This window comes from Citrobacter sp. XY323, from assembly GCF_025106035.1.
In the GTDB taxonomy this organism is placed as follows: Bacteria; Pseudomonadota; Gammaproteobacteria; order Enterobacterales; family Enterobacteriaceae; genus Citrobacter; species Citrobacter braakii.
In genome coordinates, this window is sequence record NZ_JANYUK010000012.1 from 57,672 (window position 1) to 114,616 (window position 56,945).

Consider the following 56,945-nt stretch of genomic DNA (forward strand, 5'->3'; position numbering starts at 1 on the left):
GGGCACGATACCGGGAATATAGTGACCGGCGGCAATCCCCAGTGCAACGGACAGGATAGCTATCCAGTTTACGGAAATAAATTGTGCTTTGCTGAAGTCGGCATATCGGCGATGGTTCAGCAGATAGTCGGCGATAATCACTCCACCAATTGGAGGAATCGCTGCCGACAAAAATGTCAGCCAACCGACAAAGTTATTGTAAAGCCACAGTGCGCACAGTGTGCCGATAATACCGTTAGCCACCGACAGCGAACGGCTGGAAAGGCCGGTAATATTGGCAAATCCCAAACCTGAAGCGTAGAGCGCATTGTCGTTGGTGGTCCAGATATTCAGGCCGAGAACCACAATTGCGGGCAGCAGCAGGCCCTGAGCAATCATTACGTCAGAGATGTCCGCCTGTCCAACAGCGGCGGCACCCGCAGCGCCGAAGATAAACATCAATGAGTTGCCAAGGAAAAATGCCACCATGGCAATCAGTACCGCACCTTTGGCGTTGCGGCCAAAGCGGACAAAGTCGGCGGTTAACGTGCCTGCGCTGATAAATGAGCCGACCACCAGCGCCAGTGCGGTGGAGAAATTCAGCGGTGTCTGCGGCACTATCGCTTTTAAATGGTCTAAACCGCCGACATCGCTCACCGCCAGCCAGACGGAGTAGCTGCCAAGAACGACGATGGCAGGTACGGCGATGATAGATAAAACGGTCAGAGCCGAGATGCCAAAAAAGATAGTCAGGGTCATCAACAGACCGGAAACCGCAATCAGAATATTGACGTCAATCCCCGTCGCTTTGCCAACCGGGATAGCAAACATGGCCACACCAACGCCAAACCAGCCTACCTGTGTACCGCCTAAGAGCAGTGAGGGAAGCCATGAACCTTTCAAACCAAATGAGTAACGTGCCAGAAGGTGGGTTGAGAGCCCTGTTTTTGCGCCGATAAAACCGAGAAATGCAGTGTAAATACCGAGGAGAAGATTACCGAAGAGAACTGCAAGGAAGAAATCATTATAGGAAAGACCGGTACCGAGTGTGCCACCGGTCCACATACTGGCGGAAAAAAATGTGAGTCCCAACATGACAAACGTTAGTGGAATCACGCCCTTCCGCGCCGCCAGAGGGACGGGGCCCTGGCTATAATTGTTGTCCTGCGACACAACGCCTCCATGAATTTTGCCCAAAAAATCCGCCGCATAATATACAGTTTTCAGAATAAAGCAAACGTTTCCGTATGTTTTTTAGTTCTCTTTCACGGTGTTGATAGAGGGGAGGGGGCAGGGGTATTGCGAGGAATCTGGCATCTCATCAGCGTTTGAAGATGAGATGCCAGAAGATGCTTACTTACACTTCCAGGTAGTTCAGGATACCGTCTGCCGCTTTACGACCTTCGGCAATCGCGGTGACTACAAGATCCGAACCACGCACGATGTCGCCACCAGCGAAGATTTTTGGGTTACTGGTCTGGAAGGCGTTATCGCTGCGTTCCGGAGCAATAATACGGCCCTGAGAATCCAGCTCGACGCTGTGCTCTTTCAGCCACTCCATACTGTGCGGGCGGAAGCCAAACGCCAGTACCACCGCATCAGCCGGAACAACGTGCTCGGAACCGGCGACGATCTCCGCGCGGCGACGCCCCTTCGCATCCGGTTCGCCCATTTCAGTGCGCGCCATTTTCACGCCGCACACTTTACCGTTGGCATTCACTTCCACGCCTAAAGGCTGGACGTTGAACTGGAACTCGACGCCTTCTTCACGCGCGTTTTTCACCTCGCGTTTGGAACCCGGCATGTTCTCTTCGTCGCGGCGATAGGCGCAGATCACGTGTGCCGCGTTCTGGCGAACTGAGGTCCGCACGCAGTCCATCGCGGTATCGCCACCGCCGAGAACAACGACGCGTTTGCCTTCCATGCTGATGTACGGCTCGTCACTGCTTTCGCCAAATCCCATCAACTGTTTGGTATTGGCGATCAGGAACGGCAGGGCATCAAATACGCCGGAAGCGTCTTCGTTTTCCAGCCCACCGCGCATCGACTGATAGGTACCTACGCCAAGGAACACGGCATCGTAATCCTTCAGCAGATCGTTAAGCTGCACGTCGCGGCCCACTTCCACGTTTAGTTTGAACTCAATGCCCATACCGGTGAAGATTTCACGGCGACGGGTCATGACCTCTTTCTCCAGCTTGAATGCCGGGATCCCGAAGGTCAGCAGACCGCCGATTTCCGGGTGGCGGTCAAATACCACCGCCTTCACGCCGTTGCGGGTCAGCACATCAGCACAGGCCAGGCCCGCCGGACCTGCACCGATGATCGCCACGCGCTTGTCCGTCTGGCGAACGCCAGTCATATCCGGACGCCAGCCCATCTCGAACGCTTTATCGTTGATATAGCGCTCTATGTTGCCGATAGTCACCGCACCGAACTCATCGTTTAGCGTGCAGGATCCTTCACAAAGACGATCCTGCGGGCACACTCGGCCACAGACTTCCGGCAGAGTGTTAGTCTGGTGCGACAGTTCTGCCGCTTCAAAAATACGTCCCTCATTCGCCAGCTTAAGCCAGTTCGGGATGTAGTTATGTACCGGGCACTTCCACTCGCAGTACGGGTTGCCGCAGGAAAGACAGCGATCTGCCTGTGCTTTGGCCTGGCCTTCTGAAAACGGCTCGTAGATCTCGATAAATTCGATCTTACGGATCTTCAGCGGTTTCTTCGGTGGATCAACGCGCTGCAGGTCGATAAATTGGTATACGTTCTGACTCATTGCTGCTACCCCTTACTGCGCCTGCACACGCAGCTCTGCTGCGCTACGACTACGGTGACCCAACAGTGCTTTCACATCACTGGATTTCGGTTTTACTAGCGCGAATTTCGCCGAGAATGCTGGCCAGTTCGCCAGGATCTCTTCGCCGTGTGAAGAACCGGTATGTTGTACGTGCTCGGTAATCAGACCGCGCAGGTGTTCCTCATGAATAGCCAGCGAGTCCACGCTCAGTACTTCTACCAGTTCCGGGTTCACGCGTTTGCGGAATTCACCGTCTTCGTCGAGCACGTAGGCGAATCCGCCGGTCATGCCCGCACCGAAGTTGACGCCGGTTTTGCCGAGAATACACACGATGCCGCCGGTCATATATTCACAGCCGTTGTCGCCAATACCTTCAACCACGGTAATAGCGCCGGAGTTACGCACCGCAAAACGCTCACCCGCACGACCCGCAGCAAACAGGCGGCCACCGGTAGCACCATACAGGCAGGTGTTACCAATGATGCTCGCCTCATGGCTACGGAAAGCAGAGCCAACCGGAGGACGCACTGCCAGCAGGCCGCCCGCCATGCCTTTACCGACATAGTCGTTGGCATCGCCGGTCAGATACAGCTCCACGCCGCCCGCGTTCCACACGCCGAAGCTCTGGCCTGCGGTACCGCTGAAGTGCGCTTTAATCGGGTCAGATGCCAGCCCCTGATCGCCATGCGTCTGAGCGATATAGCCCGACAGCGATGCGCCGACGGAACGGTCGGTGTTGCGGATATCGAACCAGAAGGTTTTGCTCTGGCGCTCGTCGACAAACGGTTTCGCCTGCTGTAACAGCTGGGCGTTCAGCACGCCGTTATCAAACGGCGGATTGTTTTCAGTGCAATGCAGCGCTTTACCTGGATGCGGTTCAGCGGTTTCCAGCAGACGAGACAGCTCCAGTTTCTGCTGCTTGGCAGTAAACCCTTCCAGCTCTTTGAGCAGGTCGGTACGACCAATCAGATCCACCAGACGTTTTACGCCCAGTTGTGCCATCAGCTCGCGGGTTTCGCGGGCGATAAATTCAAAGTAGTTAGTCACTTTGAACGGCAGGCCGTGATAGTGGTTCTTACGCAGTTTGTCATCCTGAGTTGCCACGCCGGTTGCGCAGTTGTTCAGATGGCAAATACGCAGGTATTTACAGCCCAGCGCGACCATGGGGCCGGTGCCGAAACCGAAGCTTTCTGCACCCAAAATTGCCGCTTTAATGATATCGACGCCGGTTTTCAGACCGCCATCGACCTGCAGACGGATCTTGTGACGCAGACCGTTAGCCACCAGCGCCTGCTGGGTTTCCACCAGACCGAGTTCCCACGGGCAGCCCGCATATTTCACTGAGGAGAGCGGACTTGCACCGGTACCGCCATCGTAGCCGGCAATGGTAATCAGATCCGCATAGGCTTTCGCCACGCCGGTGGCGATGGTACCGACGCCTGGTTCAGAAACCAGCTTCACCGAGATCATCGCTTTCGGGTTGACCTGTTTCAGGTCGAAAATCAGCTGCGCTAAGTCCTCGATAGAGTAGATATCGTGGTGCGGCGGTGGGGAGATCAGCGTCACGCCCGGCACCGAATAACGCAGTTTGGCGATGTACGGGGTGACTTTATCACCCGGTAACTGACCGCCTTCGCCCGGCTTCGCGCCTTGAGCGACTTTAATCTGAATGACATCAGCATTGACCAGGTACGCTGGGGTTACGCCAAAGCGACCGGAAGCCACCTGCTTAATGCGCGACACCTTGTTAGTGCCGTAGCGTGCCGGATCTTCGCCGCCTTCACCGGAGTTCGAGTTACCGCCGATGCTGTTCATGGCTTCGGCCAGCGCCTCGTGTGCTTCCGGGCTTAATGCCCCGATAGACATCGCTGCGGTATCAAAGCGTTTAAACAGTTCGGTTGCGGGTTCTACTTCGCTAATGCTTACGGCTTCATCGCCAGGTGTAATCGCCAGCAGATCGCGCAGCGTGGCCGCCGGACGCTCATTGACCAGCTTTGCATATTCCTGATAGTCGCTGTACTCGCCGCTTTGTACTGCCTGTTGCAGCGTGCGCACCACGTCCGGGTTGTAGGCGTGGTATTCGCCGCCGTGGACGTATTTCAGCAAACCGCCCTGGCTGATAGGCTTACGCGCCAGCCAGGCATGTTTGGAGAGGTTCAGCAGATCCTGCTGGAAGTCGGTAAAACCCGCGCCGCTGATGCGACTGACCACGCCCTGGAAGCATAAAGCCACAACATCATCGTGCAGACCAACGGCTTCAAACAACTTCGAGCAGCGGTAAGAGGCGATGGTCGAGATGCCCATTTTGGACATGATTTTGTACAGACCCTTGTTGATGCCGTTACGGTAGTTCAGCATCACGGTCCGGTAATCTTTGGCAATCGCCTGAGTGTCGATCAGACGTCCCAGCGTTTCATACGCCAGATACGGATAAATGGCCGTCGCGCCAAAACCGAGCAGAACGGCAAAATGGTGCGGGTCACGGGCGCTGGCGGTTTCAACGATGATGTTGGCATCGCAACGCAGGCTTTGTTCTACCAGACGTGTTTGTACTGCGCCAACGGCCATCGGTGCCGGAACCGGCAAGCGGTTTTTTGCGATATTACGGTCAGAGAGCACCAGTAGCACTGTGCCGTTACGCACCATCTGTTCAGCCTTATCGCACAATGCCTTGACGGTCTCTTCGAGCGTGGTTTCAGTCACGTCGAAGGTGATATCCAGTCGGTCAGCGCGATAATGCTCCTCTTTCATGGTGGTGAGCTGGGTGAAATCGGAGTACAGCAGGATCGGCGACTTAAAGCTCAGACGGTGCGCCTGACCTTCGGCTTCGCAGAAGACGTTCATCTCACGACCGATGCTGGTGGCCAGCGACATGACGTGCGCTTCACGCAGCGGGTCGATCGGCGGGTTGGTGACCTGGGCAAACTGCTGGCGGAAGTAGTCATAAATGATGCGCGGCTGGCTGGAGAGCACGGCAAACGGGGTATCATCACCCATTGAACCGACCGCTTCCTGACCATTTTCACCGAGCACGCGGATAACGGAATCCAGCTCTTCAGCGCTGTAGTTAAACTGTTTCTGGTAGCTGGCGAGGGTGTCATCGTCCAGTTCACGGCTGCCGACCTGATCGTCAGCCAGGTCTTCGAAAGGCACCAGACGGCGGACGTTCTTCTCCATCCACTCTTTGTAGGGGTGGCGGCTTTTCAGATCGTCATCGGTTTCAGCCGAATGCAGAATGCGCCCGCTACGGGTATCGATAACCATCAACTCCCCAGGGCCGACGCGACCTTTCTCAACCACTTCATCTGGCTGATAATCCCAGATCCCGACTTCAGAAGCGCAGGTAATCAGCTTGTCTTTGGTGATGACGTAGCGCGCCGGACGCAGGCCGTTGCGGTCAAGGTTACAGGCGGCAAAGCGACCGTCGGACATAACGATACCCGCCGGACCATCCCACGGCTCCATGTGCATGGAGTTAAAGTCGAAGAACGCGCGCAGCTCCGGGTCCATATCCGGGTTGTTCTGCCAGGCCGGCGGTACCAGTAAACGCATGGCGCGGATGATATCCATCCCGCCAGCCAGCAGCAGTTCCAGCATGTTATCCATTGAGCTGGAGTCGGAGCCGGTTTCGTTAACGAACGGTGCGGCGTCGTGCAGATCAGGGATCAGCGGCGTCTGGAATTTATAGGTACGGGCGCGCGCCCACTGGCGGTTGCCGGTGATGGTGTTGATTTCACCATTGTGCGCCAGGTAGCGAAACGGTTGCGCCAGCGGCCAGCGTGGTACGGTGTTGGTGGAGAAGCGCTGGTGGAACAGGCAGATGGCCGATTCCAGACGCAGGTCCGCCAGGTCCAGGTAAAAGCGCGGCAGATCCGCCGGCATACACAGACCTTTATAGATATTGACCAGGTTCGACAAGCTACAGACGTAGAAGTCTTTATCTTCCTGGAGGCGTTTTTCGATACGACGGCGCGCGATGAACAGGCGACGCTCCATATCACGCGGACGCCAGCCCGCAGGGGCATTAACAAAAATTTGCTCGATACGAGGCAGGGAGGAGAGCGCAATTTCACCGAGAACACCTTCGTTAGTCGGCACGTCGCGCCAGCCGACAATCGACAGGGTCTCCTGCTGTAATTCTTCTTCTACAATGCGACGAGAAGCCGCTGCCAGCTCAGCGTCTTTATTTAAAAAGATCATGCCGACGGCGTAGTTTTTGGCTAAACGCCAGCCGCGCTCTTGCGCTACGATGCGGAAAAAGCGGTCAGGTTTTTGTAACAGCAGGCCGCAACCATCGCCGGTTTTTCCATCGGCAAGAATTGCGCCACGGTGCTGCATGCGGGCCAGTGCGTGTATGGCGGTACGCACTACCTTGTGGCTAGGTTCGCCTTCTATGTGGGCGATCAGGCCGAAACCACAGTTATCCCTCTCAAGGGATTTATCGTACAACATATCAGTGAACCTCCCCAGGCTCTGCGGGATTCCCATCTGGACCGTTGCGCACGGGCACACCAAGAGCATGGCGACGGGGTTTGCGTGCATACGCTTACCTCGCATTCGCCCTCTTTATCCTTTTCGCACAGGTCAAACAAGTTTGAGGACTTGCTTCAGAGGGAATCTCAATTACTGCATAAATATGATGAGCAGACTGCTCATCCAGAAAGCTTCCAGCGGATTTCCAAGTTATCGGGAATCCACACACAGGTCAAATGGCAATCTTATTTATGCAAAAATGTGCTATTGGGCAATTAACTTTATGAAAATATTGAAATAAAAGGGTTTTATACATTGATATAACCTGAGGAGGATGCCCTGGGAAGTGTGATCTGTCTCACTGTAAGAGAGGCCGGATATCTCTCGTCCTCCCTTTGTTTATCGATATACTTGGCATTTTATGCTGGTTTTTAGAGTTTTGGCGTCTTAAAGATACTGTTTTTACGCTGAGAGTATAAGAAGATAAAAAAAACAGCTGGATATAAGGAAAAGTAATTATATTTTGAGTGAATGAAATTTCGATTATTTTGATTTGTTATGCAATAAATAAAGGCTCGCCAGGGCGATTGATCCAGGTCATCGCCGACTGGGGCAAAAAATGGCAGGCTTTGGCCTCTTTTCAAGGCGCGGTCTACCAGATTATGCAGTTACAGAAATTAGTCAATATGTTTGGTGGGGATCTTTCTCGCCGTTATGGGCAAAAGGTTCATAAACTCACGCTGCACGGCGGATTTAGCTGTCCAAACCGTGATGGCACCATCGGACGCGGCGGATGTACTTTCTGTAATGTCGCCTCGTTTGCCGATGAAGCACAGCAGCACCATTCAATTGCCGAGCAGCTTGAGCATCAGGCGCAGTTGGTCAATCGCGCCAGACGCTATCTGGCCTATTTCCAGGCTTATACCAGCACCTTCGCGGAAGTACAGGTGCTGCGTTCGATGTATCAACAGGCGGTCAGCCAGGCCAACATCGTCGGGTTATGCGTTGGGACGCGCCCCGACTGCGTGCCGGATGCGGTACTCGATCTGCTTTGTGAGTATAAAGACCTCGGCTATGAGGTATGGCTGGAGCTCGGTCTGCAAACCGCGCATGACAAAACTCTGCACCGGATTAACCGCGGCCATGATTTTGCCTGCTATCAGAACACCACGCGGCTGGCGCGCGAGCGCGGGCTGAAAGTGTGCTCACACCTGATTGTTGGCCTGCCGGGAGAAGGACAGGCAGACTGTCTGCAAACCATGGAACGAGTGGTGGAGACGGGCGTTGACGGTATTAAGCTGCATCCGCTGCATATTGTGAAAGGCAGTACGATGGCAAAGGCCTGGGAAGCCGGACGGCTGAACGGAATTGAACTGGACGACTACACGGTTACCGCCGGGGAGATGATCCGCCATACGCCGCCAGAGGTGATTTATCATCGAATCTCTGCCAGCGCGCGTCGCCCAATGCTGTTGGCTCCGCTATGGTGTGAAAACCGCTGGACCGGGATGGTCGAACTGGATCGCTATCTCAATGCTCATGGTGTTCAAGGCTCTGCGCTTGGCACTCCGTGGATTCAGCCTGGGAGCTAACCATCCGGCAATCTGCGCCTGCTTGCCTGATGACGCTACGCTTATCAGGCCCACGTTGAATCTCTCCTCGGTCATTTCACCGATAACCTCCGCATTTCTTGCACAATCTTCAACGTCACGCTGAGAATTGAGTATTATTGTGCCAAGTTGTCGTGAAGGAACCCTCTATGAAGCAAATCCGTATGCTGGCGCAATATTACGTCGACCTGATGATGAAATTGGGTCTGGTGCGCTTTTCGCTGTTATTGGCGCTGGCGCTGGTCGTGTTGGCGATTGTGGTGCAGATGGCTGTCACCATGGTGCTGCATGGCCAGGTAGAAAGCATTGATGTTATCCGCTCTATCTTTTTTGGTCTGTTAATTACCCCCTGGGCCGTCTATTTTCTGTCAGTGGTGGTGGAGCAACTGGAAGAGTCCCGGCAACGCTTGTCACGACTGGTACAAAAGCTGGAAGAGATGCGCGAGCGCGATCTCAAGCTCAATGTGCAGTTGAAAGATAATATTGCCCAGCTTAATCAGGAAATTGTTGAGCGCGAAAAAGCCGAAGCGGAGCGCCAGGATACGTTCGAGCAGTTGAAGGTTGAAATCAAAGAGCGCGAAGAAGCGCAGATTCAGCTTGAGCAGCAGTCTTCCTTTTTACGCTCTTTCCTTGATGCCTCGCCGGATCTGGTTTTTTATCGTAATGAAGATAAAGAATTTTCCGGCTGTAACCGTGCCATGGAACTGCTGACCGGCAAGAGCGAAAAGCAGTTGGTGAATTTAAAACCGGCTGATGTTTACTCCCCTGAGGCGGCAGAAAAGGTCATTGAAACCGACGAGAAGGTGTTCCGTCATAACGTCTCACTCACCTACGAACAGTGGCTGGACTATCCGGACGGGCGCAAAGCCTGCTTTGAAATTCGCAAAGTGCCTTACTATGACCGCGTAGGTAAGCGACATGGTCTAATGGGCTTTGGGCGCGATATTACCGAGCGTAAGCGTTATCAGGATGCGCTAGAGCGCGCCAGCCGCGATAAGACCACCTTCATTTCTACCATCAGCCACGAACTGCGTACTCCGCTTAACGGCATTGTCGGCTTAAGCCGGATCCTGCTGGATACGGATCTGACCGCTGAGCAGGAAAAATACCTGAAAACAATCCACGTCTCTGCCGTGACGCTGGGGAATATTTTCAACGATATTATCGACATGGATAAGATGGAGCGACGTAAAGTTCAGCTCGATAACCAACCGATCGATTTCACCAGCTTTATGGCGGATCTGGAAAACCTCTCTGGCCTGCAGGCGCAGCAAAAAGGGCTGCGTTTTGTGCTTGAGCCGACGTTACCACTACCGCATAAGGTCATTACCGACGGCACGCGTTTGCGCCAGATTCTGTGGAATCTGATCAGCAACGCCGTGAAGTTTACCCAGCAGGGGCAGGTAACCGTGCGGGCGCGCTATGACCAGGGGAATATACTGCATTTCGAGGTTGAAGATTCTGGGATCGGTATTCCGCAGGATGAGCAAGATAAAATCTTCGCCATGTATTATCAGGTGAAGGACAGCAATGGCGGCAAACCGGCAACGGGAACCGGGATTGGACTGGCCGTATCGAAGCGTCTGGCGAAAAACATGGGCGGCGATATTACGGTCTCCAGCCAGGCTGGCAAAGGCTCCATCTTTACGCTGACCGTGCATGCGCCTGCGGTAGCGGAAGAGATTGAAGACGCCTTTGAAGACGACGACATGCCGCTGCCAGCCCTGAATGTGCTGCTGGTGGAAGATATCGAACTGAACGTTATTGTCGCGCGTTCAGTGCTGGAAAAACTGGGCAACAGCGTGGATGTCGCCATGACCGGGAAAGCCGCGCTGGAAATGTTCACGCCGGGTGAATATGACCTGGTGCTGCTGGATATTCAGCTACCGGATATGACCGGTCTGGATATCTCGCGCGAGCTGACGCAAAAATACGCCCGTGAGGACCTGCCGCCGCTGGTTGCGCTTACCGCCAACGTTCTGAAAGATAAAAAAGAGTATCTGGACGCGGGAATGGACGATGTGCTGAGTAAACCGCTGTCGGTTCCGGCGTTAACCGCCATGATCAAAAAATACTGGGATACCCGAAACAAAGAGGAGAGCACTGTGACATCTGAAGAGAGCAGTAAATCGCAAGCGCTGTTAGATATTCCTATGTTGGAACAATACCTCGAGCTGGTGGGACCGAAGTTAATAACCGACGGGCTGGCGGTGTTTGAGAAGATGATGCCGGGATATTTGAGCGTGCTGGAGTCCAATCTGACCGCACGGGATAAAAAAGGCGTTGTTGAGGAAGGCCATAAAATTAAAGGCGCGGCAGGTTCCGTGGGGCTGCGCCACCTGCAACAGTTAGGTCAGCAAATCCAGTCGCCAGATCTTCCAGCCTGGGAAGATAATGTTGCTGAATGGATTGAAGAGATGAAGCAGGAGTGGCAGCACGACGTGGCGGTATTGAAGGCCTGGGTGGCGAGCGTGGAAAAAAAATGACCCCGGCTTGACCGGGGTGCGCGAATACTGCGCCAACACCAGGGAAATCGTGGCTGCGCCGTAAATTATTATCATTGTTTACAAGGGCGCAGCCCTAATTTTCAGGCCGCACGCAGTTAAGATAGCAAATCTTAAATAATTTGTTACATGAATCAGTTAAATGTGTGAAGCGTAGCATTTAAATCATAATAACTAATATGTTTCAGCCAGTTGAGAAAGGAGTATCACGATGAAAAAAGTGGGTGTAGTGCTCAGCGGATGCGGCGTGTATGACGGCGCAGAGATCCATGAAACTGTTCTCACGCTTCTGGCGATTGCCCGCAACGGTGCTCAGGCCGTCTGTTTCGCACCGGATAAACAACAAGCGGATGTGATTAATCATCTGACCGGCGAGCCGATGCAGGAAACGCGTAATGTGCTGATTGAAGCCGCCCGTATAACACGCGGTGATATTCGCCCACTTGCTCAGGCAGTCTCAACGGAACTGGATGCGTTGATCGTGCCAGGCGGGTTTGGCGCGGCCAAAAATCTGAGCAATTTTGCCAGCCAGGGCAGTGAGTGCCGGGTTGATAGCGACTTAGCTGCGCTGGCGGTGGCTATGCATCAGGCGGGTAAGCCGCTGGGATTTATGTGCATTGCGCCTGCCATGTTACCTAAAATTTTTGACTTTCCGCTGCGTCTGACCATCGGTACTGATATTGATACGGCAGAGGTGCTGGAAGTGATGGGCGCTGAGCATGTGCCTTGTCCGGTTGATGACATTGTCGTTGATGAAGACAACAAAATCGTCACTACTCCCGCCTATATGCTGGCGCAGGACATCGCTCAGGCCGCGAGTGGTATCGATAAACTGGTATCACGTGTGCTGGTGCTGGCTGAATGAGAAAAGGAGTTACCGCCTTTCTGCGACGTATCTTTCTGCGGGCGGTCGTTGTCCTCGCCGTATTCTGGGGCGGGGGCATCGTACTTTTCAGCGTGATGCCAGTCCCTTTCTCTGCCGTGATGGTCGAGCGGCAACTGAGCGCATGGCTGTCCGGTGATTTCGGTTATGTGGCGCACTCAGACTGGGTGAGCATGGATGAGATCTCACCGTGGATGGGACTGGCGGTGATCGCCGCGGAGGACCAGAAGTTTCCCGAGCACTGGGGATTCGATGTTTCCGCCATAGAGAAAGCGCTGGCGCACAACGAACGTAATGAAAACCGTATTCGCGGGGCGTCGACGTTATCGCAACAGACGGCAAAAAACCTCTTTCTGTGGGATGGACGTAGCTGGGTGCGTAAAGGTCTCGAAGCCGGGCTAACGCTGGGTATGGAAACCGTCTGGAGCAAGAAGCGTATTCTGACCGTTTACCTGAATATTGCTGAGTTTGGTGATGGGGTTTTCGGCGTGGAGGCAGCGGCGCAGCGCTATTTCCATAAGCCAGCCAGTCGGCTGAGTCTGTCTGAAGCGGCCTTGCTGGCGGCGGTATTACCCAATCCTTTGCGTTTTAAAGCGAATGCGCCTTCTGGTTATGTACGTAGCCGTCAGGCGTGGATTATGCGCCAAATGCGCCAGCTAGGCGGTGAGTCGTTTATGCGGGAAAATAAGCTGTATTAACGGGTTTATTGCCGGATACGGCGTAAATGCTTTATCCGGCCTACGGGAGTGTGACGTTGCCGTGTAGGCCTGATGAGCGCAGCGCTTCAGGTACTCGACTAATCTTCATCAAACCCTGAATTAAACAGGGCAATCACCGCTGCCAGGGCTTCCACTTCCTGTGGACCCGTGGCTTCAACTTCTATCTGACGCCCTTTGGCGGAATCCAGCATCAGCAGAGCGATAACACTGTTTGCCTCGGCTTCCGTTCCTTCATCATTACGCAGCAAAACTTCTGCTTCAAAACCCTGCATCAATTCAAACAGTTTCATGGCTGGGCGAGCATGCATACCCAGCTTATTCGTGATTTCAACGGTTTGCTTCACGGTCATGATTTACGTTTTTCCAGCGTACGATGGCGTGACTGTACGTTTTTACCGCGTGAGCGGAAGTAGTCTGCCAGCTGCTCTGCAATATACACCGAACGGTGTTTCCCGCCGGTACAGCCGATAGCTACGGTGAGGTAGCTGCGGTTGTTGGTCTCCAGCATGGGTAACCATAGCTCAAGATAGCTGCGAGTCTGGTAGATAAAATTGTGTACTTCTGTGTGCCTGTCAAGGAAGGCGGCAACGGGGCGGTCAAGACCGGTCATCGGGCGCAGCTTCGGATCCCAGTGCGGGTTAGGCAGGAAGCGCACGTCAAAGACGTAATCCGCGTCAATTGGGATACCGTGTTTGAAACCAAAGGATTCGAATACCATCGTCAACTCGCGTTCACGCTTGCCCAGCAGGCGAGTACGCAACATTTCCGCCAGTTCATGCACGGACATTTCGGAGGTATCCACGATCAGGTCAGCACGAGAGCGCAGAGGCTCCAGCAAATCGCTTTCCTTATCGATAGCGCTCTCCAGAGATAAGTTCTTGCTGGAAAGAGGATGCAGGCGACGCGTGTCGCTGTAGCGGCGAATCAGGGTGTTACGATCGGCGTCAAGGAACAGCAACTGTGGTGAGAAGCCTTCAGGCAGATTGTTCATTGCCTGCTCGAAAATCTCTGGGGACTCAGGCATGTTGCGCACATCAATGCTGACGGCCGCAGAAATCTGGCGATCGGCCAGAGTACGAGCCAGATCGGGCAACAGCACTACGGGAAGGTTATCCACGCAGTAAAAACCCATATCTTCCAGCGCTCGCAGGGCGACAGATTTTCCTGACCCCGAACGACCGCTGACGATCATCAGTACCATGTACTGTTTCTCCTCACAACGACAAAAAAGGATGCCATTGGGTTGTTATGCTTCATCCAGTCCACCTTCGGTGTCCGTGATGATTTGATACAACTCCTGGTCACTCTGTGCTGCGCGCAGGCGGCGGCAGATGGTTTTATCGGCCAGACGTTTGGCGACCAGCGACAACGTATGCAAATGCGTCTTGGTTTGGTCTGCCGGAACCAGCAGGGCGAAAAGCAGATCGACGGGCTGATTATCAATGGCGTCGAAAGCAATAGGCGTTTCAAGTTGCACAAACACGCCAACTGCGCGCATCGTGTCTTCTTCCAGCTTTCCGTGCGGGATAGCAATTCCATTACCGATGCCGGTACTGCCCATTTTTTCACGCGTCAGAATGGCTTCAAATACCACCTGAGAGGGCAAGCTGAGCTGTTTTGCCGCCAGTTCGCTGATGATTTCCAGCGCGCGTTTCTTGCTTTGGCAGTGAACGCCAGCGCGTGTACATTCCTGGTTAAGAACATTGCTCAGTTGTAGAGTCGTATCGTTATTTGTCATAATTTCACCTAAGCGCTAACTGTACAAATGGCCCGTTGTGCTACACAACAGGCCGTCCTGCACCCGCTAACTGCCCGGACAAGTTAGTGCTGTTTCAGTTTATCTTTATGTTTTGTTAACTGCCGAGCCAGTTTATCAATTAAACCGTCAATGGCGGCGTACATATCCTGACCTTCCGCGCTGGCATGAATTTCGCCACCGTTCACATGCAGTGTTGCATCCGAGATATGTGTCACCTTCTCCACTTTCAACACAATATAGACCTGATTAATCCGGTCGAAATATTGTTCTAGCTTGGCGAATTTTGTATTAACAAAATCGCGTAAGGCTTCAGTGATTTCGACGTTGTTTCCAGTGATGTTGAGCTGCATAGTGTCTTCCTTATCGGTTGGGTCAGACCAGCTGTTTGCGCTGGTTCGACGGCGGAATGGATAAAGACTCTCGGTACTTCGCAACAGTGCGGCGTGCCACCATGATACCCTGTTCTGACAGCATAGAGGTTAACTTGCTGTCACTCAGCGGTTTCGCGGGGTTTTCCGCAGCAATTAATTTCTTCACCAGCGCACGTATAGCTGTGGATGAGGCTTCGCCTCCGCCTTCAGTGTTAACGTGACTGGAAAAGAAATACTTCAATTCAAAAATGCCGCGCGGACTGTGCAGATACTTTTGCGTGGTCACTCGGGAAATGGTCGATTCGTGCATCTCGACGGCCTGGGCGATATCCGCCAGCACCATCGGTTTCATAAACTCTTCGCCTTGATCAAAGAAGGCTTGCTGCTGTTCAACGATACAGCGACTGACGCGCAGCAGCGTATCATTGCGACTTTCCAGGCTTTTAATCAGCCACTTTGCATCCTGCAGATTGCTACGAATAAACTGGCTGTCAGCGTCGTTGCGCGCGCTGTTGCACATGGCGGCGTAGTGCTGGTTAATCTGCAGCCGTGGAATGCTGTCGCCGTTGAGTTCGACCACCCAGCGATCGTTATGCTTACGCACCAGTACATCCGGAATAACGTATTCTGGCTCCCCGGTCTGGATAGACTGCCCAGGTCTGGGGTCCAGGGACTGAATAAGATTGACGGCTTCTTTCAGCACATCTTCTTTCAGCCGGGTTACGCGCATCAGCGTGCGGAAGTCATGGTTGGCTAACAGATCGAGGTGATCGCTGATGATCAGGCGCGCTTCTTCCAGCCACGGCGTGGCTTTATCAAACTGTGAAAGTTGGATCAGTAAGCAGTCGCGGAGATCTTTGGCCGCCACGCCCACGGGATCAAAACGCTGAATGCGTTTAAGCACGGCTTCGATTTCGTCCATACCGACGTCTTCATCGCCCATGCTTTCGAGAATATCGTCCAGGGTTACGGTGAGATAACCGGTTTCGTCTACCGCATCAACAATGGATGTCGCAATTGCGCGATCGGTATCCGAGAACGGGGTCAGCTCCACTTGCCACATCAGGTAATCCTGCAGCGATTGCGTGGTCTCACCCTGATACACAGGCAGTTCGTCGTCGATGTAATCCCCGCTGGTGCCAGAAGGCGTACCGGCGGTGTAAATTTCATCCCAACTGGCGTCAAGCGGCAGCTCCTCTGGCATCTCTTTTTGTTCGAGAGCATCTGCGGTGTCGAGGGATTCGCTGTCCTGTTTTTCCTGGGTATCAATTTCGTCGTGAAGATCGGTTTGCTCGAGCAGTGGGTTACTTTCCAGCGCTTGCTGAAGTTCTTGCTGAAGTTCCAGCGTGGACAGCTGCAACAGACGGATAGCCTGTTGTAGCTGAGGCGTCATCGCCAGTTGTTGGCTAAGCCTGAGTTGCAAACCTTGCTTCATGTTCAGAGTTGTTCTCTCCTGCGGTGACGTGAAGTCTTCTACCCTATCAGAGTCTGAAGTCTTCCCCAAGGTATACGCGTTTAACGTGCTCATCCTGCAGTATTTCTGTTGGCGTGCCATGCGCGATCAGGTGGCCCTGACTCACGATGTAGGCGCGCTCACACACTGCCAGCGTTTCGCGAACGTTATGGTCGGTAATCAGCACCCCAAGCCCGCTGTCGCGCAGGTGTTCGATGATCCGTTTGATATCAATAACGGAAATCGGGTCAACACCGGCAAACGGTTCATCCAGCAGGATAAATTTCGGATTCGCGGCCAGTGCGCGGGCGATCTCCACGCGGCGTCGTTCACCACCGGAGAGCGACTGTCCCATGCTGTCACGCAGGTGTTCGATGTGGAACTCTTCCATCAGCTCGTTGGCGCGATCTTCCCGCTGCTCGCTGGTAAGATCGTCACGAATTTGCAGCACCGCCATCAGGTTATCAAACACGCTCAGGCGACGGAAAATAGACGCTTCCTGCGGCAAGTAGCCGATGCCGCGACGCGCGCGCGCATGCAGAGGCAGCAGGCTGATGTCTTCATCATCAATGATAATGTTGCCCGCATCACGTGGGACAATGCCGACCACCATGTAAAAGGTCGTTGTCTTGCCCGCACCGTTAGGACCGAGCAGACCGACGATCTCCCCGGAGTTGACGGTCAGACTGACATCTTCCACCACACGGCGGCCCTTATAGGCTTTTGCAAGGTTCTTTGCAGTTAATGTTGCCATAACGAATCAGTTACCTTTTTTCTCTGCCGGAGCCTTGTTTTTGTCCTGCAACTGCGACGGTACCAGAACGGTGGTGACGCGTTTGCCTTTATCGCTGAAGGCCTGCATTTTCTGCTCTTTCACCAGATAGGTGATCTTATCGCCTGTGATGTTGCTATCGAGCTGTTCCAGGTAAGCCTTACCGGTGAGAACGACGAAGTCTTTCGCCAGTTCATAATGCATGTGTGAGGCGTGGCCTTTAACCGGTTTACCGTTGTCCTGCATCTGGTAAAAGGTTGCAGGATTACCATAGCCATCAATGACTTCTTTACCGTCTTCACCGCCAGGGCGGGTCACGACGACTTTATCGGCGTTAATTTTGATGGTGCCCTGAGTCACAATCACGTTGCCAGTAAAGGTCACCACGTTGCCTTGCATATCAAGAGACTGCTGGTCCGACTCAATGTGAATCGGCTGCTCGGTATCGCCGGTGACGGCGAATGCCGGGATGCTGGCGGCCAGAAGTGAGCTGGCAAGCACAAGATTAAGGCTGAGTTTGTTTGTTTTGGATTTCATATGAGGTTCTAACCTTTTCAATCAGCTCGGCGTTCTTGCTGCGTAAGTTGCCGCGCATCTTCAGTCCGCTGGAGTTAAATGTTGTGCCATATAACGTGACGAGATCATCGGAAGTGACGTCTTGTGTCACCAGGTTAATCTGTGCGTTATCGGTCGTCATTCTGCGTAGTTGAGAGTCGGGCACCAGGGCGTTGACCTCAACATGGCCGTACAGATATAGCATCCGATCGTTGGTCAATTTGGCTTTATCAGCCTTGATCGTCCAGGTCGGTACTTTATCCTTATCAAATGTGGTTAATACCGGTTGAGTAAACCACGAAACCGCTTGTTCCGAATAATATTCAACGTTTTGCGCGATCAAGTGATAGCTCAGTGCGCCTTCGGGACTATACACAACGGTATCAGTATGTTCGCTCTTATAGGTTGGCTCGTTGTTATTTACGACGACCTCAGCGGTGTCGTCTTTGTCTGCCAGATTAATACCAATCATCACAAGGACAGCCAGCGACAGTAGAATGATAACCCAACGTCTGGTTTTGCTCATATCGATTGCCCTTTGGCCTCGTCCAGTTTGCCCTGCGCCAGGAGTAATAAATCGCAGACTTCACGTACCGCGCCGCGTCCCCCATCGATGCGGGTGACATAATCGGCCCGCGGGATCAGCAAAGGATGAGCATCCGCCACCGCCACGCTTAATCCCACTTGTGCCATCACCGGCCAGTCGATCAGATCATCGCCAACGTACGCAACATTTTCAGGAGCGATCGCCAGTTTGCTAAGGAGATCGTTAAAGGCGACCAGTTTGTCTGACTGCCCCTGATACAAATGCGTGATCCCCAATGTGGCACAGCGATCTTCTACAAGTTTAGCCTTTCGTCCGGTAATAATGGCAACCTCGATACCGGAAGTGAGCGCACAGCGAATTCCGTAACCATCGCGGACGTTAAAAGCCTTCAGCTCTTCACCGTTGTTGCCCATATAAATCAGACCATCAGACAGTACGCCATCCACATCCAGGATCAGCAAACGGATGTTCTCTGCCCGGGTGATAACGTCTGTGCTGACGGGTCCATAACAGGTCGCAAGCGACGCACCTGCTTTACTCATTTTCTTTATCCTTGAGTTTCTTACACTACACCTGCACGCAGCAGATCATGCATATGTAACACACCAAGTAACCGGTCGCCATCAGCAACCATTACCGAGGTGATATGGCGGGACTGCATTAAGTTCAGGGCATCGACGGCAAGAATGCCCGGACGCACGCGAATGCCGCCAGGGGTCATCACATCGGCAATGCCTAACTGGCGAACATCAACGCCCATATCGAAGACGCGACGTAAATCGCCATCGGTGAAAATACCGTCAATCTTCATGTCATCATCGCAAATGACGGTCATGCCGAGATTTTTACGCGTGATCTCAAGTAAGGCGTCACGCAGGCTGGCGCTTTTAGTCACATGCGGGATCTCATCGCCCGTATGCATAATATCGTTAACGCGCAGTAAAAGCTTACGGCCTAGTGCGCCACCGGGATGAGATAACGCAAAATCTTCCGCGGTAAAGCCACGCGCTTTTAATAATGCCACGGCTAGCGCATCGCCCATCACCAGCGTTGCGGTCGTGCTGCTGGTCGGCGCCAGGCCTAACGGGCAAGCTTCCTTGGGCACTTTAACACACAGATGCACATCTGCCGCACGCGCCATGCTGCTTTCCGGACGACCGGTCATGCAGATAAGCGGTACATGAAGACGTTTTAACACCGGGATTAACGCCGCTATCTCATTGGATTCACCGGAGTTAGAGATGGCGATGACTACATCCTGCGGCGAGACCATGCCCAGATCGCCATGTGCGGCTTCGCCTGGATGCACGAAAAATGAGGGGGTGCCGGTGCTGGCAAATGTGGCCGCCATTTTCCGCCCGATATGTCCAGATTTCCCCATCCCCATCACTACAACTTTGCCCGGGCAACTGAATATTTTCTCGCAGGCGAGAGTAAAATTTTGGTTAATGTACTGATCAAGCTCCGCCAGGCCTTCACGTTCAATTGCCAGGACTTCCTTGCCTGCTTGCTGAAAGTCAAAACCCGGTTGCAACTCTAAGTGCGACATAATGCGTTTCCAGTTATCCAACGAGAAGTGGCGATAACCAATACAGCATCGCCAGCCATATGATAAAACCGCCGGTCAGCAGCGCACCCGCGCCGCGACCAATCTGGCGCGGACGTCGCCAGCAGAGTAGTGCAAAAATTACGCTCACCAGCAGCATGACGCTATAGTCACGGGTGAAGGCCATCGGATTGACTTCACCCGGCGTAATCAGCGCCGGCAGTCCGAGGACGATAACAATATTAAAAATGTTCGCGCCGATGATGTTGCCGACGGCAATATCGTTTTCACCTTTACGCAGACCCGCAATTGCTGTTGCCAGCTCCGGCAGGCTGGTACCAATAGCGACAACCGTCAGCCCGATGGTGAGTTCGCTCATGGCGAAGTAGTTCGCCAGTACGGTTGCGTTATCTACCACCATACGCGTTGCCATTGGCATAATAATTAGCGCAATACCCAACCACAAAAAGGCGACCGGTAACCCACCTTCGCGCGGCAGTTCCGCGATCTGCTCGCGGGTCAGGCTGTCGTTACCTTGTCGCTCAGCCAGACGGGCGATTTTAACAATGAATAACAGCCATAGCACGGCCAGAAGCAGAAGAAAGAAACCATCGCTGCGACTCAATTGCCCGTCATACAGGACCGATGCGGCTAAGATGCTTACCAGCAACATTAGCGGTAATTCACGACGCAGAACATCAGAATGCACGGTAAAAGGATGAATCAGCGCCGACAGGCCTAAAATAAGCAGAATGTTGGTAATGTTAGAGCCGATGGCGGTACCGACGGCTAAATCAAGCTGCCCGTTCATCGATGCGGCAACGGAGACAATTATCTCGGGTAACGATGTACCAATACTGACCACGGTCATCCCGATGATAATGGGGGGAATACCGAAGTTTCGACATAAAATGGATGCGGCAAATACCAGTCGGTCGGCACCGTAGACCACCAGAAGTAAACCAATTATTAACAGCGCCGTCGCTAAAAGCATCTAAAGTCCTTTCTTCAGGTATACTCGCCGGTCCACTTGAAGGATTTCTGGAAGCCGTCACGAATTCTTAATTTTGACTTTATGCGGCTAAAAAGTAAAACAAATGCCAGCTTTCGCTAACCAGGACAGGTAATAATCTGTAAATATGTTGGGTTCAGGGCTAAATTGAGCGCCAAACTCTTCGATCAACGAGGCAATAGTAAAGGATGAATCAATGGGTCAGTCTGTGGCGAATCTAATCGATATGCGCGATGTCAGCTTTTCCCGAGGCGACCGCTGCATCTTTGATAATATTTCCCTGACGGTGCCGCGTGGTAAGGTGACGGCGATCATGGGGCCATCAGGCATCGGCAAAACGACGCTGTTGCGTCTGATCGGCGGACAAATCTCCCCGGATAAGGGCGAGATCCTGTTTGACGGCGAAAATGTCCCGGCCATGTCCCGTTCGCGTTTATTTACCGTGCGTAAGCGCATGAGCATGCTATTCCAGTCTGGTGCGCTGTTTACTGATATGAATGTGTTTGACAACGTTGCATACCCGTTGCGCGAGCATACAACGCTGCCTGCGCCGCTGCTGAAAAGCACGGTAATGATGAAGCTCGAGGCCGTTGGCCTGCGGGGCGCAGCAAAATTAATGCCTTCTGAATTATCCGGTGGGATGGCGCGTCGTGCCGCGTTAGCACGTGCTATCGCGCTGGAGCCAGACCTTATTATGTTTGATGAGCCGTTCGTCGGCCAGGATCCCATCACCATGGGCGTGCTGGTGAAGCTGATTTCTGAACTGAACAGCGCGCTGGGCGTTACCTGCGTGGTGGTTTCCCATGATGTGCCAGAGGTGCTGAGTATTGCGGATTACGCCTATATTATGGCGGACAAAAAAATAGTGGCCTACGGTAGTGCTCAGGCGCTGCAAGAAAATGCCGATCCGCGTGTGCGTCAGTTCCTCGATGGCATTGCCGATGGACCGGTTCCGTTCCGTTACCCGGCGGGCGACTACCACATCGATTTACTCAAAACAGGGAGTTAAGCCACCCATGTTGTTAAATGCGCTGGCATCACTCGGACATCGGGGAATAAAAACCCTCAGGACGTTCGGGCGAGCCGGATTAATGTTGTTCAATGCAGTTGTCGGCAAGCCGGAGTTTCGCAAACATGCGCCGCTGCTGATACGCCAGCTCTATAATGTCGGTGTCTTATCGATGCTGATCATTATTGTTTCTGGCGTGTTCATCGGCATGGTGCTGGGGTTGCAGGGATACCTGGTGCTGACGACCTACAGTGCGGAAACCAGCCTCGGTATGCTGGTGGCGCTGTCATTGCTACGTGAGCTGGGGCCGGTGGTTGCGGCGCTGTTGTTTGCCGGGCGGGCCGGATCGGCCTTAACCGCAGAGATTGGCCTGATGCGGGCGACCGAGCAGCTTTCCAGCCTGGAAATGATGGCCGTCGACCCACTGCGCCGAGTGATCTCCCCGCGTTTTTGGGCCGGTGTCATTTCATTGCCGCTACTGACGATTATATTTGTCGCGGTGGGGATCTGGGGTGGGTCGTTGGTTGGCGTAAGCTGGAAAGGTATTGATGCAGGCTTTTTCTGGTCGGCTATGCAAAATGCCGTCGACTGGCGTCTGGATCTGGTCAACTGTCTGATTAAGAGCGTGGTGTTTGCCATTACGGTCACCTGGATTGCATTGTTCAATGGTTATGATGCTATCCCGACCTCTGCCGGGATTAGCCGGGCAACGACACGCACCGTAGTGCACGCCTCTCTTGCCGTTTTGGGGCTGGATTTTGTGCTGACCGCACTGATGTTTGGGAATTGAGTTCATGCAAACGAAAAAAAATGAAATTTGGGTCGGGTTATTCCTGCTGGTTGCGCTGCTGGCCGCGCTGTTTGTCTGCCTGAAGGCGGCGAACGTCACCTCAATGCGTACTGAACCGACTTATACGATTTATGCGACCTTTGATAATATCGGCGGTCTGAGAGAGCGCTCTCCGGTGCGGATTGGCGGGGTCGTGGTAGGACGCGTATCGGACATCTCGTTAGATCAGAAAACGTACCTGCCGCGCGTGACGCTGGAAATTGAATCGCGTTTTAACCATATTCCTGACACCAGTTCTCTGAGCATCCGTACTTCCGGTCTGTTGGGCGAGCAGTATCTGGCATTGAACGTAGGTTTTGAAGATCCTGAGCTGGGAACGTCTATCCTCAAAGATGGCGGTACGATTCAGGACACGAAATCTGCGATGGTGCTGGAAGATATGATTGGTCAGTTCCTTTACAACAGCAACAGTAAAGGTGATGACAATAAGAATTCTGGCGATGCGCCAGCCGCAACTGAAGGCAATAATGAAGCCACTACGCCTGCGGGCGCAACGAAATAATCTCAGGAGAATCGACGTATGTTTAAACGATTGATGATGGTGGCTATGCTGGTGATTGCTCCACTTAGCGCGGCAACCGCAGCGGACCAGACGAACCCGTACAAACTGATGGATGAGGCGGCGCAGAAGACGTTTGACCGTCTGAAGAACGAGCAACCTAAAATCCGTTCCAACCCGGATTACCTGCGTCAGGTGGTCGATCAGGAACTGCTGCCTTACGTGCAGGTTAAGTATGCAGGTGCACTGGTACTGGGCCGCTACTACAAAGATGCGACACCGGCTCAGCGTGACGCCTATTTCGCCGCATTCCGTGAATATCTGAAGCAGGCGTACGGTCAGGCGCTGGCGATGTACCACGGCCAGACCTATCAGATTGCCCCTGAGCAGCCGCTGGGAGATGCGACCATCGTGCCTATCCGCGTAACCATCATCGATCCAAACGGTCGTCCTCCGGTACGTCTGGATTTCCAGTGGCGTAAAAATTCCCAGACGGGTAACTGGCAGGCGTATGACATGATTGCTGAAGGCGTAAGTATGATCACCACCAAACAGAATGAGTGGAGCGACCTGCTGCGTACGAAAGGTATTGATGGCCTGACGGCACAGCTGAAATCTATTTCTCAGCAGAAAATCACGCTGGAAGAGAAAAAATAATGACGCAGTCACTCACCTGGATGCGTGAAGGCGACAAGCTGGTGCTGGTGGGAGAGCTGGATCAGGACGTGTTAAACCCATTATGGGATGCGCGAGTTGAGGCGATGAAAGGGGTATCCTGCATCGACCTGAACCAGATTTCCCGGGTGGATACCGGTGGTCTGGCATTACTGCTGCACCTGATTAATGAGGGCAAGCAGCAGGGGAACAGCGTTTCGCTCGCTGGCGTTAACGATAAAGTGTACACGCTGGCGCAGCTTTACAATTTGCCTGACGACGTACTTCCGCGTTAATTTTTGTAAGCCGGATAAGGTCTTGTGCCGCCATCCGGCAACTCCTCAGCGGGGGATCTGCCACTAAAGCCTTGTCTGATTTATCAGCGGGGCTTTTTGCTTATTTATGACAGCGCCACTTTGCTCTAAGATGTTGGGCTGTTTTCACTATCTGACGAATGAAGAGCCCATGGAAAATAATGAAATTCAGAGCGTGCTGATGAATGCACTCTCCCTCCAGGAAGTCCACGTTTCTGGCGACGGCAGTCACTTTCAGGTTATTGCCGTGGGTGAGATGTTTGAAGGCATGAGCCGGGTCAAGAAACAGCAATCGGTCTATGGCCCGTTGATGGAGTACATTGCGGACAACCGCATTCATGCCGTGTCGATTAAGGCGTTTACTCCAGCGGAATGGGCGCGCGATCGCAAACTTAACGGTTTTTGAGCTACGGGTGATATGCCGGTAGCGAAGATAAATTCTTAACAGAGAACAGAATAATGGATAAATTTCGTGTTCAGGGGCCAACCAAGCTCCAGGGCGAAGTCACAATTTCAGGCGCTAAAAACGCCGCGCTGCCGATCCTGTTTGCGGCGCTGCTGGCTGAAGAACCTGTAGAGATCCAGAACGTCCCGAAACTGAAGGATGTTGACACCTCAATGAAGCTGCTGAGCCAGTTGGGGGCGAAAGTTGAGCGTAATGGTTCTGTGCACATTGATGCGCGTGACGTGAACGTCTTCTGTGCGCCGTACGATCTGGTCAAAACCATGCGTGCATCCATCTGGGCGCTTGGGCCGCTGGTTGCCCGCTTTGGCCAGGGCCAGGTTTCACTGCCGGGCGGCTGTACCATCGGTGCGCGTCCGGTTGACCTGCACATTACTGGTTTGGAGCAGTTAGGCGCGACTATTAAGCTTGAAGAAGGCTATGTGAAAGCGTCCGTTGATGGCCGTCTGAAAGGCGCGCATATCGTCATGGACAAAGTGAGCGTCGGCGCGACGGTCACTATCATGTGCGCAGCAACGCTTGCCGAAGGCACTACCATCATCGAAAACGCCGCGCGTGAACCGGAGATCGTGGATACCGCGAACTTCCTGATTGCGCTGGGCGCAAAAATCACAGGCCAGGGTACCGATCGTATTACCATCGAAGGCGTTGAGCGCCTCGGCGGCGGTGTGTATCGCGTTCTGCCTGACCGCATCGAAACCGGTACTTTCCTGGTCGCAGCGGCAATTTCTCGCGGCAAAATTATCTGCCGCAATGCACAACCTGACACGCTGGATGCCGTTCTGGCGAAGCTGCGTGATGCGGGAGCGGATATTGAAGTCGGTGACGACTGGATCAGCCTGGACATGCACGGTAAACGTCCGAAAGCTGTCAATGTGCGCACAGCGCCGCACCCGGCGTTCCCTACCGATATGCAGGCCCAGTTCACGTTGCTGAACCTGGTGGCAGAAGGGACGGGTTTCATCACGGAAACCGTGTTTGAGAACCGCTTTATGCACGTGCCTGAGCTGAGCCGTATGGGCGCTCACGCAGAAATCGAAAGCAATACCGTGATTTGCCACGGCGTGGAAACGCTCTCCGGCGCACAGGTTATGGCGACCGATCTGCGCGCATCTGCAAGCCTCGTGCTGGCAGGGTGTATTGCTGAAGGTACGACGGTAGTCGATCGTATTTATCACATCGATCGCGGCTATGAGCGCATCGAAGATAAACTGCGCGCGCTGGGCGCAAACATTGAGCGCGTGAAAGGCGATTAATCGTCTACGTCTCTTGTAACCCCCAGTTCTGTGAACCGGGGGTTACTACTCATCAGTGTTCATTCAGGATTCTGTTTCTCTTTGCGTCCCCTCATCATCCGCGTTCTGTCGATAAACTCATGTGTTTTTGCATCGTGATAGCGTGACGGCCAAATCACCCACGGGTCGGTTCCCAACGATCGGGCGATAATCAACTCACCTTTTGGCCATGGGCGTGTTAACGCATTGGCCAGCGTTGATGAGCTTAATCCATTTTTACGTGATTCAGCGGCCATTGAGGTCCCTTTCTTGCGCAGTCCGGCGATGATATCGGCCGGATGCCAGTCAATCAGCTTGTTTTCCATAAACTCATCTCTCCTTTGGTTATCGACTTATGGTTCCACGATCGGTTGTGGAGATACTATAACGCCCGGAGAACGAATGTTCTAAAATGTTCATGTAAAGTGTGAGTATATTCAGAATATGCCAAATTTATGCGAAGATTGCTGGAGAGGGGGGGGAAGTATTTATTGGAATTTATAAAAGCATCCCGTGCAGGGCACGGGATGATGAAAGATGCCGCAGGGTATTAACGGTCGCGCTGTACGGCGATATGCGCCAGACCAATCAGCGCTTCTCTCCACGGCGTATCAGGCAGTACCTGCAGCGCAGCGATGGCCTTATCAGCCTCTTCTTCTGCACGTTGGCGAGTCCACTCCAGGGAACCACAGGCGTTCATCGCTTCCAGAACAGGCTCCAGAAGGTGACGGCCATTACCCTGCTCAATAGCCTGGCGGATCATTTGTGCTTGTTCAGGGGTGCCGTGGCGCATGGCATGCAGCAGCGGCAGCGTTGGTTTACCCTCGTTGAGGTCATCACCGACGTTTTTACCCAGTTGCTCGCCATCCGCGTTGTAATCCAGCAAATCGTCAATTAACTGGAAAGCGGTACCGAGATAACGGCCATAATCCTGCAACCCTTTCTCTTGTTCTTCGCTGCAACCAGCCAGAATGCCAGAGCATTGGGCAGCCGCTTCAAACAAACGCGCGGTCTTACTGTAGATAACGCGCATATAGTTTTCTTCAGTGATGTCCGGGTCGTTGACGTTCATCAACTGCAAGACTTCACCTTCGGCGATGACGTTGACCGCTTTCGACATGACTTCCAGCACTTTCAGCGAACCGAGGCTGGTCATCATCTGAAAAGCGCGGGTATAGATAAAATCGCCGACCAGCACGCTGGCCGCATTGCCAAACGCCGCATTCGCTGTGGCTTTTCCGCGGCGCATGTCGGACTCATCCACAACATCGTCGTGCAACAGGGTCGCGGTGTGAATAAACTCGATGAGGGCTGCAATCGTAACGTGCGCATTTTCCTGGTAGCCAACTGCACGCGCGGCGAGTACGGCGATCATTGGGCGAATGCGTTTTCCGCCGCCGCTAACGATGTAGTACCCCAGTTGATTGATCAGCTGCACGTCGGAATTGAGCTGTTCAAGGATTGTCGCATTGACCCCCGCCATATCTTGCGCGGTTAACTCATTGATTTTTTCTAAATTCATCGCAAAAGCCGGGCTTCTCGCCCCGATTACCTCACTGTATCGGAAGGTAACGTCGGGTTTAGGGTTATAAATATATGCTGATTGTACTGAAAAAACGCCATAGATAAACGTTACCGTACGTGTTGTGTTTTTTTTCTTCATGTATTGACGTAGCACTTGTCAAAGGCTCGCGTTTTGCGTAATATTCGCGCCCTATTGTGAATATTTATAGCGCACTCTGAATCATCAAAAAGGTGTGCGCGGAAGCGGAGTTTTTTATGTACGCGGTTTTCCAAAGTGGTGGTAAACAACACCGAGTAAGCGAAGGTCAGACCGTTCGCCTGGAAAAGCTGGACATCGCAACTGGCGAATCTGTTGAATTCGCAGAAGTTCTGATGATCGCAAACGGTGAAGAAGTCAAAATCGGCGTTCCTTTCGTTGATGGCGGCGTTATCAAAGCTGAAGTTGTTGCTCACGGTCGTGGCGAGAAAGTTAAAATTGTTAAGTTTCGTCGTCGTAAACACTACCGTAAGCAGCAGGGCCATCGTCAGTGGTTCACTGATGTAAAAATCACTGGCATCAGCGCTTAAGTTAAGGGGAGCAGATTAAATGGCACATAAAAAGGCTGGCGGCTCGACTCGTAACGGTCGCGATTCAGAAGCTAAACGTCTGGGCGTAAAACGCTTCGGCGGTGAAACAGTTCTGGCTGGTAGCATCATCGTTCGTCAACGTGGTACTAAATTCCACGCTGGTTCCAACGTTGGTTGCGGCAAAGACCACACTCTGTTTGCTAAAGCAGACGGTAAAGTGAAATTTGAAGTGAAAGGCCCGAAAAACCGTAAATTCATCAGCATCGTTGCTGAATAAGTTTTTCGCGTCCCGGTAACGGATAAAAGCCCCGCAACACGTTGCGGGGCTTTTTACATTCGACGGCCGGTAAATACGCTCGTCGCGCCGTGATAACCCGGAAACGAGCCCTTGCAGGGAATACGGCATGAAGCAGCAGGCAGGTATTGGTATTCTGTTAGCACTCACAACGGCAGTATGTTGGGGCGCTTTGCCAATAGCGATGAAGCAAGTGCTGGAGGTGATGGAGCCTCCTACCGTGGTGTTCTACCGTTTTTTAATGGCAAGCATTGGCCTTGGCGCTATTCTTGCGGTTAAAAAAAAGCTCCCTCCGTTGCGTATTTTTCGCAAAGCGCGTTGGCTGATCCTGTTGGCTATCGCTACCGGTGGGTTGTTCGGTAACTTCATTCTGTTTAGTTCATCCTTGCAATATTTGAGCCCAACGGCTTCGCAGGTTATCGGTCAGCTGTCACCGGTTGGTATGATGATTGCCAGCGTCTTTATCCTAAAAGAAAAGATGCGCGGTACGCAGGTGATTGGCGCCATTATGCTTCTGAGCGGTCTGGTTCTGTTTTTTAATACCAGTCTGATCGAAATTTTTACCCGTCTCACCGATTACACCTGGGGCGTTATCTTTGGTGTTGGTGCGGCGATGGTCTGGGTGAGCTATGGGGTCGCGCAAAAGGTGTTATTGCGCCGCCTGGCATCACCGCAGATCCTGTTTTTACTGTACACTTTATGTACGATTGCGTTGTTGCCGTTGGCTAAACCCAGTGTCATCACGCAGCTCAGTGACTGGCAGCTGGCATGCCTTGTATTCTGCGGCCTGAATACGCTGGTAGGATACGGTGCTCTCGCGGAAGCGATGGCGCGTTGGCAGGCGGCACAGGTGAGCGCCATTATTACGCTCACTCCGCTGTTTACGTTGTTATTTTCAGATTTATTATCACTGGCCTGGCCCGATTTCTTCGCCAGACCGATGCTAAACCTATTAGGTTATCTCGGTGCGTTTATCGTGGTTGCGGGCGCGATGTATTCCGCCATTGGTCATCGAATTTGGGGCGGTTTACGTAAGCATGAAACGGTGGTTTCGCAGCCCCGCTCAGGCGAATGATTTACGGAGAGTAAAATGAAGTTTGTTGATGAAGCATCGATTCTGGTCGTTGCAGGTGATGGCGGTAATGGTTGCGTCAGCTTCCGCCGCGAAAAGTACATCCCAAAAGGCGGTCCGGACGGTGGAGACGGTGGTGATGGTGGTGACGTTTGGCTGGAAGCCGACGAAAACCTGAACACGCTGATTGATTACCGTTTTGAAAAATCATTCCGCGCGGAACGTGGACAGAATGGCGCGAGCCGTGATTGCACCGGCAAGCGTGGTAAAGATGTCACGATTAAAGTGCCTGTAGGTACGCGTGTAATCGATCAGGGCACGGGCGAAACCATGGGCGACATGACCAAACACGGTCAGCGTCTGATGGTCGCTAAAGGCGGCTGGCACGGTCTGGGCAACACCCGTTTCAAATCCTCGGTCAACCGTACTCCGCGTCAGAAAACGATGGGTACACCGGGCGATAAACGCGATCTGATGCTGGAGCTGATGCTGCTGGCGGACGTGGGGATGCTGGGCATGCCAAACGCCGGTAAATCGACGTTTATCCGTGCGGTGTCCGCGGCGAAGCCGAAAGTCGCTGACTATCCGTTCACCACCCTGGTTCCGAGCCTGGGTGTGGTGCGTATGGACAACGAAAAGAGCTTCGTAGTTGCCGACATTCCGGGTCTGATTGAAGGCGCGGCTGAAGGCGCAGGCTTGGGTATCCGCTTCCTGAAACACCTGGAACGCTGCCGCGTACTGCTACACCTCATTGATATCGATCCGATTGACGGTTCCGATCCGGTTGAAAATGCCCGTATCATTATTGGCGAGCTTGAAAAATACAGCCAGGATCTGGCGTCTAAACCGCGTTGGTTAGTGTTCAACAAAATTGATTTGCTGGACAAGGCTGAAGCGGAAGAGAAAGCGAAAGCGATCGCCGAAGCGTTAGGCTGGGAAGGTAAATATTACCTGATCTCCGCCGCCAGCCAGTTGGGCGTGAAGGATCTCTGCTGGGATGTGATGACCTTTATCATCGAGAACCCGATTGTTCAGGCGGAAGAAGCGAAACAGCCAGAGAAAGTCGAGTTCATGTGGGATGATTATCACCGCCAGCAACTCGCTGAAGTCGAAGACGAAGCAGAAGATGATTGGGATGACGATTGGGACGAAGACGACGAAGAAGGCGTTGAGTTCATCTACAAGCGTTAATCACATTAAAAACCCCGGCCATGTTGCCGGGGTTTTGTTTCCAGGTTTCAGAAGGCCGGATTAGGTGCGTTAGCGCTGCCATCCGGCAAACATACTCAGTTATTCTGATAAATATCCTTGTATAACCGGCTCTCGAAGCGGACCAGTGGAATACGGCGATTACGCTGATCAGCTGGCTCTACAGCATAACCAGACAGATACTGCACAAATGCCATGCGCTGACCGCTTGCCGTGGTGATGAAGCCTGCCAGGTTATAGACCCCCTGCAGTGAGCCTGTCTTCGCCGATACTTTGCCATCTACGCCAGCCTGATGCAGACCCGCACGGTATTGCAAAGAGCCGTCATGGCCTGCCAGCGGCAGCATGGTGATAAAGTTCAGCTCGTTATCGTGCTGAGCGATATATTGCAGCACCTGCATCATGGTCGCTGGGGCAATCAGGTTATGGCGCGAGAGACCAGAACCGTCGGCAATAATGGTGTTGCCGATATCAATACCCGCTTGCTGACGCAGAATCTGGCGTACGGCATCAGAACCTGCTCGCCAGGTACCTGGCACGTTAAATCGTGCATGGCCAATCATACGGAAAACGGTATCGGCAATCATGTTGTCCGATTTTTTCAGCATAATCTTAAGCAGGTCGTGCAGCGGCGCCGACTGCTTACTGGCTACCACGGTCCCCGGCTCGTTGACCAGCGTCTGGCGCAGCAGAGTCCCGCTGTAAGTGATACCGGCTTGTTTTAGCTCATCTTTGATAATCGCCCCGGCATAGCTGGCGCCGTCCTGAATAGCGAATGCCAGCGGCAGCGGATCGGCTCGTTGGGGCAGACATCCGGTCAACGTAAAGCGGTTGAGATCGCCTGGAACCACGTCCAGTTCACAATATTGCGCTTCGGCAGAGCCACGAGCGAGAGTACGCACCTGACTGAACATGGTGACCGGGTAGTAAGATGCCACGCGGATAAAGGCGAGATCGTTAGGTTTTTGCGCGCTATAGAGTGAAACCGAGAAACAGTTACGATCGACAATAGCCGCCGCGGGCGGTGCGCTAAAACACTGCGTCATGTCGTTCCAGGGCCAGCCAGGCGCTTTATCATGACTGGCGAAAATGGAGGTGTCGATCATGACATTTCCGGCAATTTGCGTCACGCCTGATTTTTTCAGGGTTGCCACCATATTGCGAATATCCTGACGTTTTAGCGTCGGATCGGCACCAAATCGCGCCACTAAGTCACCTTTCAAAACGCCGCCTTCCACGTTGCCTTTAGTCTCAAGCGTGGTGGTAAAACGAAAGTCAGGCCCGAGCTGAATCAATGCCGCCAGCGCGGTGATCACTTTCTGTGTACTGGCCGGCAGCGCCATCTGCTGGCTATGGTAATCAATAGCAGGAGCAGGTGCGCCAACCTTCTGTACCATAAGGGCGAGGTTGGCCCCGGCAGGGAGCTGATTGATATACTCGTCGACGTTCGCAGCCTGAACGCTGAACGCTATACTGGCAGTCAATCCAATGGTAAATCTGGAAAATCGCATAATCTCGCGCTAACAACCTGGAAACAGGCCGTCATACTACGGCGCAACGCCCCAAAAAGTAAACGATGACCCATAGGGAACTCCAGGGTAAAATGATCATCAAATAGAGAATTGTAGCTGACCTGGGACCCTGATCCCCGGGTCGGTATTTTTTTGCTTCTGACTCTGGCATGGCGTATGCCAGAGTGGGCTTAGCAGCCGGGGTGAGAGCAGCCGCCCCCTACAGGAATGTTCAAGAGGTATAACAAATGCAAGCTATCCCAATGACCTTACGTGGTGCTGAAAAACTGCGCGAAGAACTGGATTTTCTGAAATCGGTGCGCCGTCCTGAAATCATTGCCGCTATCGCAGATGCGCGCGAGCATGGCGACCTGAAAGAAAATGCAGAGTATCACGCGGCGCGCGAACAGCAGGGTTTCTGCGAAGGGCGCATTAAAGATATCGAAGCTAAACTGTCCAACGCGCAGGTTATCGACGTCACAAAAATGCCGAACAATGGTCGCGTAGTTTTCGGCGCGACGGTTACCGTGCTGAATCTCGATAACGACGAAGAGCAGACCTGGCGTATTGTCGGCGATGATGAAGCCGATTTTAAACAGAACCTGATTTCGGTGAACTCGCCTATTGCTCGTGGCCTGATCGGTAAAGAGCAGGATGACGTGGTGGTTATTAAAACGCCGGGCGGTGAAGTTGAATATGAAGTAACGAAGGTAGAATACCTGTAATTCGCATCTTGGTTAAGATGTTGATACATTGTAAAGAAAGGAAAAAGGCCGCATAGCGGCCTTTTATCAACGAAGAGAGCGTGGCATTTTGCTCTCCTGCTAGCGGAAAATCCCGCGTTTTACACAAACTTCGTGTGCAACTTTGGGATATTCTTAGCGTGGCAGCGAGATTTTACGTTCTTTAGTCGGGCGATACAGTACCAGCGTTTTACCGATGACCTGTACATTGCAGGCGCCGGTTTCGCGTACGATAGCTTCCACGATCAAGGTTTTAGTATCGCGATCTTCCGAGGCGATTTTCACCTTGATAAGTTCATGGTGCTCTAACGCTTGTTCAATCTCGGCCAGTACCCCTTCGGTCAAACCATTGTTGCCAAGCATAACTACAGGCTTGAGCGGATGTGCCAGACCTTTCAGGTGCTGTTTTTGTTTAGTACTCAGATTCATCGTATATTTTTGCTTACGTTGGGATTGAAAACGGGTCATTCTACCGCCATCTCCCATATATCGCCAAATAGCTGTGTAGAAATTTACACCATTGGTTACGATGAACTGCCCTTTGGGAATGTGAAATGACAGGTAAAAAGCGTTCTGCCAGCTCGAGTCGCTGGCTTCAGGAACACTTTAGCGATAAATATGTTCAGCAGGCGCAGAAAAAGGGGTTACGTTCCCGTGCCTGGTTTAAACTTGATGAAATACAGCAAAGTGACAAAATTTTTAAACCGGGGATGACGATTGTTGATCTCGGTGCTGCACCCGGTGGCTGGTCGCAATATGCGGTTACGCAGATCGGCAACACTGGCCGCATTATCGCTTGCGATCTTTTACCTATGGATCCAATCGTTGGTGTGGACTTCCTTCAGGGCGACTTTCGTGATGAATTAGTCCTGAAAGCGTTACTTGAACGCGTAGGTGACAGTAAAGTACAAGTTGTCATGTCTGATATGGCGCCAAATATGTGTGGAACACCGGCGGTGGATATTCCCCGGGCCATGTATCTGGTAGAGCTGGCGCTTGGAATGGCTCGTGATGTATTAGCGCCAGGTGGTAGTTTTGTAGTGAAGGTGTTCCAGGGCGAAGGCTTCGATGAGTATCTAAGAGAGATTCGCTCCCTGTTTACGAAGGTCAAAGTTCGTAAGCCGGACTCTTCTCGCGCCCGTTCGCGTGAAGTGTATATTGTAGCGACCGGGCGTAAACCATAACCGGTAGATTTCAAACGAAAGTTTGAAAGAAACTGGATATAGAGTATCCTGACGCTGTTTTTAACACAGTTGTAATATGAGGTTAATCCCTTGAGTGACATGGCGAAAAACCTAATTCTCTGGCTGGTCATTGCCGTTGTGCTGATGTCAGTATTCCAGAGCTTTGGGCCCAGCGAGTCTAATGGCCGTAAGGTTGATTACTCTACCTTCCTGCAAGAGGTCAATCAGGACCAGGTTCGTGAAGCGAAGATCAACGGACGTGAGATTAACGTTACCAAGAAAGATAGTAACCGTTACACGACCTACATTCCGGTTAACGATCCGAAGCTGCTTGATAACCTGCTGACCAAAAACGTCAAGGTTGTTGGTGAACCGCCTGAAGAGCCGAGCCTGCTGGCTTCTATCTTCATTTCCTGGTTCCCAATGCTGCTGCTGATTGGTGTCTGGATCTTCTTCATGCGTCAAATGCAGGGCGGTGGTGGCAAAGGTGCCATGTCGTTCGGTAAGAGCAAAGCGCGCATGCTGACGGAAGATCAGATCAAAACGACTTTTGCGGACGTTGCTGGTTGCGACGAAGCAAAAGAAGAAGTTGCTGAGCTGGTTGAGTATCTGCGCGAGCCGAGCCGTTTCCAGAAGCTGGGCGGTAAAATCCCGAAAGGCGTCCTGATGGTCGGTCCTCCGGGTACGGGTAAAACCCTGCTGGCGAAAGCTATCGCAGGTGAAGCGAAGGTTCCTTTCTTCACCATTTCCGGTTCTGATTTCGTGGAAATGTTCGTGGGTGTCGGTGCATCTCGTGTGCGTGACATGTTCGAACAAGCCAAGAAAGCGGCACCGTGCATCATCTTCATCGATGAAATCGACGCCGTAGGCCGCCAGCGTGGTGCAGGTCTGGGCGGTGGTCACGATGAACGTGAGCAGACACTGAACCAGATGCTGGTTGAGATGGACGGCTTCGAAGGTAACGAAGGCATTATCGTTATCGCGGCAACTAACCGTCCGGACGTTCTTGACCCTGCGCTGCTGCGTCCAGGCCGTTTCGACCGTCAGGTTGTGGTTGGTCTGCCGGATGTCCGCGGTCGTGAACAGATCCTGAAAGTGCATATGCGTCGCGTACCGCTGTCTCCGGATATCGATGCGGCAATCATTGCACGTGGTACGCCTGGCTTCTCCGGTGCGGATCTCGCGAACCTGGTCAACGAAGCGGCGCTGTTTGCAGCTCGTGGCAACAAGCGTGTTGTATCGATGGTTGAATTCGAGAAAGCGAAAGACAAAATCATGATGGGTGCGGAACGTCGCTCCATGGTGATGACGGAAGCGCAGAAAGAATCTACCGCGTATCACGAAGCAGGCCACGCGATTATCGGTCGCCTGGTACCGGAACACGATCCGGTGCACAAAGTAACGATTATCCCGCGCGGTCGTGCGCTGGGTGTGACCTTCTTCCTGCCTGAAGGCGACGCTATCAGCGCCAGTCGTCAGAAACTGGAAAGTCAGATCTCCACGCTGTACGGCGGTCGTCTGGCCGAAGAGATCATCTACGGTGTTGAACATGTTTCTACCGGTGCGTCGAACGACATTAAAGTCGCGACTAACCTGGCGCGTAACATGGTTACTCAGTGGGGCTTCTCCGAGAAACTCGGTCCGTTGCTGTACGCTGAAGAAGAAGGCGAAGTGTTCCTGGGACGTTCTGTGGCGAAAGCTAAACATATGTCCGATGAAACGGCTCGTATTATCGATCAGGAAGTTAAACTGCTGATTGAGCGTAACTATGACCGTGCGCGTCGTCTGCTGAACGAAAACATGGACATTCTGCACTCGATGAAAGATGCGCTCATGAAATATGAGACCATCGATGCGCCGCAGATTGATGATCTGATGGCTCGCCGCGAGGTACGTCCGCCAGCGGGTTGGGAAGAACCGGGTTCTTCTAACAACAGCTCTGGCAGCACCGGCAAGCCGAGTGCGCCGCGTCCGGTTGATGAACCGCGTGCGCCGGACTCTGGCACCATGTCAGAGCAACTGGGCGACAAATAAGTTATCGTTGATGATGACCGTGTTTTAATTTAAAACCCTGGGGCTTGCCCCGGGGTTTTTCTTATTTGTATATTCAAGATGTTATCAGGGATAAAACTATGAAACTCTTTGCTCAGGGGTCTTCACTGGATCTCAGCCATCCGCACGTCATGGGGATTTTGAACGTCACGCCAGATTCCTTTTCCGATGGTGGTGCGCACAACTCTCTGGTTGAGGCGGTAAAACACGCAAACCTGATGATTAACGCCGGGGCGACTATCATTGATGTGGGTGGTGAATCCACGCGTCCAGGCGCGGCCGATGTGAGCGTGGAAGAAGAGTTGCAGCGAGTGATCCCGGTGGTGGAGGCGATTGCTCAGCGTTTTGAAGTGTGGATTTCGGTCGATACTTCAAAAGCAGAAGTGATTCGCGAGTGCGCCAGAGTCGGCGCACATATCATTAATGACATTCGCTCACTCTCGGAGCCTGGGGCGCTGGAAGCCGCAGCAGAAACCGGATTACCGATTTGTCTGATGCATATGCAGGGTCAGCCGAAAACCATGCAGGAAGCACCAAAGTACGAGAATGTTTTTGCTGATGTAAATCGTTACTTTGTTGAACAAATAGCACGCTGCGAGCAGGCTGGAATCACAAAAGATAAATTGTTGCTCGACCCCGGGTTCGGATTCGGTAAAAATCTCACTCACAACTACACATTACTGGCACGTTTGGCTGAGTTTCATCATTTTAATCTGCCATTGCTGGTTGGAATGTCACGAAAATCAATGGTTGGCCAGTTGCTGAATGTAGGGCCATCCGAACGCCTGAGCGGTAGCCTTGCGTGTGCGGTCATTGCCGCAATGCAAGGGGCGCATATCGTTCGTGTCCATGACGTCAAAGAAACCGTAGAAGCGATGCGTGTGGTGGAAGCCACATTGTCTGCAAAGGAAAAAAAACGCTATGAGTAATCGTAAATATTTTGGCACCGATGGGATCCGTGGTCGCGTAGGCGACGCCCCAATTACCCCTGACTTTGTGCTCAAACTGGGTTGGGCTGCAGGAAAAGTGCTGGCACGTCATGGTTCACGTAAAATTATTATCGGCAAAGATACGCGTATTTCTGGCTATATGCTGGAGTCCGCACTGGAAGCGGGTCTGGCTGCCGCCGGACTGTCGGCTTCTTTCACAGGCCCAATGCCAACACCTGCTGTTGCATATCTGACGCGCACCTTCCGTGCTGAAGCCGGGATTGTTATCTCTGCTTCGCACAACCCGTACTATGACAACGGGATTAAATTCTTCTCCATCGATGGGACTAAACTGCCGGATGCGGTTGAAGAAGCTATCGAAGCCGAAATGGAAAAAGCGATCACCTGCGTGGACTCGGCTGAACTGGGTAAAGCTACCCGTATCGTTGATGCTGCCGGTCGTTATATCGAGTTTTGCAAAGGCACCTTCCCGAATGAATTGAGCCTGAGTGAGCTTAAAATCGTGGTGGATTGCGCTAATGGTGCGACGTACCATATTGCGCCAAGTGTACTGCGTGAGCTGGGCGCAAACGTGATTGCTATTGGCTGTGAGCCAAACGGTGTGAATATCAATGAAGAAGTCGGCGCTACCGACGTCCGTGCCCTACAGGCGCGTGTGATGGCGGAAAAAGCCGATCTGGGTATTGCGCTGGATGGTGACGGCGACCGCGTCATTATGGTTGACCACGAAGGCAATAAGGTCGATGGCGATCAGATCATGTACATCATTGCCCGTGAAGCCCTGCGTCAGGGGCAACTGCGCGGTGGCGCGGTAGGCACGCTGATGAGCAATATGGGCCTCGAGCTGGCCCTGAAACAGTTGGGTATTCCGTTTGCCCGTGCGAAAGTCGGCGACCGCTATGTACTGGAAAAAATGCAGGAAAAAGGCTGGCGTATCGGTGCTGAAAACTCAGGCCATGTGATCCTGCTGGACAAAACCACCACCGGTGACGGTATCGTTGCAGGTCTGCAGGTACTGGCGGCGATGGTGCGTAACCATATGAGTTTGCACGACCTGTGCAGCGGCATGAAAATGTTCCCGCAATTGCTGGTTAACGTACGTTACACCGCAGGTAGCGGCGATCCGCTGGAACATGAAAACGTGAAAGCGGTGATGGCTGAAGTTGAAGCTGCACTGGGCAATCGCGGACGTGTTCTGCTGCGTAAGTCAGGTACAGAACCGTTAATTCGCGTGATGGTTGAAGGTGAAGATGAAGCTCAGGTGACTGAATTCGCTCACCGTATTGCCGATGCCGTCAAAGCGGTGTAATCACTAAAAACAGTGAAAACCGGAGTCTGGGACTCCGGTTTTTTTTTACTGTACGGGAAGCGACTGTTTATGTCGGCGCTGCCAGAAGTAACCACCGATCATTAATATTACAAGGACTGCCAGCCACGGCAGAACCGCCAGCAAATGCCCTGACCGGGCAAAGGTCAGCGCAATCATCAGTAACCAACCGCCCAGCATCGGAATCGCGGTGCGCTTAACAATGTCCACAGGTGAGACGCCTGCAATTCCCGCGATAGCAATGATGACGCCGGCAATGGGGGATAACGTACGACCAATCCCCGCCGATATCTGGATAGGCAACATCATGACTGCGATGTCGCTACCGATATGACGGCTGATGTCCGGTACCATCGGGGCGAAGGAGAAAAACGCCGCATTTCCTGAGCCCATTAGCGCTGAAATTGCAAAGGTGATAAGGGTCATCAGCAGGATAATAGAGGCGGCGCTGAGGCCAAATTCACCGGAAAGCGACAGCAGCGCATCGACGGCGCCAATGGCTTTCAGTCCGGCTGAAAAGACTTCACCGGCGATAATCAGCGTGACGACGGTAGCAAAAACGCTGCCCATGCTGTCGAAGACTTTTTGTACGCCTGCCATCACCTCGCGCGCCTTACGATGACGGCAATACTCACAAACCAGGGTAATAGCGAGGCTAATCAGTACGGCGGTATCCAGCGTAATTTTGAGCGAACTGAATACTAAATCACTGCACACCAGCATCAACACCAGCGGCAGCATGGGCAGAAAAAGCCAGGCGATCGGTGCTTCAGTTTCATCGGTCGACGTTAATGTCTGCATCTGCTGAGCCACACCGTCACCGCTTTCCCGATGGTCGAAAAAGCGTTGCACAACAATATGTAACAGGGCGATGAACAGAATAACGGGGACGACGATCGGCAACTGATCCTGCACGAAATAGTTCACCACCTCGATGCCTGCGGTTTTGGCGGCGAGAACCGAGTTGCCGGAACCGGGACCAAATTCAACCGCACAGGTACTGGCGATAACGGCGGCAACGGCAGCGCGGCTACAGCCAAGACGGGTCAGCAGCGGGTAGAGCGTCGCCATCAACAGCAGACCCAGCCCGGTGGCGCTGCTGATAAACAGCGACAGGAATTGACCCAGCAACAGCGCCAGCCCCAACAGCAGATACGGTGAGTTCAGGCGTTGCAAAGGGCGAGACGTCACCCGAACCAGCACCTGGCTTGCGCCAATGGCCGACATATATGTAGCGAAACCACCAATCAGCATAATTTGCAGCCCAAGGCCGCCGAGGCGCACGCTCAGGGTATCGCGAATAAACTCAAAGGCATCAAAGGGGCCGAATCCGGTGCTTTTTTTCACCAGGTCACTGAGCGTGGTCATCCCGCTAAAATGCGCGATAAGCAGCAGCACAATCCCGGTCAACAGCAACACTGACTGGGGATGATACTTTTTGAGGATCAGACGTCCGGCAAAAATGATGGCAATTAGCGCCAATAATAATGACATTCTTGCCCCCTTACTCGAAGTTGCCAGTAACCAGGCACTCGCCATCCCGCAGCAACGGCTTACCCGCAGCGAACAGATGGGCCAGCGAGAGGTCATCATTGAGTACACAGATATCGGCACGTTCCCCGGCGCAGAGCACGCCGCCGGAAATACCCAACGAGCGCGCAACGTTTGCCGTCAACATCGCGATCGCTTGTGGCACCGGGATCCCCACATCAATCAGACGAGGAAGAAGATTAAGGTTACCAGCGACCGGTGCCGCGCTTAAGCCTTCCACAATACCCTGGGCGTTAAAGCGCGGAACGCTGCCATTACCATCAGAGCTGATCGTGATGCGATCGGCTGGAACCTGGGCTTCCAGAGCGTGGAGGATTGCCTGCTCCTGAGGCATAAAGCGACTACCGCCAGACGTAACGTCGATATGGCCGCCACGATGAGCGAACGCAATCGCCTGTTCGAACAAGGGCGCTGTTCTCGCAACATGGGTCGGTGAAATGTGGTGAATCGGAATGCCTGCATCACACAGCTCAATAAGCTGTGACATCCCTTCAGGCAGATTCCCCAGATGTACATGCAGTAACCCTTTTTTGCCTGCCAGCAGGGAAGCCACACGGATATCGCTTACTATTCTCAGCAATTCCTGGAAAGAGGGGTAAGAACCACGGTGATCGGCGAGGGCGATTTTGACGCCAAGAATCGCCGGAATGAAGGTCATGTCATCGCGGATGGATCGCGTAATGGTTGGGCTGGGTACCGCGTAGGCTCCCGTATGCATAAATGCGCGTAATCCCTCAAGGTTGAGAGACTGCATTTTGGCGTAGAGGTCTTTGGGCGAACGAGAAATGGCATCGGTACCTAACACGCCGACAACCGTGGTAATACCTGCCTGAATCAGATCGCGTAGCTTGACGGCTGGCGTTCGGCTGGCAAATCCAGCCTCGCCACCGCCACCGGTAAGATGGACATGCTGATCGATAATGCCTGGGATAACCCATTTGCCATGACAATCGATGACCTCGTCGACGCCATCAAACAGGGAAAGATCTTTTTCTACCGCCACAATTCGGTCGGCATGAATGAGCAGGGAGCAGAGGCCTAAATCCTCGGGAGAAAAAACACGGGCATTGGTCAATAAAGTAAACATATCGGTCCTGTCAAACGTCGTGGGTGAGAGTCGGCAGGTGAAAAGGAATATTGTTGTTATGATGCCCACCATAAAGCCATTACTATAACTATGACTATTACCGATTTGGTATTGGAGGATGCGGTTATGGCATGGTGGAGAGTTCAACGTGGATTGTAAGTGGCTGGAAGATTTTCTGGCATTGAGTCAGCATGGAAACTACTCTCAGGCCGCGGCGCAGCGGCATATTACTCAACCCGCACTCAGTCGGCGTATAAAGGCGCTGGAAGAGGTGTTAGGGGTGCCGTTGTTTGACCGGACCACGACCCCCGTTACGCTGACACGCTATGGTGAACGCTTTGAACCCTATGCCCGGCACGTCCTCAGTACACTAACAGAGGCGCGGCACGAGCTATCGGCGATGACGCCAGCAACGGACAATACGCTGGTGATGGTTAGCCTGCATACGCTGTCGGTGAATATCCTGCCGGATATGATCAACTATCTGCGACAGAGCGAACCGCAGTTAAATTTTACGGTTAATGCCAGTATTCAGGGGATAGACAACCACTTTAACGCCTTGATAGATCGGCAAATCGATCTTCTGGTGACCTACGATTTACCGTCTTCGCAGCCGGGGCTGGAGATTGCCGGAGGGTTAAAACGTTCACTATGGCGGTATGAGCGATTTATACCGGTTATTTCTGCGCAGTTGGCTAATGCGCTTAACGATCCGCATGCGCCGATCCCATGGCTATGCTATAGCGACTACACCTTTGTCAGACGCATTATTGAGCCAGCTGAACAACGCGTCCGCCCACGTCTGAAAAAAGTGTTTGAGAGTGGTTTAAGCGAAACGATACGAGAAATGGTGCTGCGGCATATGGGAATGGCATGGTTACCCGAATCGATGGTGGCGGAAGAGTTGGTGAACCAGCAAATTATTCACTGCTGGCCAGAAAACGCTGACCTGATTTGTGAAATCCCCGTTGTGGTATGGGCGAATCTTGACGATCAACGCGCCGTCATGCAGAGATGCTGGGAGAAGTTGCTGCGTTTTTGATTGATGTGGCGATTTTTTCCGCAGTTGATACAATGCCAACAAATTGCCCTTGCGAAGGTTATTCGCTTTGGTTAGTATTCACACCCGCTTCAGTGGGAAACAGTAAACATTCCCGCTTTAATGGTCGAAGCATTGTACGCGGCAACTCCGCAAGGAACAGGTTGATTATGCACGAAGCTCTTTTAGTAGTTTTCCTTATTGTGGCAATTGGCCTGGTAGGCTTGATCATGCTGCAGCAAGGCAAAGGCGCTGATATGGGAGCCTCTTTTGGCGCAGGCGCTTCTGGTACTCTGTTTGGTTCAAGTGGTTCTGGTAACTTCATGACCCGCATGACAGCTGTATTAGGAACCTTGTTCTTCATCATCAGTCTGGTGCTGGGTAACATGAACAGCAATAAGACCAATAAAGGAAGTGAGTGGGAAAATCTGAGTGCACCGGCGAAAACCGAGCAAACTCAGCCAGCTGCTCCGGCTCAGCCGACCAGCGATATCCCACGCTAAGTATTCTGTACCGAGGTGGTGGAATTGGTAGACACGCTACCTTGAGGTGGTAGTGCCCTAACGGGCTTGTGGGTTCGAGTCCCATCCTCGGTACCAAATTCCAAAAAAAAGACGCTGCAAAGCGTCTTTTTTTTCGTCTGTCATTTGTGGTAGTTCTGTAGGTCGGATAAGACATTTAGGACGCCATCCGACTATTACAATACCTGATGGTGCCAGGCTTATCAGGCCTCAGGGTAACAGAACATCCCTATTTTCTGCGCATAAAAAAGGCCGCTTTCGCGGCCTGAAGATGATGAATATTTACTTCACCTTGTTTTCCAGATTCTCAACCTGCGGCAGGCCGGTTGTGGAAGAGGCGGTCAGCAGACCAGACTGCGCATAACCGAACAGCTTCTCGCGGGTATCAGTGATATCCAGATTACGCATGGTCAACTGACCGATACGATCATCCGGAGAGAATACCGAGTCGCCTTTTTCCATCGTCAGACGTTCTGGTTTGTAAGTCAGATTGTCAGACACGGTGTTGAGGATTGAGTAATCATTACCGCGACGCAGTTCCAGCGTCACTTCACCCGTAATCTGGCTGGCAACCCAACGCTGTAGACCGTCACGCAGCATCAGCGCCTGAGAGTCAAACCAGCGGCCCTGATACAACAGACGACCAAGCTGGCGACCGTGCGCGTGATACTGCTCGATGGTGTCTTCGTTGTGAATCCCGGTCAGCAGACGCTCATAGGCGATGTGCAGCAATGCCATCCCCGGAGCTTCGTAGATGCCCCGGCTTTTTGCTTCAATGATACGGTTTTCAATCTGATCGCTCATACCCAGACCGTGACGGCCGCCGATGCGGTTGGCTTCCAGCATCATCTCAACGTCGTCGCTGAAGGTTTTACCGTTCAGCGCTACCGGATGACCCTGCTCAAAACGCACGGTGACTTCTTCTGCCGGGATCTTCACGCTCTCATCCCAGAATTTCACGCCCATAATCGGGTTGACGATTTTGACGCTGGAGTTCAGAAACTCAAGGTCTTTTGCTTCGTGGGTCGCCCCGAGCATATTGGAGTCCGTGGAGTACGCTTTCTCAACGGACATCTTGTAGTCGAAACCACAGGCAATCATAAATTCGGACATCTCATGGCGACCACCGAGTTCATCGATAAAATCGGTATCCAGCCATGGTTTGTAAATCTGCAGTTCGGCGTTGGTCAGCAGACCGTAACGATAGAAGCGTTCAATATCGTTACCTTTATAGGTGCTACCGTCACCCCAGATATTAACGCCATCTTCTTTCATGGCCGCAACCAGCATAGTGCCGGTGACAGCACGGCCCAGCGGAGTGGTATTGAAATAGGTCAGTCCGCCGGTGGTGTTGTGGAATGCACCGCACTGAATCGCTGCGATCCCTTCGGCAACCAGTTGCTTACGGCAATCTACCAGGCGAGCATTCTCAGCACCATATTCCATTGCACGGCGAGGAATGGCGTCATAGTCATCCTCATCCGGCTGGCCCAAATTCGCAGTATATGCATATGGGACAGCCCCTTTTTGTCGCATCCACAGCAGTGCTGCACTGGTGTCCAGGCCGCCGGAAAAAGCGATACCAATACGTTGACCTACCGGGAGATGCTTGAGAATCGTCGTCATAAAATAAAACCCTGCTTGATAGACTGGTGAAGAGGTCGGCTTATTATACTAATTGCATTTTTATGCAAAATAAGTGAGTTTTCATTTAATCATCTTTTCTGGATGACAGGAAGAGTTTAGTGATAATTTCGTTAAATAACGGCGCGGGTGACACATTTATCTGGTCGAATATTCGCTGGGCAGCATTCATTGATTTGCATAGTCGTAACAAGGTTGACATACCGCATAGTGAATCAATATACTGTGCACAGATTTTACGTCCCGTCCTCGGTACCAAATCCCAGCAGTATTTGCATTTTTTACCCAAAACGAGTAAAATTTGCCACGTTTCAGGCGCGGGGTGGAGCAGCCTGGTAGCTCGTCGGGCTCATAACCCGAAGGTCGTCGGTTCAAATCCGGCCCCCGCAACCACTTTCCCTTAGAGTTCTTTTTCAAATATACTGTGAAGACTTAGGCCTTCGTAGCTGGATTTGAAAAAAATTCTTTCGGAAGGTTTTCCGAACCGCAGGTGCGGTTATAGGGTTCAGTTATATAAAGCCCCGATTTATCGGGGTTTTTTGTTATCTGACTACAGAATAACTGGGCTTTAGGCCCTTTTTTTATGTCTTGGGGGTGGGCTTGTCCACATTAGAGCAAAAATTAACAGAGATGATTACAGCGCCAGTTGAAGCCCTGGGCTACGAGTTGGTCGGCATCGAATTTATTCGTGGTCGCACATCCACACTGCGCATCTATATTGATAGTGAAGATGGCATCAATGTTGATGATTGTGCTGATGTGAGCCATCAGGTAAGCGCCGTGATGGATGTCGAAGACCCAATCACCGTTGCCTACAACCTGGAAGTCTCCTCTCCGGGTCTCGACCGTCCTCTGTTCACAGCTGAACACTACGTGCGTTTCCTGGGTGAAGAAGTGACGCTGGTTCTTCGTATGGCGGTACAAAACCGTCGTAAATGGCAGGGCGTTATCAAAGCGGTGGATGGTGAGATGATCACGGTCACAGTCGAAGGTAAAGATGAAGTGTTCGCGCTGAGTAATATCCAGAAGGCGAACCTGGTTCCCCACTTTTAACAGTCTGGATTGAGGTGAAAAGCCCGCGATGAACAAAGAAATTTTGGCTGTTGTTGAAGCCGTATCCAACGAAAAAGCGCTGCCACGCGAGAAAATTTTTGAAGCGCTGGAAAGTGCGCTGGCTACAGCAACAAAGAAAAAATATGAGCAAGAGATCGACGTTCGCGTAGAAATCGATCGTAAAAGCGGTGATTTCGATACCTTCCGTCGTTGGGTAATCGTAGAAGAAGTTACTCAGCCCACCAAAGAAATTACGCTGGAAGCGGCACGCTTCGAAGACGAAAGCCTGAACGTGGGCGAATATGTTGAAGATCAGATTGAATCTGTCACCTTTGACCGTATCACCACCCAGACCGCGAAACAGGTTATCGTACAGAAAGTACGTGAAGCCGAACGCGCAATGGTTGTCGATCAATTCCGCGAACACGAAGGCGAAATCGTCACCGGTGTGGTGAAGAAAGTTAACCGCGACAACATTTCTCTGGATCTGGGCAGCAATGCTGAAGCCGTGATCCTGCGTGAAGACATGCTGCCGCGTGAAAACTTCCGCCCAGGTGACCGTATCCGTGGCGTTCTTTACTCTGTACGCCCGGAAGCGCGCGGTGCGCAGCTGTTCGTAACCCGTTCCAAACCGGAAATGCTGATAGAGCTGTTCCGCATTGAAGTGCCGGAAATTGGCGAAGAAGTGATCGAAATTAAAGCGGCTGCTCGCGATCCGGGTTCACGTGCGAAAATCGCCGTTAAGACCAACGACAAGCGTATTGATCCGGTCGGCGCCTGTGTGGGTATGCGCGGTGCGCGCGTTCAGGCGGTTTCTACCGAACTGGGCGGCGAGCGTATCGATATCGTCCTGTGGGATGATAACCCGGCGCAGTTCGTGATTAACGCAATGGCGCCAGCAGACGTCGCTTCTATCGTGGTGGATGAAGACAAACACACCATGGATATCGCGGTTGAAGCCGGTAACCTGGCTCAGGCGATTGGACGTAATGGTCAGAACGTCCGCCTGGCTTCACAACTGAGCGGTTGGGAACTCAACGTGATGACCGTTGATGACCTGCAGGCGAAGCATCAGGCTGAAGCACATGCAGCCATTGATACCTTCACCAAATATCTCGATATCGATGAAGATTTCGCGACAGTTCTGGTGGAAGAAGGTTTTGCGACGCTGGAAGAACTGGCCTACGTGCCAATGAAAGAGCTGTTGGAAATTGACGGCCTGGATGAACAGACCGTTGAAGCGCTGCGCGAGCGTGCTAAAAACGCACTGACCACTCTGGCACTGGCCCAGGAAGAAAGTCTCGGTGATAACAAACCGGCTGACGATCTGCTGAATCTGGAAGGATTGGATCGTGAGATGGCTTTCAAACTGGCTGCCCGTGGTGTTTGTACGCTGGAAGATCTCGCTGAACAGGGCATTGATGATCTGGCTGATATCGAAGGGTTGACCGACGAAAAAGCCGGTGAGCTGATTATGGCTGCCCGTAATATTTGCTGGTTCGGCGACGAAGCGTAATAAACTGTAGCAGGAAGGAACAGTATGACAGATGTAACCGTAAAAACGCTGGCTGCAGAGATACAGACCTCCGTGGATCGCCTGGTACAGCAATTTGCTGATGCAGGTATCCCGAAGTCTGCTGACGACTCTGTGTCCGCACAAGAGAAACAAACCTTACTGGCGCATCTGAACCGTGAAAACGGCTCAGCGCCCGATAAGTTGACATTGCAGCGTAAAACGCGCAGTACTCTCAATATTCCAGGTACCGGTGGAAAAAGCAAATCGGTACAAATCGAAGTCCGCAAGACACGCACCTTTGTGAAACGCGATCCGCAAGAGGCTGAACGCCTTGCCGCGGAAGAGCAGGCGCAGCGTGAAGCGGAAGAGCAAGCCCGTCGTGAGGCAGAAGAAGCTGCCAAACGCGAGGCGCAACAAAAAGCCGAACGTGAGGCCGCAGAACAAGCTAAGCGTGAAGCCGCTGATAAAGCGAAACGTGAAGCTGCGGAAAAAGACAAAGTGAGCAATCAACAGACCGACGATATGACTAAAACCGCCCAGGCCGAAAAAGCCCGCCGTGAAAATGAAGCCGCAGAACTGAAGCGTAAAGCGGAAGAAGAAGCACGTCGCAAGCTTGAAGAAGAAGCGCGCCGCGTAGCGGAAGAAGCTCGCCGTATGGCGGAAGAAAACGAGAAGAATGGTGTGAATAACGCTGAACCTGTTGAAGATACCAGCGATTATCACGTCACTACCTCTCAGCATGCTCGCCAGGCAGAAGACGAGAACGATCGTGAAGTAGAAGGCGGTCGTGGTCGTACTCGCAGCACGAAAGCAGCGCGTCCGGCGAAGAAAGGTAACAAACACGCTGAATCTAAAGCTGACCGTGAAGAAGCGCGTGCAGCGGTTCGCGGCGGTAAAGGCGGTAAGCAGCGTAAAGGCTCTGCTCTGCAGCAGGGCTTCCAGAAGCCGGCTCAGGCCGTTAACCGTGACGTTGTGATCGGCGAAACCATCACCGTTGGCGATCTGGCAAACAAGATGGCAGTCAAAGGTTCTCAGGTCATCAAAGCGATGATGAAGCTGGGCGCAATGGCGACCATTAACCAGGTCATCGACCAGGAAACCGCACAGCTGGTTGCCGAAGAGATGGGCCACAAAGTTATCCTGCGTCGTGAAAACGAGCTGGAAGAAGCAGTAATGAGCGACCGTGACACCGGCGCTGCGGCAGAACCGCGCGCACCGGTAGTGACCATCATGGGTCACGTTGACCACGGTAAAACCTCTCTGCTGGACTACATTCGCTCCACGAAAGTTGCCTCTGGCGAAGCGGGCGGCATTACTCAGCACATCGGTGCGTACCATGTTGAAACTGACAACGGTATGATCACCTTCCTGGATACCCCGGGTCACGCCGCGTTTACCTCCATGCGTGCTCGTGGTGCTCAGGCGACGGATATCGTTGTTCTGGTTGTTGCAGCAGATGACGGCGTGATGCCGCAGACTATCGAAGCTATCCAGCACGCGAAAGCGGCAGGTGTGCCGGTAGTGGTTGCAGTCAACAAAATCGATAAACCAGAAGCGGATCCAGATCGCGTTAAAAACGAACTGTCCCAGTACGGCATCATGCCGGAAGATTGGGGCGGCGAGAGCCAGTTCGTTCACGTTTCTGCGAAAGCGGGTACCGGTATCGACGAACTGCTGGATGCTATCCTGCTGCAGGCCGAAGTACTGGAACTGAAAGCTGTGCGTAAAGGTATGGCGAGCGGTGCGGTTATCGAATCCTTCCTGGATAAAGGTCGTGGTCCGGTTGCTACCGTGCTGGTACGTGAAGGTACGCTGAACAAAGGCGACATCGTACTGTGTGGTTTCGAATACGGCCGCGTTCGTGCGATGCGTAACGAACTGGGTCAGGAAGTACTGGAAGCGGGTCCATCCATTCCGGTGGAAATCCTGGGTCTGTCCGGTGTTCCGGCTGCGGGTGACGAAGTTACCGTTGTTCGTGACGAGAAGAAAGCCCGTGAAGTTGCACTGTACCGTCAGGGCAAATTCCGTGAAGTTAAACTGGCTCGTCAGCAGAAATCTAAACTGGAGAACATGTTCGCCAACATGACCGAAGGCGAAGTTCACGAAGTGAACATCGTTCTGAAGGCCGATGTTCAGGGTTCTGTAGAAGCGATTTCCGACTCTTTACTGAAACTGTCTACCGACGAAGTAAAAGTGAAGATTATCGGTTCTGGCGTAGGTGGTATCACCGAAACCGACGCGACCCTGGCTGCGGCATCCAACGCGATTCTGGTTGGCTTCAACGTCCGTGCTGATGCCTCTGCACGTAAAGTTATCGAATCAGAAAGCCTGGATCTGCGTTACTACTCCGTCATCTATCATCTGATCGACGAAGTGAAAGCAGCGATGAGCGGCATGCTGTCTCCGGAACTGAAACAGCAGATCATTGGTCTGGCTGAAGTTCGTGATGTGTTCAAATCACCGAAATTCGGCGCTATCGCAGGCTGTATGGTTACCGAAGGCACGATTAAACGTCACAACCCAATCCGCGTACTGCGCGACAACGTGGTTATCTATGAAGGCGAGCTGGAATCCCTGCGCCGCTTCAAAGATGACGTCAACGAAGTCCGTAACGGCATGGAATGTGGTATCGGCGTTAAGAACTACAACGACGTTCGCGTTGGCGATATGATCGAAGTGTTCGAGATTATCGAGATCAAACGTACCATCGCATAATCTTCGTCGTCTTTTGGGCCGCAACTGCGTTGGCTGCGCTCGATCACCCCGGTCACATAGTTATCTATACTTCCGGGGATTTACGAGTTTGCCGCCTTGCTGCAACCCAAAATCCTTAGAAGATGATTAAGTGTAGGCTGGGGAAGCGAAGCGCCACCCGGCAAGAAATTTAAAAAGGGGCTTATGGCCCCTTTTTTGTCTTTATTCTGGAGAATTTATTATGGCGAAAGAATTTGGTCGCCCACAGCGTGTCGCGCAGGAGATGCAGAAAGAAATCGCACTCATCCTGCAACGCGAAATCAAAGACCCGCGTGTTGGTATGATGACCACCGTATCGGGTGTTGAGATGTCCCGAGACCTGGCATACGCTAAAGTGTTCGTGACTTTCCTCAACGATCAGGACGAAGCTGCCGTGAAAAACGGCATTAAGGCACTGCAGGAAGCCTCTGGTTTTATCCGCTCTCTGCTGGGTAAAGCAATGCGTCTGCGTATCGTGCCTGAGCTGACCTTCTTCTACGACAATTCGTTAGTTGAAGGGATGCGCATGTCCAACCTGGTGACCAGCGTGGTGAAACATGACGATGAGCGTCGTGTGAACCCAGCGGACGACAGCAAGGAGGACTGATGAGTCGTCCTCGTCGTCGTGGTCGCGACATTCACGGTGTTCTGCTGCTGGATAAGCCGCAGGGCATGTCCAGCAATGACGTACTGCAAAAAGTAAAGCGCATCTACAATGCCAACCGCGCGGGACATACCGGCGCGCTGGATCCGCTGGCAACAGGCATGCTGCCTATCTGCCTCGGTGAAGCGACTAAGTTTTCCCAGTATTTGCTGGATTCTGACAAACGCTATCGTGTGGTTGCCCGTCTGGGCCAGCGTACCGACACCTCCGATGCCGATGGGCAAATCGTGCAGGAGCGTCCGGTAACCTTCAGCGCAGAGCAGCTTGCCAGCGCGCTGGAGACTTTCCGCGGCGATATCGAGCAGATTCCGTCAATGTATTCGGCGCTGAAGTACCAGGGTAAAAAGCTGTACGAATATGCGCGTCAGGGCATTGAAGTGCCGCGTGAAGCGCGCCCGATTACCGTCTATGAGCTGCTGTTTATTCGCCACGAAGGTAACGAGCTGGAGCTGGAAGTTCACTGCTCCAAAGGCACTTATATTCGCACCATCGTTGACGATCTCGGTGAGAAGCTGGGCTGCGGCGCGCACGTAACGTATCTGCGTCGTCTGACGGTCAGCAAGTATCCGGTGGATCGTATGGTTACGCTGGAACATCTGCATGAGCTGGTTGAACAGGCCGAACAGCAGAACATTCCGGCGGCGCAGCTGCTTGATCCTTTGCTGATGCCAATGGACAGTCCTGCATCGGACTACCCTGTTGTTAATTTGCCTTTAACATCGTCGGTTTACTTTAAAAATGGTAACCCGGTACGGACGTCAGGTGCGCCGCTGGAAGGGCTGGTGCGCGTGACGGAAGGCGATGATGGCAAGTTTATCGGCATGGGGGAGATGGACGATGAAGGTCGTGTCGCCCCTCGTCGCCTGGTGGTTGAGTATCCTGCATAGCGCTCTCTGTCTTGCGATAAAAGGGCGCTGCGAGTAGAATACTGCCGCTTAACGTCGCGTAAATTGTTTAACAATCTGCGTGGCGTGTACACAAAATCATTCGAGCTGCATCAAGGCGGCAGGTCTGAGGATCCTCAGGAGCTTACTCAGGTAAGTGACCGAGGTGAGCGGACACAGCCAGCGCAGGGTCAGTTTGAAGAAGGCGTGTATACACTGGGATAGCTGAATTAGAGATCGGCATCCTTTCATTCTTAACACTTTGGAGTTTTAAAATGTCTCTAAGTACTGAAGCTACCGCTAAAATCGTTTCTGAGTTTGGTCGTGATGCAAACGACACCGGTTCTACCGATGTTCAGGTTGCTCTGTTGACTGCACAGATTAACCACCTGCAGGGCCACTTTGCAGAGCACAAAAAAGATCACCACAGCCGTCGTGGTCTGCTGCGCATGGTTTCTCAGCGTCGTAAACTGCTCGACTACCTGAAACGTAAAGATGTTGCACGTTACACCGCGCTGATCGAGCGTCTGGGTCTGCGTCGCTAATTCTTTCGAGTTTCAGAAAGAGGGGGCCTTCATGGCCCCTTTTTTCCAGCAGATGGCAGCAATTCGCTGGAAACTAATGTATTGTTGCTATGAATGATCTTCCGTTGCAGAGGTTCGCGCGGCTAATGAGAGGCTTTACTCATGCTTATGGGTTAGGGTTGTCATTAGTCGCGAGGATGCGCAGAAGATCGGGTATTAACGATGGCGCAAAAATGTGCCGTCAAAAAATAGAGAAAGGATATTAATTTGCTTAATCCGATCGTTCGTAAATTCCAGTACGGTCAGCATACCGTTACGCTGGAAACCGGCATGATGGCGCGTCAGGCGACTGCCGCTGTTATGGTTAGCATGGATGACACTGCGGTATTCGTTACCGTTGTTGGCCAGAAAAAAGCGAAACCAGGCCAGGACTTTTTCCCACTGACCGTTAACTATCAGGAGCGTACCTACGCTGCTGGCCGTATCCCGGGTAGCTTCTTCCGTCGTGAAGGCCGTCCGAGTGAAGGCGAAACTCTGATCGCGCGTCTGATTGACCGCCCGGTTCGCCCGCTGTTCCCGGAAGGCTTCGTTAACGAAGTTCAGGTCATCGCGACCGTTGTTTCCGTTAACCCGCAGGTTAACCCGGATATCGTGGCAATGATTGGTGCATCTGCTGCGCTGACTCTGTCTGGCATCCCATTCAACGGCCCGATCGGTGCTGCACGTGTTGGTTACATCAATGACCAGTACGTACTGAACCCGACTCAGGACGAACTGAAAGAAAGCAAGCTGGACCTGGTTGTTGCTGGTACTGAAGCTGCCGTACTGATGGTTGAATCCGAAGCTGAACTGCTGAGCGAAGACCAGATGCTGGGCGCTGTAGTATTCGGCCACGAACAGCAGCAGGTTGTTATTCAGGCTATCAACGAGCTGGCGAAAGAAGCTGGCAAACCGCGTTGGGACTGGCAGCCAGAAGCCGTCAACGAAGCGCTGAACGCACGCGTTGCCGCACTGGCAGAAGCTCGTCTGAGCGATGCTTACCGTATCACCGACAAACAAGAGCGTTACGCTCAGGTTGACGTGATCAAATCTGAAACCATCGCAACTCTGGTGGCTGAAGACGAAACCCTGGACGCTAACGAACTGGGTGAAATCCTGCACGCTATCGAGAAAAATGTTGTTCGCAGCCGCGTACTGGCAGGCGAGCCGCGCATCGATGGCCGTGAAAAAGATATGATCCGTGGTCTGGACGTGCGTACTGGCGTTCTGCCGCGTACCCACGGTTCCGCACTGTTCACCCGTGGTGAAACTCAGGCGCTGGTTACTGCGACCCTGGGCACCACTCGTGATGCGCAGAACCTTGACGAGCTGATGGGCGAGCGTACTGACAACTTCCTGTTCCACTACAACTTCCCTCCGTACTGCGTAGGTGAAACCGGTATGGTCGGTTCTCCGAAGCGTCGTGAGATTGGTCACGGTCGTCTGGCGAAGCGTGGCGTACTGGCAGTGATGCCGGAACTGGATAAATTCCCGTACACCGTACGTGTGGTTTCTGAAATCACCGAATCTAACGGTTCTTCTTCCATGGCTTCCGTATGTGGTGCTTCTCTGGCGCTGATGGACGCAGGCGTGCCGATCAAAGCTGCCGTTGCGGGTATCGCGATGGGTCTGGTGAAAGAAGGCGACAACTTTGTTGTTCTGTCTGACATCCTGGGCGACGAAGACCACCTGGGCGATATGGACTTCAAAGTGGCGGGTTCCCGCGACGGTATCTCTGCACTGCAGATGGATATCAAAATTGAAGGTATCACCAAAGAGATCATGCAGGTTGCTCTGAACCAGGCTAAAGGTGCGCGTCTGCACATCCTGGGTGTGATGGAACAAGCGATCAACGCACCGCGTGGTGACATATCTCAGTTCGCTCCGCGTATCCACACCATCAAGATCAGCCCGGACAAGATCAAAGACGTTATCGGTAAAGGCGGTTCTGTTATCCGTGCTCTGACCGAAGAAACCGGCACCACCATTGAAATTGAAGATGATGGTACTGTGAAGATTGCTGCGACCGACGGCGAGAAAGCGAAATATGCTATCCGTCGTATCGAAGAGATCACCGCAGAGATCGAAGTAGGCCGTATCTACAATGGTAAAGTGACCCGTATCGTTGACTTTGGCGCATTCGTTGCCATTGGTGGCGGTAAAGAAGGTCTGGTACACATCTCTCAGATCGCTGACAAACGCGTTGAGAAAGTGACCGATTACCTGCAGATGGGCCAGGAAGTACCGGTCAAAGTTCTGGAAGTTGATCGCCAGGGCCGTGTACGTTTGAGCATTAAAGAAGCAACTGAGCAGTCTCAGCCTGCAGGCGAACCGGAAGCTCCGGCAAGCCAGGGCGAGTAAGGTTGCCATTGCCCTCCGTGAAAGCGGAGGGCTTTTAACCCGGCAGGACGCCTTGTTAGCAACCGGGGAACCTGGACGTTCATTCAATCGTTGTCTTCGGGAGTGGGAAATGAAGCCTTTTTTGCGCTGGTGTTTCGTTGCGACAGCACTCACGCTGGCTGGATGCAGTAATTCCGCCTGGCGTAAGAGTGAAGTCCTCGCAGTACCATTGCAACCGACTTTGCAGCAGGAAGTGATTCTGGCACGTATGGAACAAATTCTTGCCAGTCGGGCTTTAACCGATGACGAACGCGCACAGCTTTTATATGAGCGCGGAGTGTTGTATGATAGTCTCGGTCTGAGGGCACTGGCGCGAAATGATTTTTCACAAGCGCTGGCAATCCGACCAGATATGCCTGAAGTATTCAATTACTTAGGTATATATTTAACGCAGGCAGGCAATTTTGATGCTGCCTATGAAGCGTTTGATTCTGTACTTGAGCTTGATCCAACTTACAACTACGCGCACTTAAATCGCGGTATCGCATTGTATTACGGCGGTCGCGACAAGTTAGCGCAAGATGATCTGCTAGCGTTTTATCAAGACGATCCCAATGATCCTTTCCGTAGTCTGTGGCTTTATCTCGCCGAGCAGAAGCTCGATGAGAAGCAGGCTAAAGAAGCGTTAAAGCAACGCTTTGAGAAATCGGATAAAGAGCAATGGGGATGGAACATTGTCGAGTTCTACCTGGGCAACATTAGCGAAGCAACGCTGATGGAACGCCTAAAGGCGGACGCAACGGATAACACCTCGCTCGCTGAGCATCTCAGTGAAACCAACTTCTATTTAGGTAAGTACTACCTAAGTCTGGGGGATTTGGACAACGCTACGGCATTGTTCAAACTGGCGGTGGCTAACAACGTTCATAACTTTGTTGAGCACCGATACGCATTGTTGGAATTATCGCTCCTGGGCCAGGACCAAGATGACCTGGCAGAATCGGACCAGCAATAGCTGACGTACACATCAGCCCGTAATCTTTTTTGATTGCCATCACCTTCACGGGTGAGGGCGTTGTTGTTCGTTAATACACCTACTTTGAGCCGGTTCACACTTTTCAATGAAAATTGCAGATCAATTTCATGATGAGTTATGTAGACTGGCCGCCATTAATTTTGAGGCACACGTACTACATGGCTGAATTCGAAACCACTTTTGCAGATCTGGGCCTGAAGGCTCCTATCCTTGAAGCCCTTACCGATCTGGGTTACGAAAAACCATCTCCAATCCAGGCAGAGTGCATTCCGCATCTGCTGGGCGGCCGCGATGTTCTGGGTATGGCCCAGACGGGTAGCGGCAAAACTGCAGCGTTCTCTTTACCGCTGCTCAACAATCTTGATCCTGAGCTGAAGGCACCTCAGATTCTGGTGCTGGCACCGACCCGCGAACTGGCGGTTCAGGTTGCAGAAGCCATGACGGATTTTTCTAAACACATGCGCGGCGTGAACGTGGTTGCCCTGTACGGCGGCCAGCGTTATGACGTGCAATTACGTGCCCTGCGTCAGGGACCACAGATCGTTGTCGGTACGCCGGGCCGTCTGCTGGATCACCTGAAGCGCGGTACTCTGGACCTCTCCAAACTGAGCGGTCTGGTACTGGACGAAGCTGATGAAATGCTGCGTATGGGCTTCATCGAAGACGTTGAAACCATCATGGCGCAGATCCCGGAAGGTCATCAGACCGCTCTGTTCTCCGCGACTATGCCGGAAGCGATTCGTCGTATTACCCGCCGCTTTATGAAAGAGCCGCAGGAAGTACGCATTCAGTCCAGCGTAACTACCCGTCCTGACATCAGCCAGAGCTACTGGACCGTCTGGGGCATGCGTAAAAATGAAGCGCTGGTGCGTTTCCTGGAAGCAGAAGACTTTGATGCGGCGATTATCTTCGTTCGTACCAAAAATGCGACCCTGGAAGTGGCAGAAGCGCTGGAGCGTAGCGGTTATAGCAGCGCTGCACTGAACGGCGACATGAACCAGTCCCTGCGTGAGCAGACTCTGGAGCGTCTGAAAGATGGCCGTCTGGATATTCTGATTGCTACCGACGTTGCGGCACGTGGCCTGGACGTTGAGCGTATCAGCCTGGTTGTTAACTACGACATCCCGATGGATTCCGAATCTTACGTTCACCGTATCGGCCGTACTGGTCGTGCGGGTCGTGCGGGTCGCGCGCTGCTGTTCGTTGAGAACCGTGAGCGTCGTCTGCTGCGTAACATCGAACGCACCATGAAGCTGACTATTCCGGAAGTAGAACTGCCGAACGCAGACCTGCTGGGCAAACGCCGTCTGGAAAAATTCGCCGCTAAAGTACAGCAGCAGCTGGAAAGCAGCGATCTGGATCAGTACCGTGCTCTGCTGGCGAAAATGCAGCCGGAAGAAGAACTGGATATCGAAACGCTGGCAGCCGCACTGCTGAAAATGGCTCAGGGCGAACGCCCGCTGATCCTGCCGCCAGATGCGCCGATGCGTCCGAAACGCGAATTCCGCGACCGTGACGATCGTGGTCCGCGTGACCGCAACGATCGTGGCCCGCGTGGTGACCGTAATGAGCGTGGTGGTGAAGACCGTCCGCGTCGTGAACGTCGTGACGTTGGCGATATGCAGCTGTACCGCATTGAAGTGGGCCGTGATGACGGTGTTGAAGTCCGTCATATCGTTGGTGCGATTGCTAACGAAGGCGATATCAGCAGCCGTTACATCGGTAACATCAAGCTGTTTGCTTCCCACTCAACCATCGAGCTGCCGAAAGGTATGCCGGGCGACGTGCTGCAGCACTTTACCCGTACTCGCATCCTGAACAAGCCGATGAACATGCA

General features: G+C 52.7%; 53 protein-coding genes and 2 tRNA genes (2 of these 55 cut by a window edge). 34 read left to right on the forward strand and 21 right to left on the reverse strand.

The window, feature by feature from the left end:
* The 3 genes from codB to gltB form a co-directional block, all read right to left on the reverse strand.
* On the reverse strand, positions 1–1,152 hold the 5' portion of the coding sequence (gene codB / locus N0B36_RS16240; RefSeq protein ID WP_047358527.1) for a cytosine permease. 99 nt of this gene lie to the left of the window's left edge; 1,152 of the gene's 1,251 nt are visible here — the first part of the coding sequence; it begins with the start codon at positions 1,150–1,152; its stop codon lies off the left edge, out of view.
* Positions 1,153–1,336: 184 nt separating this feature from the next.
* Entirely contained in the window at positions 1,337–2,755 is a 1,419-nt protein-coding gene (locus N0B36_RS16245) for a glutamate synthase small subunit (RefSeq protein WP_016154696.1), read from the reverse strand.
* A 12-nt stretch (positions 2,756–2,767) separates the two neighbouring features.
* Positions 2,768–7,228, reverse strand: a complete 4,461-nt coding sequence (gene gltB, locus N0B36_RS16250; protein ID WP_049040924.1) for a glutamate synthase large subunit — start codon at positions 7,226–7,228, stop codon at positions 2,768–2,770.
* Positions 7,229–7,911: 683 nt separating this feature from the next.
* Here gltB and N0B36_RS16255 point away from each other — a divergent pair.
* The 4 genes from N0B36_RS16255 to mtgA all read left to right on the forward strand — a co-directional run bounded on the left by N0B36_RS16255 (position 7,912) and on the right by mtgA (position 12,944).
* Positions 7,912–8,841, forward strand: coding sequence for a TIGR01212 family radical SAM protein (locus N0B36_RS16255; RefSeq protein WP_049040958.1), 930 nt, complete (start codon positions 7,912–7,914; stop codon positions 8,839–8,841).
* A 167-nt stretch (positions 8,842–9,008) separates the two neighbouring features.
* Positions 9,009–11,345, forward strand: a complete 2,337-nt coding sequence (gene arcB / locus N0B36_RS16260; protein WP_016154693.1) for an aerobic respiration two-component sensor histidine kinase ArcB — start codon at positions 9,009–9,011, stop codon at positions 11,343–11,345.
* A 229-nt stretch (positions 11,346–11,574) separates the two neighbouring features.
* Positions 11,575–12,228 carry an isoprenoid biosynthesis glyoxalase ElbB gene (gene elbB / locus N0B36_RS16265; RefSeq protein WP_047358524.1) on the forward strand — a complete coding sequence of 218 codons (654 nt, stop codon included), beginning with the start codon at positions 11,575–11,577 and terminating at the stop codon, positions 12,226–12,228.
* A complete protein-coding gene (gene mtgA / locus N0B36_RS16270) occupies positions 12,225–12,944 on the forward strand; it encodes a monofunctional biosynthetic peptidoglycan transglycosylase (protein ID WP_259688638.1) in 720 nt (239 codons plus the stop codon). The genes elbB and mtgA overlap by 4 nt, the downstream gene beginning before the upstream one ends.
* A gap of 98 nt (positions 12,945–13,042) precedes the next feature.
* Here the strand turns inward: mtgA and npr are convergent, their stop codons facing one another.
* The 11 genes from npr to N0B36_RS16325 all read right to left on the reverse strand — a co-directional run bounded on the left by npr (position 13,043) and on the right by N0B36_RS16325 (position 20,962).
* Complete coding sequence (npr, locus tag N0B36_RS16275) at positions 13,043–13,315, reverse strand: PTS phosphocarrier protein NPr (RefSeq protein WP_003828770.1); 273 nt, start codon at positions 13,313–13,315, stop codon at positions 13,043–13,045.
* Positions 13,312–14,166 (reverse strand): RNase adapter RapZ, encoded by an 855-nt coding sequence (rapZ, locus tag N0B36_RS16280; RefSeq protein WP_003025085.1) that lies wholly within the window; start codon positions 14,164–14,166, stop codon positions 13,312–13,314. Before rapZ ends, npr begins: the two co-directional genes overlap by 4 nt.
* Positions 14,167–14,211: 45 nt before the next feature.
* Entirely contained in the window at positions 14,212–14,703 is a 492-nt protein-coding gene (ptsN, locus tag N0B36_RS16285; protein WP_016154690.1) for a PTS IIA-like nitrogen regulatory protein PtsN, read from the reverse strand.
* An 83-nt stretch (positions 14,704–14,786) separates the two neighbouring features.
* Complete coding sequence (gene hpf, locus N0B36_RS16290; protein WP_003025078.1) at positions 14,787–15,074, reverse strand: ribosome hibernation promoting factor; 288 nt, start codon at positions 15,072–15,074, stop codon at positions 14,787–14,789.
* A gap of 22 nt (positions 15,075–15,096) precedes the next feature.
* The gene (gene rpoN / locus N0B36_RS16295; protein WP_047499743.1) at positions 15,097–16,530 is read right to left on the reverse strand and encodes an RNA polymerase factor sigma-54; all 1,434 of its coding nucleotides are present in this window, start codon (positions 16,528–16,530) and stop codon (positions 15,097–15,099) included.
* Between the two features lie 46 nt (positions 16,531–16,576).
* Positions 16,577–17,302, reverse strand: coding sequence for an LPS export ABC transporter ATP-binding protein (gene lptB / locus N0B36_RS16300; RefSeq protein ID WP_003025073.1), 726 nt, complete (start codon positions 17,300–17,302; stop codon positions 16,577–16,579).
* Between the two features lie 6 nt (positions 17,303–17,308).
* The gene (gene lptA / locus N0B36_RS16305) at positions 17,309–17,857 is read right to left on the reverse strand and encodes a lipopolysaccharide ABC transporter substrate-binding protein LptA (RefSeq protein ID WP_047358523.1); all 549 of its coding nucleotides are present in this window, start codon (positions 17,855–17,857) and stop codon (positions 17,309–17,311) included.
* On the reverse strand, positions 17,826–18,401 hold the full coding sequence (gene lptC, locus N0B36_RS16310) for an LPS export ABC transporter periplasmic protein LptC (RefSeq protein ID WP_047358522.1): 576 nt from the start codon (positions 18,399–18,401) through the stop codon (positions 17,826–17,828). Before lptC ends, lptA begins: the two co-directional genes overlap by 32 nt.
* A complete protein-coding gene (kdsC, locus tag N0B36_RS16315) occupies positions 18,398–18,964 on the reverse strand; it encodes a 3-deoxy-manno-octulosonate-8-phosphatase KdsC (protein ID WP_046276014.1) in 567 nt (188 codons plus the stop codon). The genes lptC and kdsC overlap by 4 nt, the downstream gene beginning before the upstream one ends.
* A gap of 20 nt (positions 18,965–18,984) precedes the next feature.
* Positions 18,985–19,971, reverse strand: coding sequence for an arabinose-5-phosphate isomerase KdsD (gene kdsD / locus N0B36_RS16320; RefSeq protein ID WP_016154685.1), 987 nt, complete (start codon positions 19,969–19,971; stop codon positions 18,985–18,987).
* Positions 19,972–19,984: 13 nt separating this feature from the next.
* On the reverse strand, positions 19,985–20,962 hold the full coding sequence (locus N0B36_RS16325) for a calcium/sodium antiporter (RefSeq protein WP_016154684.1): 978 nt from the start codon (positions 20,960–20,962) through the stop codon (positions 19,985–19,987).
* 214 nt (positions 20,963–21,176) lie between these two features.
* Here N0B36_RS16325 and mlaF point away from each other — a divergent pair, with 214 nt between their 5' ends.
* From mlaF to murA, 7 genes are all read left to right on the forward strand, one after another.
* Positions 21,177–21,989, forward strand: coding sequence for a phospholipid ABC transporter ATP-binding protein MlaF (mlaF, locus tag N0B36_RS16330; RefSeq protein WP_016154683.1), 813 nt, complete (start codon positions 21,177–21,179; stop codon positions 21,987–21,989).
* 7 nt (positions 21,990–21,996) lie between these two features.
* Positions 21,997–22,779, forward strand: coding sequence for a lipid asymmetry maintenance ABC transporter permease subunit MlaE (gene mlaE / locus N0B36_RS16335; RefSeq protein ID WP_003025053.1), 783 nt, complete (start codon positions 21,997–21,999; stop codon positions 22,777–22,779).
* A gap of 4 nt (positions 22,780–22,783) precedes the next feature.
* The gene (gene mlaD, locus N0B36_RS16340; protein ID WP_016154682.1) at positions 22,784–23,341 is read left to right on the forward strand and encodes an outer membrane lipid asymmetry maintenance protein MlaD; all 558 of its coding nucleotides are present in this window, start codon (positions 22,784–22,786) and stop codon (positions 23,339–23,341) included.
* A gap of 18 nt (positions 23,342–23,359) precedes the next feature.
* On the forward strand, positions 23,360–23,995 hold the full coding sequence (mlaC, locus tag N0B36_RS16345; RefSeq protein WP_016154681.1) for a phospholipid-binding protein MlaC: 636 nt from the start codon (positions 23,360–23,362) through the stop codon (positions 23,993–23,995).
* On the forward strand, positions 23,995–24,288 hold the full coding sequence (mlaB, locus tag N0B36_RS16350) for a lipid asymmetry maintenance protein MlaB (protein WP_016154680.1): 294 nt from the start codon (positions 23,995–23,997) through the stop codon (positions 24,286–24,288). Before mlaC ends, mlaB begins: the two co-directional genes overlap by 1 nt.
* Positions 24,289–24,457: 169 nt before the next feature.
* Positions 24,458–24,712, forward strand: a complete 255-nt coding sequence (gene ibaG / locus N0B36_RS16355) for a BolA family iron metabolism protein IbaG (RefSeq protein WP_003025040.1) — start codon at positions 24,458–24,460, stop codon at positions 24,710–24,712.
* A gap of 53 nt (positions 24,713–24,765) precedes the next feature.
* Positions 24,766–26,025, forward strand: coding sequence for a UDP-N-acetylglucosamine 1-carboxyvinyltransferase (murA, locus tag N0B36_RS16360; RefSeq protein WP_216403756.1), 1,260 nt, complete (start codon positions 24,766–24,768; stop codon positions 26,023–26,025).
* A gap of 59 nt (positions 26,026–26,084) precedes the next feature.
* On the opposite strand, the gene sfsB is transcribed toward murA, so the two are convergent.
* The gene (sfsB, locus tag N0B36_RS16365) at positions 26,085–26,369 is read right to left on the reverse strand and encodes a DNA-binding transcriptional regulator SfsB (protein WP_016154679.1); all 285 of its coding nucleotides are present in this window, start codon (positions 26,367–26,369) and stop codon (positions 26,085–26,087) included.
* Between the two features lie 224 nt (positions 26,370–26,593).
* Complete coding sequence (gene ispB / locus N0B36_RS16370) at positions 26,594–27,565, reverse strand: octaprenyl diphosphate synthase (RefSeq protein WP_019077785.1); 972 nt, start codon at positions 27,563–27,565, stop codon at positions 26,594–26,596.
* Between the two features lie 257 nt (positions 27,566–27,822).
* Here ispB and rplU point away from each other — a divergent pair, with 257 nt between their 5' ends.
* The 4 genes from rplU (at position 27,823) to cgtA (ending at position 30,692) form a co-directional block, all read left to right on the forward strand.
* Positions 27,823–28,134 (forward strand): 50S ribosomal protein L21, encoded by a 312-nt coding sequence (rplU, locus tag N0B36_RS16375; RefSeq protein ID WP_003025032.1) that lies wholly within the window; start codon positions 27,823–27,825, stop codon positions 28,132–28,134.
* 19 nt (positions 28,135–28,153) lie between these two features.
* Positions 28,154–28,411, forward strand: a complete 258-nt coding sequence (gene rpmA / locus N0B36_RS16380) for a 50S ribosomal protein L27 (RefSeq protein ID WP_003025030.1) — start codon at positions 28,154–28,156, stop codon at positions 28,409–28,411.
* 127 nt (positions 28,412–28,538) lie between these two features.
* Positions 28,539–29,504, forward strand: a complete 966-nt coding sequence (locus tag N0B36_RS16385; protein WP_049040918.1) for a DMT family transporter — start codon at positions 28,539–28,541, stop codon at positions 29,502–29,504.
* 15 nt (positions 29,505–29,519) lie between these two features.
* Positions 29,520–30,692 (forward strand): Obg family GTPase CgtA, encoded by a 1,173-nt coding sequence (gene cgtA, locus N0B36_RS16390; protein ID WP_016154676.1) that lies wholly within the window; start codon positions 29,520–29,522, stop codon positions 30,690–30,692.
* A 95-nt stretch (positions 30,693–30,787) separates the two neighbouring features.
* Here cgtA and dacB read toward each other — a convergent pair whose 3' ends face one another.
* Entirely contained in the window at positions 30,788–32,221 is a 1,434-nt protein-coding gene (dacB, locus tag N0B36_RS16395) for a serine-type D-Ala-D-Ala carboxypeptidase (protein WP_046276011.1), read from the reverse strand.
* A 248-nt stretch (positions 32,222–32,469) separates the two neighbouring features.
* On the opposite strand from dacB, the gene greA reads away from it, so the two are divergent.
* On the forward strand, positions 32,470–32,946 hold the full coding sequence (gene greA, locus N0B36_RS16400; RefSeq protein WP_016154674.1) for a transcription elongation factor GreA: 477 nt from the start codon (positions 32,470–32,472) through the stop codon (positions 32,944–32,946).
* A 153-nt stretch (positions 32,947–33,099) separates the two neighbouring features.
* Here the strand turns inward: greA and yhbY are convergent, their stop codons facing one another.
* A complete protein-coding gene (yhbY, locus tag N0B36_RS16405) occupies positions 33,100–33,393 on the reverse strand; it encodes a ribosome assembly RNA-binding protein YhbY (protein ID WP_003025016.1) in 294 nt (97 codons plus the stop codon).
* 125 nt (positions 33,394–33,518) lie between these two features.
* Here yhbY and rlmE point away from each other — a divergent pair, with 125 nt between their 5' ends.
* The 4 genes from rlmE (at position 33,519) to glmM (ending at position 38,459) form a co-directional block, all read left to right on the forward strand.
* Positions 33,519–34,148 (forward strand): 23S rRNA (uridine(2552)-2'-O)-methyltransferase RlmE, encoded by a 630-nt coding sequence (rlmE, locus tag N0B36_RS16410; RefSeq protein ID WP_003025015.1) that lies wholly within the window; start codon positions 33,519–33,521, stop codon positions 34,146–34,148.
* 99 nt (positions 34,149–34,247) lie between these two features.
* The gene (gene ftsH, locus N0B36_RS16415; RefSeq protein ID WP_200108092.1) at positions 34,248–36,182 is read left to right on the forward strand and encodes an ATP-dependent zinc metalloprotease FtsH; all 1,935 of its coding nucleotides are present in this window, start codon (positions 34,248–34,250) and stop codon (positions 36,180–36,182) included.
* 98 nt (positions 36,183–36,280) lie between these two features.
* Entirely contained in the window at positions 36,281–37,129 is an 849-nt protein-coding gene (gene folP, locus N0B36_RS16420) for a dihydropteroate synthase (protein ID WP_216403823.1), read from the forward strand.
* On the forward strand, positions 37,122–38,459 hold the full coding sequence (gene glmM / locus N0B36_RS16425; RefSeq protein ID WP_047499736.1) for a phosphoglucosamine mutase: 1,338 nt from the start codon (positions 37,122–37,124) through the stop codon (positions 38,457–38,459). The genes folP and glmM overlap by 8 nt, the downstream gene beginning before the upstream one ends.
* A 45-nt stretch (positions 38,460–38,504) precedes the next feature.
* Here the strand turns inward: glmM and dcuC are convergent, their stop codons facing one another.
* Together dcuC and iadA are read right to left on the reverse strand one after the other, a co-directional pair.
* A complete protein-coding gene (gene dcuC / locus N0B36_RS16430) occupies positions 38,505–39,971 on the reverse strand; it encodes a C4-dicarboxylate transporter DcuC (protein WP_019077781.1) in 1,467 nt (488 codons plus the stop codon).
* A 10-nt stretch (positions 39,972–39,981) separates the two neighbouring features.
* A complete protein-coding gene (gene iadA / locus N0B36_RS16435; RefSeq protein WP_046275529.1) occupies positions 39,982–41,115 on the reverse strand; it encodes a beta-aspartyl-peptidase in 1,134 nt (377 codons plus the stop codon).
* Positions 41,116–41,263: 148 nt separating this feature from the next.
* On the opposite strand from iadA, the gene N0B36_RS16440 reads away from it, so the two are divergent.
* From N0B36_RS16440 to N0B36_RS16450, 3 genes are all read left to right on the forward strand, one after another.
* Positions 41,264–42,157 (forward strand): LysR family transcriptional regulator, encoded by an 894-nt coding sequence (locus N0B36_RS16440; RefSeq protein ID WP_047358519.1) that lies wholly within the window; start codon positions 41,264–41,266, stop codon positions 42,155–42,157.
* 167 nt (positions 42,158–42,324) lie between these two features.
* Positions 42,325–42,657 (forward strand): preprotein translocase subunit SecG, encoded by a 333-nt coding sequence (gene secG, locus N0B36_RS16445; protein WP_003025000.1) that lies wholly within the window; start codon positions 42,325–42,327, stop codon positions 42,655–42,657.
* A 9-nt stretch (positions 42,658–42,666) separates the two neighbouring features.
* Positions 42,667–42,753: transfer RNA gene (locus N0B36_RS16450), tRNA-Leu, on the forward strand.
* Between the two features lie 204 nt (positions 42,754–42,957).
* Here the strand turns inward: N0B36_RS16450 and argG are convergent.
* Complete coding sequence (gene argG / locus N0B36_RS16455) at positions 42,958–44,301, reverse strand: argininosuccinate synthase (protein WP_216403824.1); 1,344 nt, start codon at positions 44,299–44,301, stop codon at positions 42,958–42,960.
* 334 nt (positions 44,302–44,635) lie between these two features.
* On the opposite strand from argG, the gene N0B36_RS16460 reads away from it, so the two are divergent.
* From N0B36_RS16460 to N0B36_RS16510, 11 genes are all read left to right on the forward strand, one after another.
* Positions 44,636–44,712 (forward strand) — tRNA-Met (locus tag N0B36_RS16460).
* A 207-nt stretch (positions 44,713–44,919) separates the two neighbouring features.
* Complete coding sequence (gene rimP, locus N0B36_RS16465; protein WP_003024996.1) at positions 44,920–45,372, forward strand: ribosome maturation factor RimP; 453 nt, start codon at positions 44,920–44,922, stop codon at positions 45,370–45,372.
* A 28-nt stretch (positions 45,373–45,400) separates the two neighbouring features.
* Positions 45,401–46,888 carry a transcription termination factor NusA gene (nusA, locus tag N0B36_RS16470; RefSeq protein WP_003024992.1) on the forward strand — a complete coding sequence of 496 codons (1,488 nt, stop codon included), beginning with the start codon at positions 45,401–45,403 and terminating at the stop codon, positions 46,886–46,888.
* Positions 46,889–46,912: 24 nt separating this feature from the next.
* Complete coding sequence (gene infB, locus N0B36_RS16475; RefSeq protein WP_016154667.1) at positions 46,913–49,603, forward strand: translation initiation factor IF-2; 2,691 nt, start codon at positions 46,913–46,915, stop codon at positions 49,601–49,603.
* A gap of 220 nt (positions 49,604–49,823) precedes the next feature.
* Positions 49,824–50,228 (forward strand): 30S ribosome-binding factor RbfA, encoded by a 405-nt coding sequence (rbfA, locus tag N0B36_RS16480; RefSeq protein WP_003024988.1) that lies wholly within the window; start codon positions 49,824–49,826, stop codon positions 50,226–50,228.
* On the forward strand, positions 50,228–51,172 hold the full coding sequence (truB, locus tag N0B36_RS16485; RefSeq protein ID WP_047358518.1) for a tRNA pseudouridine(55) synthase TruB: 945 nt from the start codon (positions 50,228–50,230) through the stop codon (positions 51,170–51,172). The genes rbfA and truB overlap by 1 nt, the downstream gene beginning before the upstream one ends.
* 272 nt (positions 51,173–51,444) lie before the next feature.
* Positions 51,445–51,714, forward strand: a complete 270-nt coding sequence (gene rpsO, locus N0B36_RS16490; protein WP_000059465.1) for a 30S ribosomal protein S15 — start codon at positions 51,445–51,447, stop codon at positions 51,712–51,714.
* A gap of 246 nt (positions 51,715–51,960) precedes the next feature.
* On the forward strand, positions 51,961–54,093 hold the full coding sequence (gene pnp, locus N0B36_RS16495) for a polyribonucleotide nucleotidyltransferase (protein ID WP_008785911.1): 2,133 nt from the start codon (positions 51,961–51,963) through the stop codon (positions 54,091–54,093).
* 109 nt (positions 54,094–54,202) lie between these two features.
* On the forward strand, positions 54,203–55,087 hold the full coding sequence (nlpI, locus tag N0B36_RS16500) for a lipoprotein NlpI (protein WP_003024982.1): 885 nt from the start codon (positions 54,203–54,205) through the stop codon (positions 55,085–55,087).
* Between the two features lie 106 nt (positions 55,088–55,193).
* On the forward strand, positions 55,194–55,274 hold the full coding sequence (gene yrbN, locus N0B36_RS16505) for a protein YrbN (RefSeq protein ID WP_010723222.1): 81 nt from the start codon (positions 55,194–55,196) through the stop codon (positions 55,272–55,274).
* Positions 55,267–56,945, forward strand: partial view of a DEAD/DEAH family ATP-dependent RNA helicase gene (locus N0B36_RS16510; protein ID WP_047413955.1) — the 5' portion only. The gene runs 253 nt beyond the window's last position; only the first 1,679 of its 1,932 coding nucleotides appear in the window; it begins with the start codon at positions 55,267–55,269; its stop codon lies beyond the right edge, outside the window. The genes yrbN and N0B36_RS16510 overlap by 8 nt, the downstream gene beginning before the upstream one ends.

What these genes read in the sequence shown, in the direction of transcription:
- N0B36_RS16245 (WP_016154696.1), bottom strand. Translation starts at nt 2,755, where the DNA reads ATGAGTCAGAACGTATACCAATTTATCGACCTGCAGCGCGTTGATCCA.
- gltB (WP_049040924.1), bottom strand. Translation starts at nt 7,228, where the DNA reads ATGTTGTACGATAAATCCCTTGAGAGGGATAACTGTGGTTTCGGCCTG.
- N0B36_RS16255 (WP_049040958.1), top strand. Translation starts at nt 7,912, where the DNA reads ATGCAGTTACAGAAATTAGTCAATATGTTTGGTGGGGATCTTTCTCGC.
- arcB (WP_016154693.1), top strand. Translation starts at nt 9,009, where the DNA reads ATGAAGCAAATCCGTATGCTGGCGCAATATTACGTCGACCTGATGATG.
- elbB (WP_047358524.1), top strand. Translation starts at nt 11,575, where the DNA reads ATGAAAAAAGTGGGTGTAGTGCTCAGCGGATGCGGCGTGTATGACGGC.
- mtgA (WP_259688638.1), top strand. Translation starts at nt 12,225, where the DNA reads ATGAGAAAAGGAGTTACCGCCTTTCTGCGACGTATCTTTCTGCGGGCG.
- npr (WP_003828770.1), bottom strand. Translation starts at nt 13,315, where the DNA reads ATGACCGTGAAGCAAACCGTTGAAATCACGAATAAGCTGGGTATGCAT.
- rapZ (WP_003025085.1), bottom strand. Translation starts at nt 14,166, where the DNA reads ATGGTACTGATGATCGTCAGCGGTCGTTCGGGGTCAGGAAAATCTGTC.
- ptsN (WP_016154690.1), bottom strand. Translation starts at nt 14,703, where the DNA reads ATGACAAATAACGATACGACTCTACAACTGAGCAATGTTCTTAACCAG.
- hpf (WP_003025078.1), bottom strand. Translation starts at nt 15,074, where the DNA reads ATGCAGCTCAACATCACTGGAAACAACGTCGAAATCACTGAAGCCTTA.
- rpoN (WP_047499743.1), bottom strand. Translation starts at nt 16,530, where the DNA reads ATGAAGCAAGGTTTGCAACTCAGGCTTAGCCAACAACTGGCGATGACG.
- lptB (WP_003025073.1), bottom strand. Translation starts at nt 17,302, where the DNA reads ATGGCAACATTAACTGCAAAGAACCTTGCAAAAGCCTATAAGGGCCGC.
- lptA (WP_047358523.1), bottom strand. Translation starts at nt 17,857, where the DNA reads ATGAAATCCAAAACAAACAAACTCAGCCTTAATCTTGTGCTTGCCAGC.
- lptC (WP_047358522.1), bottom strand. Translation starts at nt 18,401, where the DNA reads ATGAGCAAAACCAGACGTTGGGTTATCATTCTACTGTCGCTGGCTGTC.
- kdsC (WP_046276014.1), bottom strand. Translation starts at nt 18,964, where the DNA reads ATGAGTAAAGCAGGTGCGTCGCTTGCGACCTGTTATGGACCCGTCAGC.
- kdsD (WP_016154685.1), bottom strand. Translation starts at nt 19,971, where the DNA reads ATGTCGCACTTAGAGTTGCAACCGGGTTTTGACTTTCAGCAAGCAGGC.
- N0B36_RS16325 (WP_016154684.1), bottom strand. Translation starts at nt 20,962, where the DNA reads ATGCTTTTAGCGACGGCGCTGTTAATAATTGGTTTACTTCTGGTGGTC.
- mlaF (WP_016154683.1), top strand. Translation starts at nt 21,177, where the DNA reads ATGGGTCAGTCTGTGGCGAATCTAATCGATATGCGCGATGTCAGCTTT.
- mlaE (WP_003025053.1), top strand. Translation starts at nt 21,997, where the DNA reads ATGTTGTTAAATGCGCTGGCATCACTCGGACATCGGGGAATAAAAACC.
- mlaD (WP_016154682.1), top strand. Translation starts at nt 22,784, where the DNA reads ATGCAAACGAAAAAAAATGAAATTTGGGTCGGGTTATTCCTGCTGGTT.
- mlaC (WP_016154681.1), top strand. Translation starts at nt 23,360, where the DNA reads ATGTTTAAACGATTGATGATGGTGGCTATGCTGGTGATTGCTCCACTT.
- mlaB (WP_016154680.1), top strand. Translation starts at nt 23,995, where the DNA reads ATGACGCAGTCACTCACCTGGATGCGTGAAGGCGACAAGCTGGTGCTG.
- ibaG (WP_003025040.1), top strand. Translation starts at nt 24,458, where the DNA reads ATGGAAAATAATGAAATTCAGAGCGTGCTGATGAATGCACTCTCCCTC.
- murA (WP_216403756.1), top strand. Translation starts at nt 24,766, where the DNA reads ATGGATAAATTTCGTGTTCAGGGGCCAACCAAGCTCCAGGGCGAAGTC.
- sfsB (WP_016154679.1), bottom strand. Translation starts at nt 26,369, where the DNA reads ATGGAAAACAAGCTGATTGACTGGCATCCGGCCGATATCATCGCCGGA.
- ispB (WP_019077785.1), bottom strand. Translation starts at nt 27,565, where the DNA reads ATGAATTTAGAAAAAATCAATGAGTTAACCGCGCAAGATATGGCGGGG.
- rplU (WP_003025032.1), top strand. Translation starts at nt 27,823, where the DNA reads ATGTACGCGGTTTTCCAAAGTGGTGGTAAACAACACCGAGTAAGCGAA.
- rpmA (WP_003025030.1), top strand. Translation starts at nt 28,154, where the DNA reads ATGGCACATAAAAAGGCTGGCGGCTCGACTCGTAACGGTCGCGATTCA.
- N0B36_RS16385 (WP_049040918.1), top strand. Translation starts at nt 28,539, where the DNA reads ATGAAGCAGCAGGCAGGTATTGGTATTCTGTTAGCACTCACAACGGCA.
- cgtA (WP_016154676.1), top strand. Translation starts at nt 29,520, where the DNA reads ATGAAGTTTGTTGATGAAGCATCGATTCTGGTCGTTGCAGGTGATGGC.
- dacB (WP_046276011.1), bottom strand. Translation starts at nt 32,221, where the DNA reads ATGCGATTTTCCAGATTTACCATTGGATTGACTGCCAGTATAGCGTTC.
- greA (WP_016154674.1), top strand. Translation starts at nt 32,470, where the DNA reads ATGCAAGCTATCCCAATGACCTTACGTGGTGCTGAAAAACTGCGCGAA.
- yhbY (WP_003025016.1), bottom strand. Translation starts at nt 33,393, where the DNA reads ATGAATCTGAGTACTAAACAAAAACAGCACCTGAAAGGTCTGGCACAT.
- rlmE (WP_003025015.1), top strand. Translation starts at nt 33,519, where the DNA reads ATGACAGGTAAAAAGCGTTCTGCCAGCTCGAGTCGCTGGCTTCAGGAA.
- ftsH (WP_200108092.1), top strand. Translation starts at nt 34,248, where the DNA reads ATGGCGAAAAACCTAATTCTCTGGCTGGTCATTGCCGTTGTGCTGATG.
- folP (WP_216403823.1), top strand. Translation starts at nt 36,281, where the DNA reads ATGAAACTCTTTGCTCAGGGGTCTTCACTGGATCTCAGCCATCCGCAC.
- glmM (WP_047499736.1), top strand. Translation starts at nt 37,122, where the DNA reads ATGAGTAATCGTAAATATTTTGGCACCGATGGGATCCGTGGTCGCGTA.
- dcuC (WP_019077781.1), bottom strand. Translation starts at nt 39,971, where the DNA reads ATGTCATTATTATTGGCGCTAATTGCCATCATTTTTGCCGGACGTCTG.
- iadA (WP_046275529.1), bottom strand. Translation starts at nt 41,115, where the DNA reads ATGTTTACTTTATTGACCAATGCCCGTGTTTTTTCTCCCGAGGATTTA.
- secG (WP_003025000.1), top strand. Translation starts at nt 42,325, where the DNA reads ATGCACGAAGCTCTTTTAGTAGTTTTCCTTATTGTGGCAATTGGCCTG.
- argG (WP_216403824.1), bottom strand. Translation starts at nt 44,301, where the DNA reads ATGACGACGATTCTCAAGCATCTCCCGGTAGGTCAACGTATTGGTATC.
- nusA (WP_003024992.1), top strand. Translation starts at nt 45,401, where the DNA reads ATGAACAAAGAAATTTTGGCTGTTGTTGAAGCCGTATCCAACGAAAAA.
- infB (WP_016154667.1), top strand. Translation starts at nt 46,913, where the DNA reads ATGACAGATGTAACCGTAAAAACGCTGGCTGCAGAGATACAGACCTCC.
- rbfA (WP_003024988.1), top strand. Translation starts at nt 49,824, where the DNA reads ATGGCGAAAGAATTTGGTCGCCCACAGCGTGTCGCGCAGGAGATGCAG.
- truB (WP_047358518.1), top strand. Translation starts at nt 50,228, where the DNA reads ATGAGTCGTCCTCGTCGTCGTGGTCGCGACATTCACGGTGTTCTGCTG.
- rpsO (WP_000059465.1), top strand. Translation starts at nt 51,445, where the DNA reads ATGTCTCTAAGTACTGAAGCTACCGCTAAAATCGTTTCTGAGTTTGGT.
- nlpI (WP_003024982.1), top strand. Translation starts at nt 54,203, where the DNA reads ATGAAGCCTTTTTTGCGCTGGTGTTTCGTTGCGACAGCACTCACGCTG.
- yrbN (WP_010723222.1), top strand. Translation starts at nt 55,194, where the DNA reads ATGAAAATTGCAGATCAATTTCATGATGAGTTATGTAGACTGGCCGCC.